Genomic DNA, 57,671 nt, shown 5'->3' with positions numbered 1-57,671 from the left:
TGTTCAAGGTTAGTAAAATTATTTTCAAGAGTACTAAACTTTTGTTCAAGGTTAGTAAAATTATTTTCAAGAGTACTGAACCTTTGTTCAAGGTTAATTTGACCTTGCTCAAGAGTACTAAACCTTTGTTCAAGGTTACTAAACCTATTTTCTAGACTTGTTAGTCTATGATCTAAATTATCTACTTTATTTTCAACATTTGTCAGTCTATGATTAACACCTTTTATTTCTTTAAGTATTTCATGTAATAATTCTGTTGACACTTACTCACCTCCTAGGGTTTTACTTTAACCTATTATACCAAAATGGTATCTATAATAGAAGATGTGAAAAGTTAACATTTATAACCCAAGTAAGGTAGACAACAGATTAAGCTTCAATAAATGAGGTCTGTATATTGCCAGCAGACCTCATTTATCCTTATAAAAAATTTCTTTTTTGCATTTTATAATGCTTGTGCCCACCGGATAAGGTAAATACTTTACCAAGACCACGATTAATCAAAATGTTTTGACATGCATTTCCAGTAGTTCCCTTATTACAATAGGTAATGGTGATAGTTTCTTTATCTATATCCTTAATGGTCTCTCTAAGAGATGCATGAGGGATATTTTGCGCAGTTTCAACATGATCTTCGTTATAATTAGAATCAACCCTAGCATCAATTATCCGATACCTTTGACCTGATTTTATTAATTCATCGAGTTTTTGTGGTGTTATAAGAGATCTTCCTTTATTAATGTCATTATCAAGAATCATACCTGTATACATAACAGGATCTTTAGCAGTAGAAAATGCAGGAGAATAGGCTAAATCAAGGTGAATTAAATCTTCTGCTTTGGCTCCAAAGGTAATTGCGGTAACAAATACATCTATTCTTTTATCTATTCCATCAGACCCTATAATTTGTACTCCTAGTAATTTAGCATCTTTCTTATTAGCGATAGCTTTAATTATCATTTCAGCGCCACCCATATATTCTGGTCTACTTATTTTTGTATTATGAATCACTGAAATATCATAACCTTGTTCTAATGCTTCTTTTTCAGATAAACCAGTTTGGGCAATGCCAAGTTCAAAAACTTTAAAGATACCGGTACCTAGGATTCCTCTAAAATGGTTGTTTTCTCCTGTTACCACTTCACCTGCAATTCTCCCAGTCTTATTAGCCGTTGAACCTAAGGGGCGATAAACAGGCTGACCGCTAACCATGTGGTAATGTTCCATGCAATCTCCACAAGCATATATATTACTAATATTGGTTTCTAACCTTGGATTAACCTTGATAGCACCTGTGATGCCTAGCTCGATTCCAGCATTCTTTGCTAAATCTGTATTAGGTTTTATTCCTGTGGCCATTATTACTATATCAGCTGGTAATTTCTCATCATTATCAAGTATCACGTTATTTTTAGTGATTTTAGAAACATTTGCTTTAGTTAAGACTTTTACACCATTCTTTTCTAAGTATTCTTGTACATATATTGCCATATCACTGTCAAGGCCAGGGGTAACTTGAGGTAATCTTTCGATAAGGGTTACATCAATACCAATATTTTTAAAACTTTCACAAAGTTCGAGCCCGATAAAACCAGTACCGATAATTACTGCTTTTTTAGGTCGATTATTTTGGATAAAGGAATTAATTTTATTCATATCTCCTATATTACGCAAAGTAAATACATTAGGGTTTTTTGCTCCTTTGATAGGAGGAATGACAGCACTAGCTCCTGTTGCAATAATAAGTTTGTCATAGTGATCAGTAAATATTTTACCAGTTAAAAGGTTTTTTACTTGTAATGTCTTGTTTTCGGGTTTTAAAGATAATACCTCGTGTCCTGTTAGAATATCGATATTATATTTACTTTTAAAAAAGGCCGGATCACGAGGTATTAATTCAGTCATGCTTTTAATTTGACCACCAATATAGTAGGGCATTCCACAACCCGAGTAAGATATAAGGTTATCTTTTTCGTAAATTGCGATTTCTAATTCTTCATTATTTCTTCTAGCTTTTGCAGCCGCGGAAGTTCCAGCAGCAACTGCACCAATAATCACAAGACGCATAATTTACCTCCTTAGTTCATAGTAATATTTATTTTAATCCTATCATATATATTATAGTTAATTTTAAAGGTTACATACAGGAACAGAAAAAATGTATAATTCAAGACAATTTTAGGTTTGCGATTGAAATATCCATTTATTTCTTGTACAATGAGATAAGTCTATTTGCGGGAGGGATAATATGTCAATTAAAGATACTATTAACAAAGCGAGAAAAAAGAAAAAACAAGCCCAAAATGTTGATACTGCAAAGAAAGTAGGAGTTGGTTTAGGTATAGGGGCGGCTATTGGTAGCTCTATAGGCTTGTTATTTGCACCAAAATCGGGCAAACAAACTAGAGACAAAATATCAAATGTCACTAAAGATACCGTAGATAATCTAAAAGAAAATGCTACTGAAATGGGAGGTAAAATCTCTAAGGTAGTAGGCGAAGGTAAAGAAAGAATTAAAAATATTCGTAAAGACACAAAGGAAACAGCTGAAGAAATAATGGAAACAACTGAAAGGGTATTGGATGAAGTAGATGAAGATATTGATGAAATAAATGAAATAATTGGTGAAAACTTAAATAACCCTGAAAAGTTATAATGTAAACAGCCTATCTTAATTTAAGATAGGCTGTTTAGAAAGAGGGGTAGGATATGATTTCATATAAAGACCTAGGACTTGTTATACTTTTTCTGATCTCTGCAGGTTTAGGAGTATACCTAATTCTCACACTTACCCAAGTTTATGCAATTGTCAAAAATGTAAGAAGTTTTTTAGACCTTAATCGGTCTAACTTAGACCAAATAATGGACAAGCTTCCTTCAGTAGTATCTAATGTTGATGATGCAGCTAATGATTTAAAAAATGGTGTAGCTAGGGCTTCTGATGCAGTTGAGTCTATTGGAGATTCAATTACAGATACCGTATCAAGCGTGACCGTGGGGACCAGAGAAGCAGCTGAGTATGTAAAAATTATCAGTGAAATAGTCAAAGTAATTATTAACACTTGGAAGAAATAATAAAAAATCCTGTTGATTAATTTCAACAGGATTTTTTATTTAACACCTCTAAATATTCACTTAATAAACTTTCGAAATCTTCTAGGGTTAGGATTGAATTCATATTCCGCCTAATAGCTGTTGCCCCTGGAAGGCCTTTAAAATACCAACCTAGATGTTTGCGCATTTCTTTCATTGCTAATTGTTCTGGTTTGTATTTAATCGCCAGATGAGCATGTTCCCGGGCTATATTTACTTTTTTTATAATAGAAGGTTCTTTATATTCGGTTCCATTTGCGAGAAAATCTCCAATAGATCCTAATATCCAAGGTCTGCCAAACACCCCTCTTCCCACCATTACAGCATCGACATCTGTTTGTTCAAACATATTTTTAGCATCTTGAGGTAGAATAATATCCCCATTACCTATTACAGGAATATTAACTACTTCTTTGACCTGTTTAATTGTATTCCAATCTGCATTTCCTGAATAAAATTGATCTCTTGTACGACCATGTATGGCTATAGCAGCTGCTCCACTTGCTTCCATTTTTTTGGCAAACTCTACGGCATTAAGATTATTTTCATCCCAGCCTTTACGAATTTTAACGGTAACTGGAATTTTGACCTTTTTACTTATCTTTTCAACTATATTTGCAGCTAAGTCTGGATTAAGCATTAGTGAGGATCCTTCATTATTTTTAATTATTTTAGGTACAGGACATCCCATATTGATATCAATAATATCTGCCCCATATTCTTCGACAATTAAAGCCCCCTCAGCCATAATCTCAGGCTCAGAGCCGAAAATTTGTACACTTATAGGTGCTTCTTCATCTTTTAAATCAATTAATTCAAAGGTTTTTTTATTTTTATAAGTTAGTGCTTTAGCACTTACCATTTCAGTATAGATAATTCCACAGCCATATTTTTTAACTAAGATACGAAAGGCCTTATCAGTTACCCCTGCCATAGGAGCTAGGGCAACAGGATTTTGAATAGTTATATTTCCTATTTTCATGGGTCTTCACCTCTTCGTTATTATAGTAAAACCAAAATAAAATGTCTAATGCAAAAATTGCATTTAATTAAGATTAGTAAAACATTTTTTCTTAAAGTGTATAAATTGCATATTGTTGGAAATAATACTAATAAATCAAACAATTATTTAAAATTTTAGGAGGAATAAAACATGGACACACAGGTTTTATTAGAAAAAACGAGAGTAATGCATCAATTATTACAAAAGGCATCATCAAACGCTTTACAATTTGATAATATCGCAACTGAGCTTAAATCCGTATTAGATTGTAATGTATATATTATAGATAAAGAAGGTAAATTATTAGGTCGTTCTGAAATTTATGAATTAAGTACATTTGGTTTGGAAGAGTTAGAAGGAAAACAGTTTTCAGAAGAATGTATACGCTGGTTTTCAGGCTTTAACCAAACTGAGGTCAATATAGATAGAGAAGAAAGTAAGGTTATAGTAACACCAGTATTAACAAGTGGTGAGAAAATGGGTGCTGTTATTTATGCACGTAAAGAACAAGCCTTTTCTCCTTTAGAAGTTATTTTAGCTGAGTATGGGTCTTCAGTTGCTGGTATGCAAATTATGAGAACGATTAATTTAAAAATTGAAAATGAAGCTAGAAAGAAAAATGTTGTGCAATTAGCTTTAGAAGTTTTATCCTATTCAGAATTAGAGGCAGTAAAGTATATTTTTAATGAAATAGAAGGTAGTGAAGGATTTTTAGTAGCAAGTAAATTAGCAGAACAATATAAGTTAACCCGTTCAGTAATTGTAAATGCTCTGAGAAAGTTAGAAAGTGCAGGAGTTATTGATGCGAGATCTTTAGGCATGAAAGGTACATACATAAAGGTTTTAAATGATTACTTATATGACGAATTAGCTGAGGTATAAAATAGAATTATTATAATTTCAGAAAGTAAGGGGGGGTTACGATGATAGCACATCTTTTAGAATTGCTCTTTCCAACCCCCAGGATATGTCCTTTGTGTGGAAATAAACAAGAGCATTTAAAAATTTGCAATTCTTGTCTCCATAAAATAGATGATTTACAAAATGTATATGGTAAATGTCTGAAATGTGGCACCTATGGACACAGTGGGGAAAATTGCGAAAATTGTTTTTACTGGCCTGAATATATTCAAGAAAATATAGCTATGGTTCCTTTTGAAAATGAATATCGTAAACTATTACATAAATTTAAATTTCAAAAACAAGGTTGGCTAGCAGATGCAATGATTCCATTAATGGCAGATCAGGTTAAAAGGAGAAAAATTAAGATTGACCTGATTATGCCAGTACCCCTACATATAAAAAGGGTTAGGGAAAGAGGATTTAATCAAGCTGCACTACTAGCTAGTAAGATTGCTAGAGAGCTTCAGGTGACATATGATGAAAAAATATTGATAAGAAAAAAGAATACATCACATCAAACAGGAAAAAATCAGCGAAAAAGAAGTACTAATTTAAAAGATGCTTTCATAGTATTAAATGAGGAAAGTATTAATAATAAAAACATTTTAATTATTGATGATGTTATTACTTCAGGTGCAACCTTGCGTGAATGTAGTAAGGTCTTAGTACAAAAAGGGGCAAAAGGTATTTACGGCTTAACTTGGGCATCAGGAATAAATGAGGATAGCTTGGAGGGATGAAATTGGACTCTAGGTATGTAAAAGAATTTCAGGAAAGACTAGTGTTACATAAATTATTAAAAGAAGTGACAAAAAAAATAAAACAAGAAAAAGCTTAACTTTGCATAAGGTTAAGTTTTTTTTGAATTCGAGAAATAATCAACATATTGTGGATAATGACATGTGGATAATGTGGATAAGTCTGGGGACAACTTCATATTTGGACATGTTATCTGTGGATTTCTTAAAACATCCTGGGGATAAAGATGTTAATATTCGCAAGAAACCATATTAGGGAAATACAATAGAAAGTAGTACAAGTAAAAATTAATTTTTTGTTTAAAAAACCTATTGATTAAATATTCACCAGAATGTATAATTATTAAAAAAAGAAGGTTTTAGGGGGATTGTAATGAAAAGGTTTCTTAGTATTTCATTAATTATGTTAATGATGCTTAGTATTGTAGCTTTAGCTGGGTGTGCAAAAACGGAAAAGCCAGCAGAGGAAAATGCACAAGGTGATGAGGATAAAGTTTATATCGTAGGAACTGAGCCTACATTTGCTCCATTTGAAATGAAAGATGAAAAAACAGGAGAAATTACAGGTTTTGATATTGAATTAATTAAAGCAATTGCTGAAGACCAAGGATTTAAAGTAGAAGTACAAGCAATGGGATTTGATGGCTTAATTAATGCTATTAAAACTGGTACTATTGATATCGTAGCTTCTGGAATGACTATTGATGAAGCTAGACAAAAAGAAGTAGATTTTAGTACTCCTTATATCAATTCAGGATTAGCTTTAGCTGTACAAGCTGATAATGAAGATATTAAATCGGTAAACGATTTAAAAGGTAAAGTAGTAAGTGTACAAATTGGTTCTACAGGAGCTAAAAAGGCTCAAGAACTTAAAGACCAAGGTTTACTTGGAGAAGTAAAAACCTTTGATACTGTTGATATAGTAATGAGGGAAGTAGATAATGGTAATGTAGACGGTACTATTAATGATTTACCTGTAACAAATGCGTATATTGTTAAATCAGCGAACTCTCTTAAAGTTCTTGAAAATTTAACAAGTGAAGAATATGGATTTGCAGTACAAAAAGGTAACGATTTAAAAGCTAAAATTGATGCTGGTCTTAAAAATGTAAAAGAAAATGGTAAATATGCAGAATTAGAACAAAAATACTTTCAGTAAAACCTGATGCGTAACCCCTTTGGGTGTTACGCATTTAAATTGTTTATTTTGTGAGGTGACATAATTGTTTCGTGATTATTTTTTATATCACATGACACAAGCTGCCCCAGCTTTATTTCAAGGGGCGATTTTAACTGTAAAGATTACAGCCTTTTCTGTATTTTTTGGTTGTATCATTGGCCTGTTTTTAAGTTTTGGACAGATTTCAAAGAAAAAATTATTTAGAATTCCTGCAAAAATTTATGTAGATACAATTAGAGGAACTCCTCTATTTGTACAGATACTAATTTTCTTTTATGGTATCCCGGATATTTATAATACAATGATGGGTGAACCTTTACGTTGGGATAGGGTATTAGCTGCAATCATTGTTTGTAGTATCAACAGTGGTGCTTATGTATCTGAAATATTTAGAGCTGGAATTCAATCTATTGATAAAGGTCAAATGGAAGCCGCAAGATCACTTGGAATGAGTCATTCTAAGGCAATGATTTATATCATTTTACCTCAAGCTTTCAAAAGAATAGTTCCTCCTTTAGGTAATGAATTTATCGTGCTTTTAAAAGATACTTCTTTATTAGCTGTTATAGGAGTACCAGAGTTATTACAAGAAGGAAAATTATATGTAGCCGCCACTTATGTCACTTTCCCTATTTATATAGAGGTAGCTTTAATCTATCTATTAATGACTTTAAGTATATCTAGGTGGGTATCGTGGATGGAAAGGAGGCTGGGCGTAAGTGATCGAAGTTAAAGACTTATATAAAAATTTTGGGGATTTAGAGGTTTTAAAGGGCATCACAGAACATATTAAGCATAAAGAGGTTGTATGTGTAATTGGTCCTTCTGGATCTGGTAAAAGTACATTTTTAAGATGTCTTAACCTTCTAGAAATGCCTACTGCTGGAGAAATATTTATAGTAAATGAGTTAATTAATGACCCAAAAGTTGATATTAATAAAAAAAGAGAAGAAGTTGGAATGGTTTTTCAAAGGTTTAATTTATTCCCTCATAAAACTGTTTTAGATAATATAACCTTAGCTCCTATAAAGGTGAAGGGGTTAAGTAAAGAAGTAGCAGAACAAAAAGCACAAGAATTATTAATTAAAGTAGGATTAACAGATAAAGCAAAGGTTTATCCTGAGTCTTTATCTGGAGGTCAGCAACAAAGGGTAGCAATTGCAAGAGCGCTTGCGATGGAACCTAAAATAATGCTTTTTGATGAGCCAACATCTGCTTTAGATCCTGAAATGGTTGGAGAAGTTTTAGCAGTTATGAAGGATTTGGCTAAAGAGGGTATGACTATGGTCGTAGTAACTCATGAAATGGGATTTGCTAGAGAAGTAGCAGATAGAGTTCTTTTTATTGATGAAGGTGTAATTATTGAACAAGGAACACCAGAAGAATTATTTAACAACTCTAAACATGAAAGAACTAAATCCTTTTTAAGTAAAATATTATAAAGAAAACCCCCCGTATAAACGGGGGGTCATTCTAATATTAGCTGTGATAATTTATATTGACGTAATATTAAATTCTACTAACATTAGAAGCTTGAGGACCTTTTGATCCTTCAGTGATTTCGAAACTTACAGATTCGCCTTCTTCAAGAGTTTTGAATCCATCAGTTTCAATTGCAGAGAAGTGTACGAATACGTCTTTGCCGTCCTCGCCTTCAATGAAACCATAACCTTTTTTAGCGTCAAACCATTTTACTTTACCTTGCATACTGGAAAATCATTCCTTTCAAATATAACTATCAGGGTCTTTTACCCTTTTTTTAGTATACCCCTTTTTACAATCATTAGCAATCCTTTATTTTAAAAGAGGTTATATGAAAACTAACCTAAATCAGGCTCAATTAAACCATAATGTCCATCATTTCTTTTGTATACTACATTAACTTCATCTGTTTCTCCATTCAAGAAAACATAAAAGTTATGTCCAAGTAAATCCATTTGTAAAACTGCCTCTTCCACTATCATTGGCTTTACAGGAAAACGCTTAGTTTTTTTAATCTTAGGCTCTAAATCTAGTTCCTTAATAGCATTTCCTTCAGGAGGAACTAAATTTAAAACAGATAAGTTTTTAATTTTTTTATTAATCCGTGTTTTATATTTACGAACTTGACGTTCTAATTTTTCAATAACATTGTCTATAGAATTATACATATCTTTTGTTTGTTCTTCACCACGTAGAATATAGCCTTGGAGAGGAATAGACACCTCTACTTTCTGCATATCCTTCTCAACACTAAGAAGAACAGTGGCATTATTTAATTCTCCTTCAAAGAACTTTTCAAATTTAGATACTCTTTTTTCTGCATATTCTTTTAGTGCTGGTGTTACAGTTAAATTTTTACCTCTTACGATAATTTCCATGGAAACCAGCTCCTTTCACTACTTTATTTTTTAATATTCTACTAAAATAGTAAATGTCCTTCTTTGTTATGGATTAAATTAAAAGATTTATTTATATATATACTATTATGCACATCTTTAATACTAATTTAATCTATCAAATTATAAGATAATAACTTAAAATAAATAGTACTTATGAATTCTAAACGGAAAAAATTAGCATAGCCTTTTTTAGTGTGATAAAATACTGGTAGTTTATTTATTCTAAGTTAAGTGTAAAATATATTCTATCTATGAAAATATAGTATGGAAATAAAGAGGGGATTACTATGTTAAACTTTTTAAAAGGAATACTAGATGACAATAAAAAGGAAATCAAAAAATTACAAAAAACAGTAGATAAGATAAATAGTTTTGAACAAACCTTCGAAAAATATACAGATGAAGATTTGAGCAATATGACTGTTAATTTTAAGGAAAGATTAAATAAAGGCGAAACTTTAAATGATATTTTACCGGAAGCCTTTGCAGTGACAAGAGAAGCCGCTAAAAGGGTTCTAGGAATGAGACACTATGATGTGCAGATGATGGGTGGAATAGTTCTCCATAGGGGTCGTATTGCCGAAATGAAAACAGGTGAAGGTAAGACTTTAGTTGCAACCCTACCAACCTATTTAAACGCATTAACTGGTAAAGGTGTGCATGTTGTTACCGTAAATGATTATTTAGCTACACGTGATAGTGAATGGATGGGCAAACTTTATAATTTTTTAGGATTAGAAGTAGGTTTAATTGTTCATGGTTTAAGTTTTGATCAAAGAAAACAGGCTTATAATGCTGATATAACTTATGGAACTAATAATGAATTTGGCTTTGACTACTTAAGGGATAATATGGTTATGTACCAAAAAAACATGGTACAAAGAGATTTAAATTATGCTTTAGTCGATGAAGTAGATAGTATTTTAATCGATGAAGCTAGAACACCGTTAATAATTTCAGGACCATCTGATAAACCAAAAGAACTTTATGCTACCGTAGCTAAGATTATCCCACGTTTAAAAAATGAAGATGATTATACTATTGATGAAAAGCAAAGAATAGTTAATTTAACTGAGGAAGGTAATATTAGAGTAGAAAAAATGCTAGGTATTGAAAACTTGTTTGATGAAGCAAATATAGAGTTAAGTCACCACGTTAATCAAGCGCTGAAAGCATATACTTTAATGAAAAAGGATAAAGATTATGTAGTAAAAGATGGGGAAGTTATTATTGTTGATGAATTCACAGGACGATTAATGTTTGGTCGCCGTTATAGTGATGGATTGCATCAAGCAATTGAGGCTAAAGAAGGAGTAAAGATTGAGAAGGAATCTCAAACTTTAGCAACTATTACCTTCCAAAACTATTTTAGAATGTATCAAAAGGTATCAGGGATGACTGGAACAGCAAAAACTGAAGAAGATGAATTCATGAAAATTTATGGGATGGATGTTGTAATTATCCCAACCAATAAAGAGTTAAAAAGGGAAGATAAATCAGATATAATTTTACGCACAGAAGGCGGTAAGTATGATGCTGTAGTTGAGGAAATCGAACAAAGGCATATAACTGGTCAGCCTGTTTTAGTAGGTACTATCTCAATTGAAAACTCTGAGTTATTAAGTAATAAATTAAAGAAAAAAGGGATACCACATCAAGTCTTAAATGCTAAATTTCATGAGCAAGAAGCAGAAATAGTAGCAGGGGCTGGACAAAAGGGCATGGTGACAATTGCTACTAATATGGCTGGTAGAGGAACAGATATAGTATTAGGTGAAGGTGTTAAAGAATTAGGTGGACTGTGTATTTTAGGTACGGAAAGACATGAGTCAAGAAGGATAGATAATCAGCTTAGAGGACGTGCAGGTAGACAAGGAGACCCTGGTCTTACTAGGTTTTATATTTCTATGGAAGATGAGTTAATGAGACTTTTTGGTGCGGAAAATATCATGGGCTTGATGGATAAACTAGGAATGGATGATAGTGTTCCCATTGAAAATAAAATAATTTCTAGAGGCATTGAAAATGCTCAAAAAAGGGTAGAAGGACGAAATTTTGATATCCGTAAAAACGTTTTAGAATACGATGATGTTTTAAATAAACAAAGAGAAGTTATTTATAATCAAAGAAAAAAAGTATTAAACGGTGAAAATATTAAAGAAAGTATTATAGATATGATTGAAAAGGTAGTCGATGAAACCATCTCTGTCTTTGCAGGAGAGGCTACTTATCCTGAAGAATGGGATTTAGAAGGATTATTACAAGCTGCTGAGCAAAAGTTCTTACCGGATCATGATATAGAAGCGGAAAAACTAAGTAAACTAGAGGCAACAGAAGTTCGAGAATTATTAAAAGAAGAAGCAATTAAATATTATGAAAAGCGTGAAGAAGAATTAGGTGAAGAAGAGCTAAGGGAAGTCGAAAGACTAGTGCTATTAAAGGTTGTAGATGCAAAGTGGATGGATCACTTAGATGCAATGGATCAACTAAGAAGAGGTATTCATTTAAGAGCATATGGTCAAAGAGATCCTTTATTAGAATATAAATTTGAAGGATATGATATGTTTAATCAAATGATTAGAGATATCCAAGAAGAAACCGTGCGTTATGTGTATCGTGTAAATGTCGCAGAACGTCCCGAAGAGCGTCAAAATGTAACAGAGAATAAATATGAAGAAGAAAAAACAAAAAACCCGGTAAGAGTAAATAAAATTGGTAGAAATGATGACTGCCCATGTGGTAGTGGTAAAAAGTACAAAAAATGTTGTGGGAAAGAAGCTTAAGTAAAAAAAGAGGTGTATAAGTATGGAATATGAAATTAAAAAAGAAATAGAATTAGCCAAAAAGAAAATATCTGAATTAAAGGAGTCTCTTTGACATAGACCAAAAAGAAAAATTAGTTAGTGATTTAGAAGAACAAATAGCAGAGCCCGATTTTTGGGATAATCCAGAAATGGCTCAAAAAATAATGCAAAAGTTAACTAACTTAAAAGAAAAACTAAAAAAGTATACAGATTTAGCATCGGGTTTTGAAGATGTTGAAGTTTTATATGAACTAAGTGAACAAGAAGATGAATCTTTAGGAGAAGTAACAGAAGAGCTTAAACAGGTCAAAGAATCCTTGGAAGTCTTAGAACTAGAAACTTTATTAAATAGTAAATATGACCGTAATGATGCTATTATCACACTCCATCCAGGTGCGGGCGGAACAGAATCTCAGGACTGGACCGAAATGCTTTATCGCATGTATACAAGATGGGCTGAAAAAGAAGGATATAGGGTGCAAATTTTCGATTTATTACCTGGAGATGAAGCAGGGATAAAAAGTGTAACCTTATCAATTCAAGGTGAAAACGCCTTTGGTTATTTAAAAGCAGAAAAAGGTGTGCACAGATTAGTAAGAATTTCTCCCTTTGATTCATCCGGAAGAAGACATACCTCCTTTGCGGCTTTAGAAGTAATGCCGGAGGTAAATGATGAAGGAGAAATTGAAATAGATACTAAGGATTTAAAGATTGATACTTTTAGAGCAGGTGGAGCAGGTGGGCAGCATGTTAATACAACAGACTCTGCTGTGCGTATTACTCATTTACCTACAGGTATTGTAACTCAATGTCAAAATGAACGTTCTCAAATTAGTAATCGTCATTCAGCGATGAAGATTTTACAAGCTAAATTATTAGAGAAAAAATTAAAAGACCACGAAAAAGAATTAGCCCAAATTAAAGGAGACCAACAAGAAATCGGCTGGGGAAGTCAAATTAGATCTTATGTTTTTCATCCATATAACATGGTTAAAGACCATCGTACAAATGTAGAAAAGGGAAATGTTCAAGCTGTAATGGACGGGGATATTAATGAATTTATTTATGGCTATTTAAAAATGCAAGCACGAAAAGAAAATTGAAGTTGTAATTAAAATTAGAATAGATTTAAAAATAATAAAAGAATTAAGAAAGTTATTTTAAAACATTTACTGTGTTTTAAAATAACTTTTTTTCATATATTTACCTGAAATTGGACAAGATACTAGATGAGAAAAATAATAAGTTCGAGGTATAAATATGCAAAAAGAAGTAATTTCCACCGAACAAGCTATCAAATTAATAATCTTATTTTCTGTGGGCTCAACCTCTATTTTTGTACCAGGCCTATCGGCGGGAAAGGATTCTTGGTTAGCTGTTATTGTGGCTTTTGTAATGGTCTTGCCGATGATAATGATTTTTGCGAGGATTCATGCAAATTTTCCTAGTAAGGATTTGTTTGAAATTATCGAAATTTGTTTTGGTAAGTTTATCAGTAAAATAATTTTACTAATTATAATTTGGTATACATTTTTCTGGGTTTCGGATGTTTTAATTAATTATGGACAGTATATTCAAGTTACTAGTTTGCCTAAAACCCCCAGAGTAATAAACATGGCTATTTTAGCCGTTTTATGTTGCTGGGTTTTAAAACAAGGTATAGAATCCCTAGCAAGATGGTCTTATATTTTTGTGTATATACCTTTTGTAATTTTGGTCGGAATAAGTTTATTATCCATCACAATTATGGATGTAAGCAATATTTTGCCCATTTTCAACAATGGATACAAACCTGTTTTAAAAGGGGCATTTAGTGTTTTTTCCCAACCTTTAACACAAATATTTGTCTTTACAATGGTTTTTTCTGATTTTCGAAAGTCTAATTCAAGCTATAGAATTTATTTAACTAGTTTGCTGATTGCTGGGATATATATATTAATATTTACGTTAATAAATCTTTTAGTTCTGGGAGAAGATGCAGCAAACAGTATGTCTTATCCTGCTTATAACATGGTTAGAAGAATAGATGTCGCACAGATATTTCAAAGAATTGAAATTCTAGAATCTCTTTCTTTCATTTTAGGGGGTTTTGTAAAAATAAGCATCTTACTACTCTGCCTAAGTAAAGGAGTAACTAAATTATTTAATTTTAAAGATTATCGCTTTTTGCTTTTTCCTATTATGCTCTTAGTCCTTAATCTTGCCTCCTTTTTATATGAAGATGTAATTAGTTATAAAGACTTTAATAATGAAATTTGGCCCTATTACTTTTTACCTTTTCAAGTAATTTTGCCAATAATTATTTTAGGGGTGAGTGAGATTAAAAAGAAAAAGTTCAAATAATTGTAAAAAGGTGGTGCATAAACCGTACTCTTATTTATCATACTAGGAAGGCTAGCTAGAAATACTTCCTTTTTTTCGTGAAAACCCTTCACTTTTTTAGTTAATATTGGTATTATGGTGCAGGATAAAGGATTTTTATGACGAAATATGTAGAACCAAGTAAATGTACTTCGTGTAAAAATTGAGATAAAATTTTGATTTTATAAGGAGGGTGTAATAAGAATGCTTACTGAAAGTACAAATATGCTGACAAAAAAGGCTACTGAAATTCGCCGAAATATAATTAAAATGATAGGGGCAGCAGGATCAGGACATCCAGGGGGTTCCCTGTCAGCTACGGACATAGTAACATACTTATATTTTAAAGAAATGAAGGTCGATGCTAATAATCCTAAGTGGGATGAAAGGGATCGTTTTGTATTATCAAAAGGACATGCTGCGCCAGTATTATATGCAGCCTTAGCAGAAAAAGGATTTTTCCCTGTCAAAGAATTATTAACACTTCGCCAAATTGACTCTAAATTACAAGGTCATCCTGATATGAAAAAGGTATCAGGGGTAGAAATGTCTACGGGTTCATTAGGAACTGGATTTTCTACTTCTATAGGTATGGCGCTAGCAGGGAAACTAGATAAAAGGGATTCCTATATTTATGTAATGTTAGGTGATGGCGAGTTACAAGAAGGACAGGTATGGGAAGCAGCTATGGCTGCTAGTCATTATAAATTGGATAATATAATTGCTATTTTAGATAATAATGGTCTACAAATAGATGGAAATATTGAAGAGGTAATGAATCCTTATCCAATTATCGATAAGTGGTCTGCTTTTGGTTGGGATGTTATTGAAATTGATGGACATGACTTTGAAAGTATTGAAGCTGGTTTTAAAAAGGCAAAAGAGACTAAAGGTAAACCATCAATACTTGTGGCAAAAACAGTTAAAGGTAAAGGTGTGTCTTTTATGGAAAATAAGGCGAATTGGCACGGTTCAGCCCCTAATAAAGAAGAAGTAGACAAAGCTTTACAAGAATTACAAGCGTAAATTATTTTAAGAGTAAGGGAGGTTTTTATTGTGGAAAAAATGGCGACTAGAGATGCCTATGGGATAGCTTTAGCAGAACTAGGTAAAAATAATGATAATGTAGTTGTAGTTGATGCTGATTTATCAGGTTCGACTAAAACAAGTGTTTTTAAAAAGGAATTTCCGGAACGATTTTTTAATATAGGAATAGCAGAACAAAACTTAATGGGATGTGCCGCAGGACTCGCAGCAGCAGGCAAAATTCCTTTTGCGAGTACTTTTGCTATTTTTGCATGTGGTAGAGCTTATGATCAAATTAGAAACACAATTGGATATGGATGTTTAAATGTTAAAATTGCAGCCAGTCATGCAGGTTTAACTGTAGGCGAAGATGGTGGAAGTCATCAAATGTTAGAAGATATTGCGCTAATGCGTGCTATTCCAGGGATGACTGTGATTGTTCCTGCTGACGGTGAAGAAACAAAACAAGCAATTGTGGCAGCAAGCGAATATGAAGGTCCTGTTTACATAAGGCTAGGAAGACCAAAGGTTCCGATGATCTTTGATAATAGCTATAAATTTGAAATTGGTAAAGCTAAATTAATCGAAGATGGAAATGATGTATCAATTATTGCAACTGGAATTATGGTAGGAGAAGCATTAAAAGCACGTGAAGAGCTTTTAAAACAAGGAATAAAAGCAAGTGTTTTAAATATTAGTACCATTAAACCCTTAGATAAAGATGCAATAATAAAAGAGGCTCAAAAATCAGGAGCTATTATTACCTGTGAAGAGCATAATATTAATGGTGGTTTAGGTAGTGCAGTAGCAGAAGTTTTAGTAGAAAATTGCCCTATCCATATGGAAAGAGTTGGGGTAAATGATATCTTTGGTAGATCAGGAAAACCAGATGAATTATTAGAAGTATATGGTTTAACAGCTAAACATATTGCAGAAAAAGCAGTTAATTTAATCAATAAAAAATAACAACCATTTATAAGAATTAATTAAATATAAAGGGTAGTTCTTATTTTAAAATAAAATGTCCTCAAGTTTGAGTTCATATTATTTATTTTAAATGAGGACTACCCTTTTTTTAACAATATTTATTTGCAGGAAAATATACCTTTTTTGTCGAAAGCAATTATTTGGTATAATAAACAATGGGTAATATTTTGTGAGTATATTTTGAGGTGAAAAAATTGATAAAACTTGTCAACGTAACAAAAAAGTATGGTAATAATAGCCTAGCTTTAGAAAATGTAGAGTTAAGTATAGATAAGGGTGAATTTGTTTTTTTAGTAGGAAAAAGTGGTGCTGGAAAGTCAACCTTACTAAAATTATTAACCAGGCAAGAAAAGCCTACGGAAGGTCAAATAATGGTTGGAGGTAAAAGTATCGTTCGATTAAGTAACAAAGAGGTACCTTTATATAGACGCAAAATAGGGGTAGTTTTTCAAGACTTTCTACTTTTAGAAGATAGGACTGTTTTTGAAAATGTTGCTTTTGCTTTAGAAGCTACAGGAACTTCTCCTAAAGAGGTCAAAAAAATAGTGCCACAAGTTCTCCAAAAAGTAGGTTTAGCAAAAAAGACCAATTCTTTTCCTAATCAGTTATCAGGTGGAGAACAACAAAGGGTAGGTATAGCTAGGGCAATAGTTAATAGACCAGAAATAATCATAGCTGATGAACCTACAGGAAACCTAGATCCGAAAACATCAAAGGAAATCATGCGTCTTTTAAGTGACATTAATGAAAGAGGGACAACTATTTTAATGGCTACTCACGATATTGAAGTAGTAGCATATATGCGTAAAAGGATAATAGCTTTAAAAAATGGTCAAGTATTTCGAGATATCGATAAAGGAGGGTACGAGGATGCGGACTTATAGTTCTTTAAAATATAGTTTACGTGATACCTTCCGTTCGATGAATAGACATAAAGGAATGACGATTGCTTCAATTAGTACAGTAACTATATCTTTAATTATTTTAGGATTTTCTTTATTATTTGTTTTAAATAGTCTACATATGATGGAAGAACTTGAGAAACAGGTGGAAATAAATGTATTTTTGCAAAAAAATATGGATATCGAGTATTCTGAATTAGAAAAGGACCTTAAAAATTTAGAAGGAGTAGAGTCTATCGAGTTTGTTCCTAAGGCAGATGCTTTAATAGAACTTCAAAATCGTTATGGTAAAGAAGCTAATATAGTTAAAGCCTTAGGAGATAGGAATCCGCTCCCAGATATGTATAAGGTACAAGCTACAAAACCAGAGCAAGTAGAATCTATCGTCAAAGAAATCGAAAAGATTGAAATAGTAGACAAAATAAATTATGGTAAAGGTTGGATAGAAAAACTAGTATCATTGACTACTTGGGTGAGAAATGCAGGAGTAGTTACAATTATAGGGATTTTATTAGCATCCTTATTTTTAATTTCGACAACGACTAGACTTACGGTATTAGCACGTAGAAAAGAAATAAGGATTATGCAATTTGTCGGTGCAAGTAGTGTGTTTATTAAATTACCCTTTTATTTAGAAGGAATGTTAATTGGCATAATAGGAGCAGTTTTATCTAATATAGGTATATATTATGGGTATCAGAAGTTTAGCGAATATTTATTAGTATCCGCACCCTTTTTACCCTTAGTAACGGACTCTACCCTTTTATCATACATTATAATGAGTATCTTAGCAGTAGGGGTTATAATTGGAACATTTGCTAGTGGAATAGCAGTTAGAAAATATTTAAATGTTTAATTAGTATTTAGATGTAATAATTAGGTAATTATATAAGTATATATTTTTATATCATCATAAATATATTTTAGAAGAGATTAGGTTAGGAAGGTGTTACATTTGCAAACGACCAAAAAAATATTAAAGGTTGTTCTTACGATATTTACAATTATTAGTTTTATCGTTACATCAGTAGTTGGTTATATCTTTATTACTAATTATAATCAGGTAGGTCAGCTTTTACATGTAGCAACACTGGTAAAATCAAGTTATCTTCATCCGATTACCACTGAACAATTAGTAGAAGGTGCAACTAAAGGGCTAGTTGATTCTTTAGGTGATGAGTATTCTGTATTTTTAGATGAAAAGGAGTTTCAAAAATTACAATCATATATTGAGCCAACCTTTGGTGGGATAGGCGTATATGTAGGGACTAAGGAAAAGGATATAACTGTAATTGCACCCGTAGAAGGAACACCAGGTCATAAGGCAGGGATAAAGTCCGGAGATATAATAACCAAAATTGACGGTAAGTCTACAACAGGTATGACTTTAGATGATGCAGTTGAGGTTATGAGAGGAGAGCCAGGAACTAAAGTAAAGTTAAGCATTAAAAGAGAAGGTACAGATAAAATTTTAGATTTTTCTATAATAAGAGAAATTGTTGACGTACCAACAGTTAAGGCAGAGATTTTAAAGGAAAACAAAGATATAGCTTATTTAGCAATTACCTTATTTGGGAATAATACCGATGAAGAATTTACTGCTGAAATGGAGAAGATAAATAAAGAGGGTTATAAAGGATTAATTATTGATTTAAGAAATAACCCTGGAGGTAATCTTGAAACAGTAGTTAGTATTTTAAAAGAGGTTCTTCCTGAAAGTCCAATTGTCCATATCGTAGATAAAAATGGGAAAAGTGTAACCTATAGTTCTAAAGGACCAGGAATAAAAGTGCCATTAGTCGTTTTAGTTAACGAAGGTAGTGCAAGTGCTTCAGAAATATTTGCAGGAGCAGTTAAAGACACTAAGTTAGGTACCTTAGTAGGCGAAAAAACTTATGGTAAAGGTGTAGTGCAAAATGTATTCTTCCTTAAAGATGGAGCAGGTCTTAAGTTAACAACAGCAAAATATTTAACTCCTAACAAGAATGATATTCATAAATTAGGAATAAAGCCAGATGAAGAAGTTAAATTACCATTAATTACGGGATCCGAGGAATTTATTGAAGATACTCAACTTAAAAAGGCTATTGAATTACTTCAGGGGAAACTATAACCCCTGAAAATTTTTTTGGTGGGGTGTAACTTTTGGTCTTTTTAAAGTTAATACCTATGATTTTTTATAATATTGTATCCCTTTTATTACAACCAGTTTTCTGGGTGGTTATGATAATTATTTGGTTTCAATTTAAGAGATTAGCTAAAATGAAAAGTTCCATGTTTAATTTACCAGAAGAAAGTATAATAGTGCCAACTATAGTAGCTTCTTTGTATGGTTTATTAGGCGGTTTTATTGGGAGTATTATTTTAGTAATAGTTGGGTTATCCATTTTAGAAATCGGCATTCAATATTTATGGATTCTTGCAGTAGGCCTTATGCTGATAAATCAAAGGTTTATGTGCTTTGCTTATGCGGGGGGCATACTTTCTTTATGTAAATACTTTTTTGGTTTTCCAGAAATTAGTATCCCACAGATTATGGGTTTAGTAGCTATATTACATTTAGTCGAAGCTATTTTAATTTTAATGAGTGGTCATTTAGGAGCCGTTCCTGTATATGTAAAAGATAAAACAGGCAAACTAGTAGGAGGTTTTAGCTTACAGAAGTTTTGGCCTTTACCTATTGTAGCTATGATTGCAATGGCTATCCCAGAAAGTAATGCAGTAACAGATGTAATTAAAATGCCTGAGTGGTGGCCTTTAATTAAGTCTGAATTAGTTATAGAAAGTGAAAACATGGTTTATTTAATGATGCCTGTGATTGCGGGATTAGGTTATGGTGATATTGCGCTTACGGGTCATGCTAAGCAAAAATCCTTACGTTCTGCGTTCCACCTAGCTGTGTATAGCGTAATATTATTGATATTAGCTATTATAGCTACGAATTTTTATTCTTTAAGTATCTTAGCAGCTTTATTTGCACCTTTAGGCCATGAGTTTATTATTTATTTAGGTCGAAGGCATGAATTTAAAAGTGAGCCTAAGTATGTAGATACGGAAAGAGGCATCATGATTTTAGACTTATTAAATAATTCACCTTTAAAAAGAGCAGGGCTTGGCACAGGGGATGTTATTCTTTCACTTAATGAAAATGAAGTTAATGGTTATAGTGAATTAGAATATTTTTTGCAATTCACGGAAAGTAATTTTCAGATTACATATTTCAGTGATAAAAAGAAAAAAATTCATAAGACTTTAGTTAAGAGAAAAGGTTTTGAAGCTTCATTAGGATTAATACCAGTTCCTAGAGGATATAATGATTCTTATCTTGATTTGTCGAATTCAGATGGATTTTTCCAAAAATCCTTCACAAAAGTACTAAAAAGAATAATTAAATGATTCTTAACTGCATTTCTTCGGAGGTGCAGGTTTTTTATTATTAAGGTTATGATAAAATAAAAGAAAGAGATGAAGGTAGGTGAGGAGCTTGGAGGATAAATTTAAATTAGTGTCTGATTACCAACCCGCAGGTGATCAACCAAGGGCTATCGAAGAATTAATTGAGGGTCTGTATAGTGGGCTACCTAATCAAACTTTATTAGGAGTAACAGGTTCAGGCAAAACTTTTACTATGGCTAATATTATTAAAGAAGTAAATCGTCCTACTTTAGTAATTGCGCATAATAAAACATTAGCCGCCCAATTATGTAGTGAGTTTAAAGAGTTTTTTCCTGAAAATGCAGTTGAATATTTTGTTAGTTATTATGATTATTATCAGCCCGAGGCCTATATTGCTCATACTGATACGTATATAGAAAAAGATTCTAGTATAAATGAAGAAATTGAAAAATTACGACACTCTGCTACCTCAGCCCTTTTTGAGCGTAAAGACGTTATTATTGTGGCAAGTGTATCTTGTATTTATGGTTTGGGTTCACCGATTGATTACAAAAACCAAACTCTTTCAATTAGAGTTGGACAAACATATGATAGAGACGATATTTTAAAGAAATTAGTTGATATTCAATATGAAAGAAATGATATTAATTTTGACCGAGGGACTTTTAGAGTACGGGGTGATGTAATCGAAGTCATGCCAGCATCGCTTTCCGAAAAGGCAATCCGTATAGAATTATTTGGCGATGAAATAGATAGAATAGCAGAAATTGATATTGTTACAGGGGAAGTGCTAGGTTTATTAAAACACATTAGTATTTTCCCAGCTAGTCACTATGTTACTGATCCTGAGTATTTAGAAGAGGCAATTAAAAATATTGAACAAGAATTAGAAGAAAAATTAAAGATATTAAAAGAAAAAAATAAATTAGTAGAACTGCAAAGATTAGAGCAAAGAACTAGATATGATTTAGAAATGATGCGTGAAGTCGGATTTTGTACCGGAATTGAAAACTATTCTAGGCATTTAACTGGAAGAAAAGAAGGGGAAACGCCCTTTTGCTTATTAGACTATTTTCCAGAGGATTATTTAACTATTATTGATGAAGCTCATGTGACCATCCCGCAAATAGGTGCGATGTATGCAGGAGATAGATCTCGTAAGAGTAATTTAGTAGCTCACGGTTTTAGGCTGCCTTCAGCTTTAGATAATAGACCTTTACAGTTTGCAGAATTCGAAAAGAAAACAGGGCAAATGATTTTTGTTTCAGCCACTCCAGGACCTTATGAAAAACAAAATAGTTCTAAGGTTGTAGAGCAAATTATTAGACCGACAGGCTTAATTGATCCAGAAATAGAAGTGCGACCAGTAAAGAATCAAATAGACGATTTACTAGATGAAATAAGGTTAAGAGTGGAAAAAAAGGAAAGAGTATTAATTACAACTCTAACTAAAAAAATGTCGGAAGATTTAACAGATTATTTAAAAAATGTCGGAATTAAAGTGCGATATTTACATTCAGAGATTAAAACGATAGAGCGCATGGAAATTATTAGAGATTTACGTTTAGGGGAATTTGATGTTTTAGTAGGTATAAACTTATTACGTGAAGGCTTAGATTTACCAGAGGTTTCTTTGATAGCTATCTTAGATGCAGATAAAGAAGGATTTTTGCGATCTGAAACTTCTTTAGTTCAGACAATAGGACGAGCGGCACGTAATATTAATGGTAAGGTTATCATGTATGGCGATATCGTTACAAAGTCTATGAAAAAAGCATTAGATGAAACCTATAGAAGACGAGAAATCCAGATAAAACATAATAAAGAAAATAATATTACTCCGCAAACTATTAAAAAAGGAGTAAGAGATGTTATTGAAGCAACCATGGTAGCAGAAAAGGTAGCAGATTATAATACAAATGCGAAGAAGTTAACTAAAAAGGAAAAAGAAGCGAAAATTAAACAATTAGAAAAAGAAATGAAGCAAGCAGCTAAAAATTTAGAGTTTGAACAAGCAGCTTTTATTAGAGATTTAATTATTGAACTAAAAACAAAATAGAATCTTATACTTGGAGGAAGATAATGGCTATAGATAAAATTGTAGTTAAAGGTGCTAAAGTTCACAATCTCAAAAATATTGATGTAGAAATTCCACGCGATAAATTTGTTGTAATTACAGGTTTAAGTGGTTCAGGTAAGTCTTCCTTAGCCTTTGATACGATTTATGCTGAAGGGCAAAGACGTTATGTAGAATCATTATCTGCTTATGCTCGTCAGTTTTTAGGGCAAATGGATAAGCCGGATGTTGAATATATTGAAGGCTTATCCCCTGCAATATCGATTGATCAAAAAACAACTAGTCGTAATCCCAGGTCTACTGTAGGTACGGTTACTGAAATCCATGATTATTTACGTTTATTATTTGCCCGTATCGGAATACCTCATTGCCCTAAATGTGGTAAAGCCATTACTCAACAAACTATAGAGCAAATGGTCGATAAAATTATGGGATATGAAGAAAGAACAAAACTACAAATTTTAGCTCCAGTTGTCCAGGGCAGAAAAGGAGAGCATAAAAATGTAATTGAAGATTTAAAGAAAAGTGGCTTTGTACGGATTAGAGTAAATGGGGAAATAAAGGATATAAATGATGAAATTAATTTAGAAAAAAATAAAAAGCATAGTATTGAAGTTGTAGTCGATAGGATTATTGTCAAAGAAGGTATCGAAAATAGATTAGCAGATTCTTTAGAAATTGCTTTAAAATTAAGTGAAGGTTTAGTTTATGTTTTAATGTCAGATGAAGAAGAATTAATGTTTAGTCAAAATTTTGCGTGTGTTGATTGTGGCATTAGCTTAGCAGAAATTACACCAAGGATGTTTTCTTTCAATAGTCCTTTTGGAGCTTGTAATGATTGTGATGGTCTCGGAACAAAGTTAGAAATAGATCCAGATATAGTGATTCCAGATAAAAGCATATCCTTAGAAGTAGGGGCGATAGCTGCTTGGAGTAGAAATAGTGCTAGTTATTATTATCAATTACTAAATTCAGCAGCAGAACAATTTGAAATTGATTTAACTATACCGGTTAAAGATTTGCCAAAAGAAAAGCTAAAGTTAGTTCTATATGGCTCGACAACAGAAAAAATTAAATTTAAATATACTAATATTTATAATGATACGCGGGTAGTAGATACCTATTATGAAGGGGTAATTCCAAACTTAGAAAGAAGATTTAGAGAAACAAACTCTGAATCTGCACGTACAGAAATTGAAAAGTTTATGTCTAGTAAGCATTGCCTTCGTTGTAAAGGAGCAAGGCTTAGACCAGAAGCATTAGCTGTAAAAATTAATGATATAAATATAGCAGACATTTCTAATATGACTATTTTAGAAGCCAAACAATTTATGGATACTTTAGAACTTAGTGATCGTCAAATTTTAATTGCAAGACAAATTTTAAAAGAAATTAAAGAAAGATTAGGATTTTTAGTAAATGTGGGTTTAGATTATTTGAATTTAAGTAGATCAGCAGGAACCTTGTCCGGAGGGGAAGCTCAAAGAATTCGCCTTGCAACTCAAATCGGCTCAGGTTTAGTAGGAGTTTTATATATCCTAGATGAGCCAAGTATAGGCTTGCATCAAAGAGATAATAATCGGTTAATTAAAACACTGGAAAATTTACGAGATCTAGGTAATACCTTAATCGTGGTTGAACATGATGAAGACACAATGCTTAGTGCAGATCATATTATTGATATAGGACCTAAGGCAGGGGCTGGGGGAGGAAAACTGGTAGCACAGGGAACGATTGAGGATATCAAAAATGCTCCAGAATCAATTACTGGTCAATATTTAACAGGGGCTAAAAAGATAGAAATTCCTAAAATTAGACGAGAAATGACAGAAAAGAAAATAGAAATCAAAAAAGCTAGTGAAAATAACTTGAAAAATGCAAATCTAGCTATTCCCTTAGGATTATTTACTTGTGTAACAGGGGTATCTGGATCAGGAAAAAGTACTTTAATTAATGAAATCTTATTAAAAGCTTTAGAATCAAGACTTTATCCTACCTCTAAAGCAAAGCCGGGAAAACATCAAGATATTTTAGGAATTGAGAATTTAGATAAGGTTATAAATATAGATCAGTCTCCTATTGGTAGAACGCCAAGGTCAAACCCAGCAACGTATACAGGAGTATTTGATGCTATTAGAGAGGTCTTTTCTCAAACAACGGATGCTAGAATGAGAGGTTATAAGCCGGGTCGTTTTAGCTTTAATGTCAAGGGTGGAAGGTGTGAAGCTTGTAGCGGAGATGGAATTATTAAAATTGAAATGCACTTTTTACCTGATGTATATGTACCATGTGAAATATGTAAAGGTAAACGTTATAATCGAGAAACCCTAGAAATTAGGTATAAGGGAAAAACTATTTCAGAGGTTTTAGGGATGACGGTCGAAGAAGGTGTAGAGTTTTTTCAAAATATACCTAAAATTCACCGTAAATTAAAGACTTTAGATGATGTTGGATTAGGGTATATTAGACTAGGACAACCTGCTACTACTCTCTCAGGAGGAGAAGCGCAAAGGGTAAAATTAGCAACAGAATTATCTAGAAGAAGTAATGGAAAGACATTATACATTTTAGATGAACCTACTACAGGACTTCATATTGCAGATATTCATAAACTTTTAGATGTTTTAAACAGGCTTGTAGAAGCAGGAGATAGTGTAGTCGTGATAGAGCATAATTTAGATGTAATTAAATGTGCTGATTATATCGTGGATTTAGGCCCAGAGGGTGGGGATAGGGGTGGACAAATTATTGCTACAGGTACGCCAGAAGAAATAGCAAATACCGACCACTCTTACACAGGGCAATACCTTAAAAAAGTTTTAAATAAAGGTTAAATAGTGGAGTTGATAATCATGTTAGAGGAAAAGATAAAAGGTTTGCCAGATAAGCCTGGGGTATATTTAATGAAAAACAACGAAGATAAAATTATCTATGTAGGCAAGGCTATATCTTTAAAAAATAGAGTTAAATCTTATTTTGTCGGTAAAAAACATGATTCAGCAAAAACAAGAGCACTTGTAAAAAACATTGAAGACTTAGAATATATTTTAACGGATTCGGAATTAGAAGCTTTAATTCTCGAATGTAATTTAATTAAAAAACATCGTCCTAAATACAATATAAGTTTAAAAGATGACAAAAATTACCCCTATGTAAAGATAACAAATGAAGACTTTCCCAGAATACTTATTACACGCAATAAGGTAAAGGATGGTAATAAGTATTTTGGACCTTATACTAGTACAACATCTTTAAAAACGACTCTGGAAGTAATCAGAAGTATATTTCCGTATCGCTCCTGTAATCAAAAGATTTTTAGAAACACTAGACCGTGTTTAAATGCTCATATAAAAAAGTGCCTAGCCCCTTGTGTAGGAAGAATTTCTAAAGAAGATTATCAGCAAATTATTAAAGGAGTTATTTTATTCTTAGAAGGAAAACAAGATACTTTATTAACTAAATTACATGATGAAATGGAACAAAAGTCAGAAAATCTAGAATTTGAACAAGCGGCAATTATCAGAGATCAAATTAAAAGTATCGAAACAATCGTAGAAAAACAAAAGATCATTACTAACGGACAAGAAAATCAAGATGTGATTGCGATGGCGCGAGGTTTTAATACGGTATGTGTGCAAATTTTTATTATTCGTAGCGGTAAATTAATTGGTCGAGAAAACTTTTTCTTAAGTGGAACAGATGAAAGCAGCAGGGGAGAAGTTATTGCTTCATTTATCAAGCAGTATTATAATGAACAAGATTTTATTCCGAAGGAAATTATAATCGAAGAGGAAATTCCCGAAAAAGAAGTTATTGGACAGTGGTTAAGCGAAAAAAGAGGGGCAAGGGTATATGTGAAAATGCCTCATAAAGGAGAACGTAAGGATTTATTAGAATTAGTAGGTAAAAATGCCCTAGAAGTATTAAAGCTAGAAGAAGAAAGACTATTACAAAAAAAATCTACAACTGAAGAAGCTATTATGGAACTGCAAAAACAATTAAACCTTCCCGAGCTTCCTCTACGTATTGAATGTTTTGATATTTCAAATACCCAAGGAACAGAAAGCGTTGCCTCTATGGTAGTCTTTACTGAAGGTAGACCAGATAAAAGTCAGTATCGTAAATTCAAGATAAAAACTGTAGAAGGACCTAATGATTTTGCGAGTATTTATGAAGTTATAGATAGAAGATTTAGTAATGTCCAAAAAGAAAAAAAGCAAATTACTGATAAAAGGTTTTCTAACCTACCTGATTTAGTTATTATTGATGGGGGTAAAGGACAATTAAGTGAAGCAAGAAAAGCAATGAAAAAACATGGTTTTGATTATATTCCTACCTATGGTTTAGCAGAAAAAGAAGAATTATTATTTACCGAAAATCAAAAAGAACCAACTTTTTTACCTAGAAACTCGCAAGGACTATATTTATTGCAAAGATTACGAGATGAAGCTCATCGCTTTGCTATAACGTATCATCGAAGTTTAAGAGGTAAAAGAAATTTAGCCTCAATTTTAGATGATATTCCAGGAGTCGGAGAAAAAAGAAAGATAAGCTTATTAAAGCATTTTGGCTCATTTAAAAAAATACAACAAGCAAATTTAGAGGAGCTATCAGAGGTAGAAGGAATAAACTATACTGTAGCAGAAAGTATTTATAATTATTTATCTACCCATCAAGATCTTTTGTTACGCATGAAAAAATCGAAGGAATAAGGAGGGTATTAAAATGAAAGGTTGGATTTTACGATGGCTACTAAGTGGACTATCGCTAATTTTGACAGCAGCTGTAGTTAGCGGAATAGAAGTTAAAACATTTTTTGCAGCACTTTTTGCAGCTTTAGTATTAGGCATGGTTAATGCCATCATTAGACCTATTATCTTAGTACTAACATTACCAATCAATATTTTTTCTTTAGGTTTGTTTACTTTAATAATCAATGGCTTTATGTTAAAGATAACCAGTGGCGTAGTTAATGGCTTTGAGGTTAATGGATTTTGGGCTGCAACCTTTGGAGCGATTCTTTTATCAATCATTAGTGGAATTTTAAATGCAATTGTAAAAGATTAATTAACAATAAAGGGAATTTATGCTATAATGTTGCATTGTGGATTCAATTAGGAATATCCTAGGAGGTAAATATGGATTATAAATTAGTGGCAATAGATTTAGATGATACTTTACTGAATGAGGATAGGGTTATTTCACAAAGGTCTAAAAATATAATAAAAGAAAGTATTTTAAAGGGAGTCTTAGTTACATTTGCGACAGGAAGAATGTTTAAATCGGCACTACCCTATGCACTTGAAATTGGGCTTACAATTCCTTTAATTACGTACCAGGGCGCATTAGTTAAGTATGCTGATGGTAGAGAAATATCACATTTACCTTTATCCTTAGATTTAGCTAAAGATGTCGTTAATTTTATTAGACCTAAGGGAATTCATATGAATTTATATTATAGTGATGATTTATATGTATTTGAAGTTAATAAGTGGGCAGAACATTATGCAAAAATGACCCAGGTACCTATAAATATTTTAAATTCACTTGAAGAAAAACCTATTGCACCTACTAAAATTGTGCTTATGGGAGATAGTAATGAGCTAGAAGGATTAAATGAAGGATTAAAGGCTGAATTTGGGGGACACACCAATTTAACCAGATCAAAACCTCATTTATTAGAAATATCCCATCCGGAAGCTACAAAAGGGATGGCTTTAAAAAGATTAGCAGAAAGTATGAATATTAAGAGGGAACAGGTAATTGCTATAGGGGATGAATTAAACGATTTAGATATGATTGAATATGCGGGCTGTGGGGTAGCTATTGGAAATGCTTGTGATGAATTAAAACAGGTAGCAGATATAATAACATTATCTAATGAGGACGACGGAGTTGCCGCAATACTAGAAAAACTAATATTGCCTTTGTAGCACAGAAAATAAATTTTATATTTATGGATAAAAACCCTAATCATTGCAGGAAATGTAAAATCGATGTCGAATAATGCAATACAAAGGTAATTAATGGAGGCAACAATATGTCTGAAATAAGAGAATTGCGTAGAAAAATTCAAGAAAAAAGATATGAGCTTCATAACGCAGTAGACAGTAATTTTGACCGTTTATTGGCCGAGGAAACCTATGAATTAAGCGTTGAGCTAGATCGCTTAATTGTAAAGGTAATGCAAAAAGAACTTAGGCAAAAAACCTATAATTAATCCCACTAATATATTAGTGGGAATTTTTTTTAAGAAAGAATACTTTAGAGCTATTTGTCGAAAGATAATAGAAAAGCCAAAGAGGTATTTATGAATTTTATAGGAGATTATCATACGCATTCAACATATAGTGATGGGGAAAGCACAATTGAAGAAATTGCTTTTATGGCAGAACAAAAAGGATTAAAAGAAGTAGCTATCACAGACCACGGACCAGCAAATATTGGAGCTGGTGTAAAAAATAGCGAAACTTATTTACAAATAAAAGAGCATATAAAAGGAATCGCCCCTAAATTTCCAGAGTTAAATATTTTACTAGGGGCAGAGAGTAATCTGATTGGATTAAAAGGTGAAATAGATATTGACCCTAAGGTTATCAAAGAATTAGATTTTCTATTAGTAGGATTACATCCATATGTTAAACCGATAGATTTAGAAAGTGCCTGGAAATATGTGATTGGAAATAGGTGGGCTAAATTTAATAAAGGACAAAGAGAAAAAATCAAGAATAATAATACAAAATCTTTAAATGAGGCAATTACAAAAAATGATTGTTTGGCTGTAACTCATCCGGGTTTAAAGATGCCTATTGATTTAAAAGAGCTAGGAAAGAGATGTGTGAAAACTAATACTGCTTTTGAAATAAATACAGGTCATACCTTTCCTTGTCTAGAAGATGTATTAGAAGTAGCAAAAACCGGGGTAGAATTTATTGTTAATAGTGATGCTCATTTTCCAAAGACTGTAGGAGAATTTGGCTATGGTGCAGAAATTTTAAAAAAGGCAAATATACCAAATGAGCAGGTATTGAATTATAGAACTGATAATTATGAACTTTAAGGGGGCTGTAAGTATGGAAAAGGTTAAAATTTTAATTATTACAGGTTTATCAGGGGCAGGAAAAAGCCAAGCAGTTCAAAGCTTAGAAGATTTAGGATTTTTTTGTATAGATAATTTACCCCCTACATTAATTCCCAAGTTCATAGATTTATGTTTTCAGTCAGAAGGAAAGATTGATAGGGTTGCTGTAGTGATAGATATTAGAGGAGGAACATTCTTTAATCAAGTTTATGCTGAACTAGATAAGCTAAATAAATTAGATATTAACTATGAGATTGTTTTTTTAGAGGCCACAGACGAAGAGTTAGTTAAAAGGTTTAAAGAAACTAGGAGAAGACATCCTTTATCACCTGAAGGAGATATTTATGAAGGTATCAAGGTAGAAAGAGAACTCCTCCAAGAATTAAGAGGGAAGGCAAATATTATCATAGATACCTCTGACCTTAAGCCTCTACAATTAAAGGAAGAAATAAGGAGGGTTTGGGGATATAAGGATAAAAATAAGTCTTTATATATTACAGTAATGTCCTTTGGCTATAAATATGGAATTCCTTTAGATACAGATCTTTTAATGGATGTAAGATTTTTACCTAATCCTTATTATTTAAAAGAACTAAGGCCTTTAACTGGTAAGGATCAGCAAGTCGCTGAATATGTATTTAAATCTGAAATTAGTAATGATTTTATAACTAAATATTATGAGTTGCTTAGTTTTTTAGTCCCGCATTATGTACAAGAAGGTAAGGCTCATTTAATGATTGCTATTGGTTGTACTGGAGGTCAACATAGATCAGTAGCTATAGCTCGTAAATTAGGAGAATTACTACAACAAGAGGATTATGAAGTAAGTGTGAAACACAGAGATATTGAAAAAAGAGGAGCGCAATCTAAAGATGGTTACTATTAAAAAGAACAATATTTCCCAAGAAATAATATCTAAAAGAAATCCGAAAATAGTTGTATTAGGTGGGGGCACAGGATTATCAAATCTTTTAAGAGGATTAAAAAAGCTTTCCTTTGATATTACAGCAATAGTGTCCATGGCTGATGATGGTGGTAGTTCAGGAAGACTTAGAAATCAGCTGGGCATGCTGCCCCCAGGGGATATTAGAAGTTGTATGGTTGCATTAGCTGAAAAAGAAGCTTTAATGGAAGAATTATTTACATATCGTTTTAATGAGGGTGATGAATTAAAAGGACATAGTTTAGGAAACTTAATGATAGCTGCCTTAGCAGATATTTATGGTAGTTTTGAAATAGCAGTTAGACAATTAAGTAGGGTTTTAGCTCTAGAAGGGAAGGTAGTACCTTCAACCTTAGAGAACGTTTCATTGAGAGCACATCTTAATGACGGAACTATTATCGATGGTGAAAGTAATATACCTAAAGCACAAAGTCCGATTAAAAGGATAGAAATAAAACCTAAAAATCCGACACCTTTTCAAGAAGCCTTAGATTCTTTAAATGAAGCCGACGTAATTGTATTAGGACCTGGTAGTTTATATACGAGTATTATTCCTAATTTATTAATTGCAGATATGGCAAAAACCATCAAAAATAGTAGGGCTATTAAAATGCATGTTTGCAATGTAATGACCCAGCAAGGAGAAACGACTGGGTATAATGTTAGTCAACATATACGAGCAATTGAGGAACATAGTTACCCAGGCATTGTAGATTATGTTTTAGTTAATAATCAAATAATTCAGGATAAAAATCTATTACTTAAATATAAGTCAGAAGGATCTGAACCTGTAAAGGTTGATTATGATGAAATAGCTAAAATGAAAGTAAAGGTAGTAGCTAAGCCTTTAATTGATGAATCATTTTTAGTAAGGCATAATCCTTGGAGTTTAGGAATGGCAATTATGGAACTATTTATGCAACATGATAAGGTGAAATTTAAGTAAAATATTCTGTTCCGGAAAAGATCACAGATAAGGAATGAGTAAAATGTCTTTTTCTGCAAAAACGAAAAATGAATTAGCACGTATTATTGATGAAGATAATTGTTGTAATTTAGCTGAATTAGCTGGGCTCGTGAGAATGATAGGGACGATAATAATAAATAAAAATAATTGTGTGGGTCTTGAACTAACTACAGAAAGTGCAGCAATAGCTAGAAAAATTCTAAAGCTTGCGAAAATGATATTTACTGTAGAAACTGAGGTAAGAGTGTTACGGAAAAACCGCTTAAAGAAAAACAATATTTATTTAGTTAAAATACCGCCTCATCATGAGGTAGCAAAAATTTTAGATTCATTAGGAGTGACAAAACAAGGAATTTTAGTTAATCCTAAGGTATGTGGTAATATAACTAAAAATCAGTGTTGCCAAAGGAGTTATTTAAGAGGGACATTTTTAGGAGCAGGTTCAGTAAGTTCACCAGAAAATGCTTATCATTTAGAAATTGTTTGTACTGATGTAATTTATGCTAATTCTTTGGTGGAACTATTAGCTGCTTTTGATTTAAAAGCTAAAATAAGTAAAAGGAAAAAATTTAATATTGTTTATTTAAAAGAAAGTGAGCAAATTGTCACTTTCTTAAATGTAGTAGGTGCCCACGTTGCCTTATTAGATTTTGAAAATATTAGGATTCAAAAAGGATTGCGAAATAGAGTCAATAGATTAGTTAATTGTGAAACAGCAAATTTAAATAAAACAATCGATGCTTCAATGAGGCAAGTAGAAAATATTGAATTTATCCAAAGAAAAATTGGATTAGATAAACTTCCGAATCCTTTAAGACAGGTAGCAGAATTAAGAATGCTCCAACCAGATATAAGCCTTAAAGAGTTAGGAGAATTACTAGAACCCCCTATTGGAAAATCAGGTATAAATCATCGGATGCGTAAGCTAGAAGAAATATCTGAAAAATTAAGAAATACTTATTAAAGGTATGCAGGGATTTTAATATCCTTAGCGAATAAAATAGAAAAATCTGAAAGGAGGAATAAATATGAAAATTACGCAAAACTGTGTTGCTTGTGGCGCTTGTCTACCTGAATGCCCGGTAGATGCGATTAGTGAAGGCGATATCTATGTAATTGATCAAGACTTATGCACCGAATGTGGTAGTTGTGCAGAAACTTGTCCAACAGGAGCAATAATCAGTTAGTTACAATTCAAACACAAAAAAATCTTCCCAAAGGGGGGATTTTTTTATATAAAAAAGAATTTTAAATAAATAATTAACATTTAAGAAATTTCCACATACTATATAAAGACTTTTGACCTGATTACAAAGTAAAAGAAAATATCATAGCTTTACTGGGACAATATACGTCATCAGTGGGACAAAAGGAGAATTAAGATGTCTGAAAAAGCACTTTATCTAAGTAAGTTAGCACCAGAAATGATTGAAATAGTACAAAGAAGATATGATTGTTTACGTACTATTAGTTATCTAGAGCCAATAGGAAGGAGGGTTTTATCTGAAAGGTTAAAAATTGGCGAACGAATAATTAGAAATGATGTTGAGACACTACGACAACAAGAATTAATAAATGCCGATGCTAAAGGGATGACAATTACTTCTTTAGGAGAGCGAGTGCTAAAAGAATTAGATTCTTTGGTTCGTGGAATCAAAGGATTAGATAATCTTGAAAAAGCTCTAAGCACATACCTAAATATTAAAAATGTCATTATTATAACTGGAGATATCGACAGTGATCCATTTGCAAAAGAAGAATTAGGAAGAGTAGCAGCTTTAAATTTGGATAAAATAATAGAAACAGTTAAAACTATAGCAGTAACAGGTGGTAATACTTTAGCTGAATTTGCCAATCATATCGTTTCAGAAAATATCCAAGATTTATTAATTTTACCTGCTAGAGGCGGATTAGGAGAAAAGGTAGAGATACAGGCAAATACGATAGCTGCAAAAATAGCTGATAAGTTAAATGCAAGTTATAGATTACTACATGTACCCGATCATATGAGTAAATCATCTATAGAGCAATTAGTTAATGATCCATATATTGCTCCTATAATTAATTTAATCAAGCAAACAGAAATTTTAATTCATGGAATAGGAAACCCTTTAGAAATGGCTGAAAGAAGAAAATTAAGTTTAGAAGAAGTAGACAATATTACTCAGTATGATGTCCAGGGAGAGGCCTTTGGTTATTTTTTCAATAAAAAAGGAGATATAGTATATTCAAGCCCTAGCATAGGTCTAAATATAAACGATTTAGGAAAAATTAAAAATGTAATAGCTATTGCAGGTGGAAAAAGTAAAGCATTAGCGATTAAAGCAGTTACAAAGGCAGGATTTATTGATTGTTTAATCACTGATGAAGGAGCGGCTAGAAGCATCTTGGAAATCTTCGAAACAAAGTAAGGTATCCTCAGGAAAGCTAAATTCAAGGAGGTATGAATATGAAAGTAAAAGTAGGTATAAATGGTTTTGGAAGAATAGGACGTAATGTTTATAGGGCAGCATTTGATAATGAAAATATTGAAATTGTAGCCGTGAATGATTTAACTGATGCTAAAACTTTGGCTCATTTACTTAAATTTGATTCAGTTCATGGAAGATTTCCTAGCAAGGTAGAAGTTAAGGAAGATGCGATAATTGTTGATGGCAAAGAAGTTAAGGTTTTAGCAGAAAAAGATCCAGCTAATTTGCCTTGGAAGGAACTAGGGGTAGATATTGTAGTTGAATCAACAGGAAGATTTACCTCTAAAGAACAGTCTAGTAAACATATTGAAGCAGGAGCAAAAAAGGTTATCATTTCTGCACCAGCTAAAAATGAAGATATTACAATTGTTATGGGAGTTAACCAGGAAAAATATGATCCTCAAAGCCATCATATAATTTCTAATGCTTCTTGTACAACTAACTGTTTAGCAACGTTTGTAAAGGTAATCCATGATAATTTTAAAATTAAAAGAGGTTTAATGACTACCGTACATTCATATACTAATGACCAAAACATTCTTGATTTACCTCATCGTGATTTAAGAAGAGCAAGAGCAGCTGGAATGTCCATAATTCCTACAACAACTGGAGCTGCAAGGGCTGTTGCCTTGGTTTTGCCAGAGTTAAAGGGAAAATTAAATGGTTTTGCGATGAGAGTACCTACACCAAATGTTTCAGTGGTTGACTTAGTAGCAGAATTAGAAGAAAATGTTACTGTTGAAGAATTAAATATGGCTTTGAAGAATGCAAGCGAAAATGAATTGCAAGGGTTTTTAGGTTACTCAGATGAGCCTTTAGTATCTAGAGACTACAATGGTGATAGTCACTCTTCGATAGTAGATGCCTTATCAACCCATGTAATAGAGGATAATTTAGTTAAAGTAGTTGCTTGGTATGATAATGAGTGGGGTTATTCTTGTCGTGTAGTTGATTTAATACAATATATAGGAAATAAGTTAGATTGAATTTTAGCCATCGGTTCAACCGATGGCTAAAATTTATTTATATAAAACCTTACTATTATTTTAAAAAAGAGCAGACTTTTTTAAAAAAGAGGAATTCAGTAAAATTAAACGAATAGAATTATGTTTGTAAGAAATGAAGGGTATAATAGGAATATTAAAGATTTATTATTATAAAATTATTATTTGAAAGAATAAAAAAGCAACTATAATATATATATAACAATAGTTGCTCCTACACTGATAAAAAATCGGATGGGGTTAGTAAATAAACAGGAGGCAAGTAATGGATAAAAAGACGGTTAAGGATATTGAGGTAAAAGGAAAAAAGGTTTTAGTGAGGGTAGATTTTAATGTTCCACGAGATAAAGGAAAGATCACTGATGATACTCGAATTAAGGCAGCTCTGCCAACAATAAATTATTTGCATGAACAAGGTGCGAAAGTTATTCTAGTGACCCACTTAGGTAGGCCTAAGGGAAATGTGATGGATGAATTTCGTTTAGATGAAGTAGCTAATAGACTAGGGGAACTTATTGGTAAAAAGGTTATCAAAACTCCGGAAACAGTAGGGGAAGAAACCAAGAATGTTATCGATAACATGGAAGATGGAGATGTTATCCTATTAGAAAACGTAAGATTTAATCCAGGTGAAACAAAAAATGATTCGGAGTTCACAAAAGAATTAGCAAGCTTAGCAGAAATCTACGTTAATGATGCATTTGGAACAGCTCATCGTGCTCATTCTTCTACTACTGGTGTAGCGGAATATCTTCCGGCAGTAGCGGGATTTTTATTAGAAAAAGAATTGAGGGAATTAAGTAGAGCTATTGATAATCCTCCAAAACCATATGTAGCAATTATTGGCGGAGCTAAGATATCAGATAAAATAGGAGTAATTGAAAACTTAGTTAATAAAGTGGACGCTTTAATTATTGGGGGAGGAATGGCAAATACTTTTCTTAAGGCCAAAAATTATAAAATAGGAAAATCTTTATTAGAAGAAAGTAAAGTACAATTGGCTACGGAATTAATCCAAAAGGCCAAAGAAAAAGGCGTGAAGCTTTTAACTCCGATAGATGCAGTAGTAGCTAATTCAATTGAAGATAGAAGTGAAATACTAAATGTTTCCATTGACAGTATACCAAGTGATAAAATGGTGCTGGACATTGGACAGGATACAATAGATTTATATACAAAGTCTTTAGAAGGTGCAAAACTTGTTTTTTGGAATGGACCAATGGGTGTATTTGAAGTAGAAGAATTCAGTAAAGGTACTAAAGCTATTGCACAAAAGGTGGCTAGTTTAGATGCAATTTCAATAATTGGTGGAGGAGATTCAGTTGCCGCTGTAAAGCAAGCAGGTTTAGATGGTAACATAACTCATATCTCTACTGGTGGTGGAGCATCTTTAGAATTCTTAGAAGGAAAAGAACTACCAGGTGTAAAAATATTAAATGATAAATAGATAATTTAGGGGGATAATATTGTGCGTAAACCAGTAATTGCAGCAAATTGGAAAATGTACAAAACAACAAATGAGGCAAAGAATTTTGTTAAACAATTCAAACCTTTAGTCGAAAAAAATACTGAAGTTGAAATAGTTTTATGTGTACCATATACTTCATTAGAATCACTTAGTGAAGAACTTAAAAATGAGCAAATAGGACTTGGTGCTCAAAATATGTATCCTATTAACCAAGGAGCATTTACTGGTGAAATTTCTGCTGAAATGCTTTTAAATCTTGGTATTAAATATGTTATTATAGGTCATTCAGAAAGACGTCAAATATTTAACGAAACTGATGAGTTTATTAAACAAAAGCTAGAAAAGGCATTAGTAGTAGGATTAACTCCTATTCTTTGTATAGGTGAAACATTAGAAGAAAGAGAATCAGGAGCTACTCTAACAAAATGCAAAACTCAAATAGAATCAGCTATCCAAGGTGTTCCCAAAGAAAATTTACCTAAAATTATTATTGCATATGAACCTATTTGGGCTATAGGAACAGGAAAAACAGCATCTCCAGAAGATGCAGAAGAAACAATTAAAGGAATTAGAAGTATTATTGCAGAAATATTTGATATAGAAGCGGCGCAAAAGGTAAGGATTCAATATGGTGGAAGTGTTAATCCTGAAAATATTAAAGATTTAATGTCTAAAGATAACATTGATGGAGCTTTAGTTGGTGGTGCTAGTCTAGAAGCCACTAGTTTTGCTCAAATCGTTAATTATAAGGGGTAAGTTTAATGAGACCATTAGCATTAATTGTGTTAGATGGCTGGGGGTTATCTGAGTGCGATGACCCTAATAGTAATGCCATAAGTAGAGCGAAAAAACCCAATTTTGATAGTATTTGGAATAAATATCCCCATGCTAATTTGAAAGCATCTGGTGAGAATGTCGGATTGCCTGATGGTCAAATGGGTAACTCAGAAGTTGGACATTTAAATATTGGTGCTGGAAGAGTAGTATATCAAGAATTAACGAGAATTAATAAGGCAGTACGAGAAAAGACATTAGCCTCTAACCCTGTTTTAAAAGAGGCTCTAGAAAAATGCAAAAATGAAAATAAACCTTTACATTTACTAGGGCTATTATCTGATGGAGGAGTACATAGTCATATCCAGCATTTATTTGCATTGCTTGACATAGCAAGTGAAATGGGGATAAATGATATATTTATTCATGCTTTTTTAGATGGAAGAGATGTTTCTCCTACTAGTTCTATTACATATATCGAACAATTAGAAGATAAATTACAGGAATTAGGTAGGGGTAAAATAGCAACCATTATGGGTAGATACTATGCTATGGATAGAGACAATCGTTGGGATAGAGTAGAGCTTGCTTATAAGGCTATGGTTTTAGGTGAAGGAGATAAAGCGCCTCTAGCTAAGTCTGCTATTGAACAATCTTATGATAAAAAGATAATAGATGAATTTATTAAACCTACTGTCATAGTAGATCAAAAAGGTGAATCCATAGCACAGATTAAACAAGATGATGTTGTTGTATTTTATAACTTTAGAGCAGATAGGGCACGTGAAATATCTAGAGTTTTTGTTGATAAAGATTTTACATATTTTAAGCGAAGTGAAAGTTGTACAAATATACATTATGTCTGCATGACTCAATATGATAAGGATATCAAAGCACCAGTAATCTTCTCGCCTCAAAATTTAAAAAACACTTTAGGTGAAGTATTAAGCGCCGAAGGTATAAAACAATTAAGAATAGCAGAAACTGAAAAGTATGCCCATGTTACCTTTTTCTTTAATGGTGGTGTAGAAGACCCCAATCCTGGTGAAGAAAGAGTCTTAATTCCTTCTCCAAAGGTTGCAACTTATAATTTACAGCCAGAAATGAGCGCGGAATTAGTAACACAGAAATTAATTGAAGAAATAAATACAGAAAAATATGGATTTATTTTGCTTAATTTTGCAAATCCTGATATGGTTGGACATACAGGGGATATTGAGGCAACTGTAAAAGCAATAGAAACAGTAGATAATTGTTTAGGAAAAGTCTTAACAGCGATGGAAAAGGTTAAAGGAAAAATATTAATAACTGCAGATCATGGAAACGCTGAATCTATGTTTGACCCAGAAACAGGGAAACCGATCACAGCTCATACCTGTAATTTAGTGCCTTTTATCTTAGTTGCTGAAGAGTTAAAAAGTATTAAATTAAAGGAAACTGGATCATTGCAGGATATAGCACCTACAGTATTAAATTTATTAAATATTGAAAAGCCAGCAGAAATGACAGGAAATAGTCTTGTAAATAATTAATTTATAGATATAAAAGGAGGATTTTAATATGTGTGTAATAGTTGATGTATTTGCTAGAGAAATTTTGGATTCTCGTGGTAATCCTACAGTTGAAGTAGATGTATATTTAGAAGATGGAAGTTTTGGTAGAGCAGCTGTGCCTTCAGGGGCATCAACTGGAGCTTTTGAAGCCGTAGAATTAAGAGATAGTGAAGATAGGTTTATGGGAAAAGGAGTATTAAATGCTGTTGATAATGTTAATACAGTAATTGCTCCAGAATTAATTGGTATGTCAGCGTTTGAACAAGTTGAAATTGACCAATTAATGATAAACTTAGATGGCACAGATAACAAAGGAAAATTAGGAGCTAATGCGATTTTAGGTGTATCCATGGCTGTAGCAAAAGCAGCATCAGATTCTTTAGGAATGCCTTTATATCGTTATATCGGTGGAGCAAATAGCAAGAGCCTTCCTGTCCCTATGATGAATATCTTAAATGGTGGAGAGCATGCTGATAATAATGTAGATATCCAAGAATTCATGGTGATGCCAGTAGGTGCTAGTAGCTTTAGAGAAGCGGTTAGAATGGGAACGGAAATATTCCATAACTTAAAAAAGGTTTTAAAATCAAGAGGATATAATACAGCTGTAGGAGATGAAGGTGGATTTGCACCTAATTTATCATCGAATGAAGAAGCTTTAGACGTTATAGTAGAGGCGATTCATAAGGCTGGCTATAACCCAGGAGAAGATATTTTCTTAGCTTTAGACGTTGCAGCAACTGAGCTTTATCAAGATGGTATTTATAACTTTAAAGGTCAAGGTTTAGCTCGTACTTCAGAAGAAATGATAGATTTCTACGAAGAATTAGTAGCTAAATATCCTATTTTATCTATCGAAGATGGTCTTTCAGAAGAAGACTGGCATGGTTGGAAAATGCTAACTGAAAGAATAGGAGACAAAATTCAATTAGTTGGAGATGACCTTTTCGTAACTAATACTGAAAGATTAGCTAAAGGAATAGAAACTAAAACTGCTAATAGTATTTTAGTAAAAGTAAATCAAATAGGTACATTAACAGAAACCTTAGATGCAATTGAAATGGCTAAAACTGCAGGGTATACGGCAATCATTTCTCATCGTTCTGGAGAAACAGAAGATGTTACTATTGCGGATATTGCAGTGGCTACAAATGCAGGACAAATTAAAACGGGGGCTCCTTCTAGGACTGATAGAGTAGCAAAATATAATCAGTTATTAAGATTAGAAGAAGAACTAGATGAATCAGCAGTTTACAAAGGCAAGAAAAACTTTTATAATCTAAAAGGATAAAGATTTAAAGGTCTAGGATTAATCCTAGACCTTTAAAATATAAAAGGCTGATTTCTAGCTTTGAAAGTTGTTTCAAAAGGCTAAATTTGATAGAATAAATTTGGTAAGGCAATAGGGGAGGTGGAAAAATGCATACGTTTCTTTTGATTTTACAGATATTATCATCAATCGGAGTAATTGCTACTGTATTATTACAATCAGGAAAATCAGCGGGTCTTTCTGGTGCAATTTCAGGTGGAGCAGAAACATTCATGGGTAAGAAAAAAGGACTTGATGGTTTATTAAGTAAATTATCTACAATTTTTGCGATATCTTTTATGGTTTTCACATTAATAATCACACTTCTTCAGTAATTATTTTTTTCTAAAAAATAAAATATAAGAGTAGACAAGAGGAGGATTTTAGTAATGGATTTAATGTCATCAATTTATGTGGCACTGGGTGCGGGCGTAATTGCTCTTATTTTTGCGTTTTATTTAACAGCAAAAGTAAATAAAGTAAGCCCAGGAAACAAAAGAATGCAAGAATTAGCAGCTGCTATTAATGAAGGTGCTATGGCATTCTTAATGAGAGAGTATAAAACTCTTGTAATTTTCGTACTTATTTTGACAGGTATTATCTTTGCAGCTGGTGCTTTAACTACAGGTGCAGATAGTATTAAACCTCAAACAGCAATTGCTTTTATTATTGGAGCAATTTGTTCTACATTAGCTGGTTACATAGGTATGAGTGTAGCTACCAAAGCTAACGTACGTACTGCCAATGCAGCTCAAGAAAGCTCAAATAAAGCGTTAGGCGTTGCTTTCTCTGGTGGAGCCGTAATGGGTATGAGTGTTGTAGGTCTAGGATTAGTAGGTTTAGGAATAGTGGCATTATTATTTGATATTGAATCACAATCTAGTATTATTAATGGTTTTGCATTAGGTGCAAGTTCTATTGCCTTATTTGGTCGTGTTGGTGGCGGTATTTATACTAAAGCTGCTGACGTTGGAGCCGATTTAGTTGGTAAGGTTGAAGCTGGTATCCCTGAAGATGATCCACGTAACCCAGCAGTTATTGCTGATAACGTTGGGGACAACGTAGGTGACGTTGCTGGTATGGGTGCTGACTTATTTGAATCTTTTGTAGGTTCATTAATTGCTGGTATGGCATTAGCAGCAGCTATGGGACTTGGAACAGGCGCTATTATCTTACCATTTTTAATTGCAAGTGCTGGTGTTATTGCATCTGTAATTGGTACATTCTTTGTTAGAACTGGCGAAGGAGCAGATGCTTCAAAAGCTCTAAATCAAGGGGAACTTGTAGCAATGGTTTTATCATTAGGTGCTACATATTTCTTATGTACAACTATCCTTCCAGCAGAAGGAGCAGTAACTGGCATGGGTGTATTTATTGCGACTATCGCTGGTTTAATTGCAGGATTTACAATTGGTAAAATAACAGAATATTATACTTCAGATCATTATAAGCCGGTTCAAGAAATTGCAAAGGCATCTGAAACGGGTGCAGCTACAAACATTATTTCTGGTATGGGTGTAGGTATGATGAGTACAGCTCTACCAATCATTGTTATTGTAATTGCTATTTTGCTTTCATATAAATTTGCTGGATTATATGGTATCGCTTTAGCTGCTGTAGGTATGTTATCTACAACGGGTATGGTTGTTGCTGTTGATGCTTATGGTCCAATTGCGGACAATGCTGGTGGTATTGCAGAAATGGCTCATTTAGATCCAAAAGTACGTAAGATTACTGATAGCTTAGACTCAGTAGGTAATACTACTGCTGCTATTGGTAAAGGATTTGCTATTGGTTCAGCTGCGTTAACAGCACTTGCTTTATTTAGTGCTTATACTCAAGCTGCTGGAATAGAATCAATTGATATTTTAAATCCTGCAGTTGTTGCTGGTTTATTTATTGGTGGTATGTTACCGTTTATTTTCTCTGCTTTAACTATGAATGCAGTAGGTAGAGCGGCTGGAGATATGATTGACGAGGTTAGAAGACAGTTTAGAGAAATCCCAGGAATCATGGAAGGAACAGGTAAACCTGATTATGCAAAATGTGTTGATATCAGTACAGGTGCTGCATTAAGAGAAATGGTCGTTCCTGGTTTATTAGCTGTAGTTGTTCCTATTGGTGTTGGATTAATGCCAGGATTAGGGAAATTAGCTTTAGGTGGATTATTAGCTGGTGCATTAGTAACAGGTTTCTTATTAGCTATTATGATGGCTAATGCTGGTGGAGCATGGGATAATGCTAAAAAGTATATTGAAGGTGGAAAGCACGGAGGAAAAGGTTCTGTTGCACATGGTGCTGCGGTAACTGGTGATACAGTTGGGGACCCATTTAAAGATACTTCAGGTCCATCAATTAATATCTTAATCAAGCTTATGACAATTGTTTCGTTAGTTTTTGCTCCATTATTCATGTAATTTTATTTATGTAGTTTAAAGGCTAGGTATTTATACCTAGCCTTATTTTTATGTAATCTTATATTGTAAAAATTAACCTGTGAAAAAAATGCTATTCCCCCTTTAATCATCGCTAAAGTTCGATATAATTAAATAGTGAAATGAGGAGGTTGTATAAATGCTAAAAAGGTTGGCGCCCAAAATCGTATCGTCAATTAGTCAAGCTATAGGATACCAAATTTTTATTACAGATGAAAAGGCTATTTTAGTTGGTGCCAGCGACCATAGTATCATTGGCACATTTAGTGAATCAGCACTTAAATCTATAAAATGTCGGAAAAATGAACCTATCAAATATATTAAGGAATCAAATGAAATAAAGGGTATAATTTTAACCGTGAAATTAGCTGGAAAAATAGTTGGCACCATTGGTATTACAGGTGATCCTCAGGAAGTACAAAGGTTTGGAATTCTAGCTAAAAACCAAGCTGAGAGTTTGTTGTGGGAAGAAGTTTTTTATAATTCGACTTTGCTTCAAGAAGAAGCAGTCAAAAGTTTTATTAAAGAAATCTCAATTTTCAATGAAAGTAAAACAGAAGAATTTGTAATCATAGCTAAAGGATATAAATTGGGTTTTGATATCACACCTCCTCATATTGCAATTGCCATTGAGGTGTGCAAGGAAAATAAATTATCAAAAGTTAAAGATATAGAAGGATTTATGCATGAGGACAACGAACAATACAAACAAGGCGTTAAAATTGAGATTATATCTAAAATTAAGAAAATTTTTTCAGGTATAGATGATATAGTTGCACCCATAGGTGTAAATAGATACATTATACTAAAAGCGCTAAAATGCAGTTGTGATGAAAAAGGTACACTAGAAATAATCGAAGATACTTGCAGGAACTTTAGTAGGAATTTGCAAGAAGGTGGAATTGATGTATATATAGGTATTGGTTCTTTAGCAAGAAATGTTTCAGGACTAAGTAAATCTTATAAAGAATCCTGGCGAGCAATAGAAATTGGGAAAAGGGCAAAAAAAAGTTCTCGAATTTTTCAAATAAATGAATTTCATCTAGAAAGTTTAATTTTAAATACTCAAAAGGATGCTTGTGAGGATTTTCTGCAAATTGCACTTTCAACCTTAAAAGAACAAACAGACTGGATAGATCTTTCCAAAACAATTAAAGCTTGGTGTGAGTGCAGGTTTAGTCAAGTTGAGGCTGCTAAGGAATTGTTTATTCATAGAAATACTCTTAACCATAGGTTAAATAAAATATATAAAGTAAGTGGAATTAATATTAAAGACTTTAAAGAGGCAATTACTCTATATCTAGCTGTAATAATGGGAGAAATACTCTAATGGACAAGGGTTGTTGTGCTAAATGCACATTAATATAAACTTATTTAGGGTAAAAATTATACAATAGTGATGATGCAATTTAGATATATGAGTTTTATGATATATATATGATGAATTTTTAGTGAATTCATACATTAGTAACCCTTATTCTAATGATAAGCAAATAGTTTTATAAAATAGACAAATTGTTATATAAAGATGTATATATTTTATTAATTTGCGTACATTAGTAAAGGTTGCGAGCTGGTAATGCTTGCATTGCAAGCAAGTGATAGAGTAAAATTGTTTATATGAGTTGATTATTCTGCAAAGATAATCACATATAATAAATCTTAGGTTATTACTTTTTTAAGATAATAACAAAAATAATTTGGAGGTGTTTTGGATGATCGTAGGTATTCCTATGGAGATTAAAAACAATGAAAACCGTGTAGGTGGAACTCCTGCAGGTGCGGATGCTCTTGTAAGAGCTGGACATACTGTAGTAGTACAAGCAGGTGCTGGTCTTGGAACTGGTTTCACTGATGCAGAATATGAAGCAGTAGGAGCTAAAATCCTTCCTGATATCGCATCAGTATACGCTGAAGCTGATATGATTTGGAAAGTTAAAGAGCCACTTCCATCTGAGTATCCATTATTTAAAGAAGGACAGATTTTATTTACATACTTACACTTAGCTCCAGAAGTTGAATTAACTAAAGCTTTACTTGAAAAGAAAATCGTTGGTATCGCTTATGAAACAGTACAAATCGGAAGAACATTACCTTTACTAGCTCCTATGAGTGAAGTAGCAGGTAGAATGTCTGTTCAAATTGGTGCTCAATTCTTAATGAAACACCATGGTGGTGTTGGTACATTAATGGGTGGTGTTCCAGGAGTAAGACCAGCTAAAGTTGTTGTAGTTGGTGGTGGTGTTGCTGGTACTAACGCTGCTAAAATGGCTAATGGATTAAAAGCTGACGTTTCAATCATTGAATTAAATGGAGAACGTTTACGTTATTTAGATGACTTATTTGATGGTAGAGTTAAAACTCTTAAATCTAACCCATTTAACATTGCTAATGAAGTTAAAGATGCTGACGTAGTAATCAGTTCTGTATTAATCCCAGGTGCTAAAGCTCCTAAATTAGTTACAGAAGAAATGGTTAAAACAATGAAGCCAGGTGCAGTAATTGTTGACATCGCTATTGACCAAGGTGGGTCTGTTGAAACTATTACAGGCGCAACTACTCATGACAATCCAGTTAGAGTAATCCATGATGTTCTTCATTATTCTGTTGCAAACATGCCTGGTGCATTTGCAAGAACTTCTACTATTACATTAGAAAACAATACTGCAGCTTATGCTACTTTAATCGCTAACAAAGGATGGAAACAAGCTTGCATCGATCGTCCTGAATTAGTATCAGGTTTAAACACTTGCGAAGGACATGTAACATACAAAGCGGTTGCTGACGCTCAAGGTGTTGAATACGTTCCAGCTGAAACTTTCTTAAAATAATTCTTTTATAAAGTTAAAAAAGGGGAGAAAATTAAAAATCTCCCCTTTAATTTACCATTTAATTTGGTGAATATTCTAAAATATTAATTTTTAAGGGGGATATTTATAATGGCTGAATTAACAACAGAACAATTAATTGCAATGGACAAGGATAGTTTATGGCATCACCTTTTTCAACATAAGGCTCTTGAAACAAATAACCCATTAATCGTTACTGGTGGTAAAGGTCTAATGATCGAAGACATCAGTGGAAAACAATATTTAGATGCAGTTTCTGGTGCAGTTTGGTGTGTAAACATTGGCTATGGTAGAGAAAGAATGGCTAAAGCTGTTTATGACCAATTAATAGAAATGCCTTACTATGCAGGTAGTGCTGGTAATATTCCTACTATCAAATTAGCCGGAAAATTAAAGGAACTTCTTCCTAGATTAGATAAAACTTTCTTTGCTAACAGTGGATCTGAAGCAAATGAAAAGGCATTTAAAGCAGTAAGACAAATGAACCGTTTAAAAGGAAATAACGAAAAATATAAAATCTTATATCGTGACCGTGACTACCATGGTACAACTATAGGTGCATTAAGTGCAACAGGACAACATGAAAGAAAAGCTGATTATGGTCCATTCGTACCTGGTTTCTCTTCATTTGAACATGCTTGTTGTTACAGATGTCCATTTGGTAAAGAATACGGAAGCTGTGAAATCGAATGTGCTCAAGCAGTAGAATGGGCAATCAAAAGAGAAGGCGGAGCTGAACAAGTTGCTGCTATTATCGTTGAGCCTATCACTGCTGGTGGTGGTATTATTAAGCCAGTTCCAGAATACTATCCAATGGTACAAAAAATCTGTAAAAAATATGATGTAGAAATGATCATGGATGAAGTTGTTTGTGGTTTCGGTAGAACTGGTAAATGGTTTGGACATTTACACTTTGATGTAGATCCTGACATTATGACTACTGCTAAAGGTATGGCTAGTGCTTACCAACCATTATCTTGTATGATGGCTAAAGATCATATCTTTAATGTATTTAAAGAAGATGCTAGCGATCCATTAGCATTCTTCCGTGATATCAGTACTTATGGTGGTTGTGCTGGTTCTACTGCAGCTGGTTTAGAAAACATTGCAATTATGGAAGAAGAAAACTTATTAGACAACACTGTTAAAATGGGTGAATACATGTTAGGTCAATTAAACGAATTACGTTCAATGGACTTAGTTGGTGACGTTCGTGGTGAAGGTTTATTTGCAGGTGTTGAATTAGTAGTAGATAAGAAAACTAAGCAAGCTGTATCTGAAGCTCAAATGGCTCAAGTTATGGCTGACATAGCAGCTCAAGGTGTATTATGTGGTAGAACTAATAAGAGTTTACCAGGCTTAAATAATACTGTAACTTTAGCTCCAGCATTAGTTGCAACTAAAGAAGATATTGATAGAATTGTTGGTGCTATTAAAAACTCTTTAGAAAAAAATGCTAAATAATTTAAATTAAATATACTTGTATTACGGATAGAAAAAGGGTATATCATAATTTCATGATATACCCTTTTTTCTATGCCTTTATAGATAATTTTAGATAAATAAACTGTTGAAAGTCAAATTGCCTATATAAAGACTTAAATTATTGTTTAGACATTGGACCTAACTCTATTTAATTAAAGACGACTAGGTTAATTTTTAAGGCTTTGTGACGTTATTTGAATATAGGAACGTTCAAAACCCCATCTAAATTAAGATGAGGTTTTGGATAAATAAGAAATATTTACTTCTATTATAATTAGGTTTTATGTGGTAGGATTTTATGTAGAGAGAGGGTTACTTCTCTCGTGCGCTAATTATATACTAGTATATAATGATTTAATGTTCAAATAAAAATAATTTATCCTTATTTATATGTTTCATGGAATAGGAAAGATAATACTATAAATAAAGATAAATGTAACTAACAACTTTGGTTATTTTTATCGTTGACATTTAGCTTTCAATAAAATAAAATTACCTTATGTCATATTATTAAACTGACTACCGTTATAAAATAATCATGTTAATAGCCAAGGATTATTTTATAATAACTAACGGAGGTGGTAATTAGCTATATTGAAACCATAGCTAAAGGCTATTAACTTATTTACTATCTTATTTGTTGTAAGAGTAGGAAATTAGGATTTAACATTGGGGATTATGTAGGTGGATTTTTTAGTGGGGATTCAAGAATTAAAAGTAAGATTTTTGGGGGGTTTCTGTAATGAGTGATAAAAGCGTTCAACTTGAAAAGTCATTATCACCAGCTAGTGTATGGGCAATGGCCGTAGGTTCAATTATTGGATGGGGTTGCTTTGTATTACCACCTGATATGTTAAGTAAAGGTGGTCCTTTAGGAGCAAGTTTAGCTATAATTATTGGTGCAATCATTATGATAGTTATTGCAAACAGTATTGGTTTATTAGTAAAGCTATTTCCAGTAGCAGGTGGAGCCTTTACCTATGCTTATAAAGGATTTGGACGTACTCATGCTTATATTTGTGGTTGGTTTTTAGCACTAGGATATTTAAGTATAGTACCTTTAAATGCAACAGCACTTGCAATTATGGCAAAGTTTACTGCTCCTGACTTATTTACAAAAGGTTATCTGTATACTGTTGCTGGTTTTGATGTATATATAGGTGAGCTTATCTTAGCCTCAGCAGTAATTATTATTTTTGCGGCTTTAAATATGAGAGGCGTAAAAGAAGTTGGACAGCTTCAACTTGTAATGGTTGGATTACTATGTGGCGCTGTATTTTTAATTGGTGGTGGTGCAGCATTAAGTCCAGTATCTTCTCTTTCAAACTTAACACCAGTATTTATGCCAGGTCAATCTATTTTTGCTAGTATTATTCCTATTTTAGTTATTGCACCACTTTTGTATGTTGGATTTGATACTATACCACAATCAGCAGAGGAATCTAACTTCTCACCATCGCAATCTAAGTTCTTAATAATTACTTCGATTCTTGCTGGTGGAGGAATGTATATCATAGCGTTATTTGCTACAGGCGTTGTTTTCCCTTGGCAAGAAACAGTTGCCGCAGGTCATGTTTGGGCAACTGGATATACAACTCAGGTTGCATTAGGAAAGTTTGGTTATGCATTCTTATTATCAGCAGTAACAATGGGTATTCTTACGGGCATTAATGGATTTTATATGGCTACAAGCCGTTTATTATTAAGTATGGCTAGAGCTAAAATATTACCAGCTTGGTTTGGAAAATTAAGTCCAAAATCAAATACTCCATCTAATGGAATTTTATTTATAGCAGGTGTTTCCTTATTAGCACCTTGGTTTGGACGTCAAGTTATATCATGGGTTGTTGACATGGCATCACTTGGAATAGGACTTGGTTTCTTGTATACCTGTTTAACAGCTTATGTAATTTGTAAATCAACTCCAACAATGGATGCAAAAGAAGCAGCCACTGGTAAAGTTCAGGCTATAATAGGTTCGTTTTTATCGCTTACAATTATTGGTTTCTTAGTAGTTCCAGCTAGCCCTGGAGCAATTACCCTTCCTTCTTGGATTGCATTGGCTGGTTGGACAGTGATTGGTTTAGTATTCTATGCACTTAGAAGAAAAGAATATAATGCATTAAGTAAAGCAGAGTTAGATAAATTGATTTTTGGCAGTATGTCTAATGGTGATGATGATACACCAAAAAATACCAATCTGTCAGCAAATCCAAAAACAGTTTAAGATTATATTTTAAAGTAAGAGATCATGCTAAAAGCAGGATGTTTCCAAGTTGGAGCGTCTTGCTTTTTTTTATTTTAATCCTTTATAAATCGAGCAAAAAATGTCTAAAAAAAAACACAACTTTTTACAAATAATTATGTTGACAACAAACTACCCATAAAATATAATTATCACATAGATAACCGTTAAATTAATCATAGCAATAAGGCTCAAAGAAAGGATACCTATAACCACAACAAGTATCCCTCGAAAAGGTGGTTTAGAAATATTCAGAATATTTTTTACATCCTTATAAGAAAGGTGGGTAGAGAGGCACATTAATTCAAGGAGGTGATAGAGGTAAAACAAATGGACACAAATAAGCTTACTATAATTTTAAAAATCTAGTAAGCAAAGAAACCCCTGCATTAAATTATAATTTAATTTTTATATTTTTTGTAAACCCTTAGTAGTCTGTTTTCCCCAAAACAAATTACTAAATAATCCACTTTCCCCAATGAATACGATAACATTTTTAACGTGAAAAATCAAATAATTTGTCATAAAAAAAACTTATACTAATGAATTTGCTTCCCCAAGCAAACTTCATTAGTACCGAACTTATATTAACTTATATGAAAATTAGGAGGATTACATCATGAGTGAAAGAGTTGAACTGGAAAAAACGCTGTCCCCTTTTAACGTAGGAGCCTTGGCATTAGGTTCAATCATCGGTTTTGGATGTTTCATCTTACCAAGTGATCTTATGGCAAAGTCTGGACCTTTAGGTGCAGCAATCGGTATATTCTTAGGTGCAATTATAATGATTATTATAGGTAGATGTTATGGATTCATGGTTAGAGAAGTTCCCGTTTCTGGTGGAGAGTTTGCCTATGCTTATACCGGATTTGGACGTAATCATGCATATTTATGTGGTTGGTTTTTAACTTTGGGATATTTAAGTATAGTTCCTTTAAATGCAACCGCACTAGCATTACTTGCCAAATTTATCGCACCGGGTCTTTTTGAACAAGGTTATTTATACACAATGGCTGGCTATGATGTGTATGCTGGAGAAATTGCGTTAGCATCAGCTGCAATTATCATATTTGGTTACTTTAACTATAGAGGTGTAAAAGATGTTGGTAAGGTACAATTATTAATGGTAGGGTTGTTATTAGGAGCTGTAGCTTTAATTGGTGGAGGAACAGCTTTAAATCCTGATACATCAGTTGCAAATTTATTACCTCCATTTGCTCAAGATAAAGGTATGATAGCGAGTATATTAGCTATCCTGGCAATTTCACCGTGGTTATATGTAGGTTTTGATACAATTCCACAAGCAGCCGAAGAATATGATTTCCCTCCTGAAAAAGGATTTAAACTTATCTTTTGGTCTATTTTCTTAGGAGCTGTAATGTATGTAATTGTTTTATTATCAACAGGTATGGTTTTCCCTTGGACAGAATTAGTAGCAGGAAAGCATAACTGGGCTACGGGATATGCAATGGAACATGCTTTAGGAAAATCAGGTGTAATCTTCTTAGTAGTAGGTATAAGTATGGCAATTTGTACGGGTATTAATGGATTCTATATGGCAACAAGTAGATTATTATTTGGTATGGCAAGAGCAAAGATTTTACCAAAATGGTTTGTAAACGTACACGAAACGCATAAAACACCATCAAATGCTATTCTTTTCATTATGTTATTTTCATTACTTGCACCATGGTTTGGTCGTCAAGTAATCGTGTGGGTAGTTGACATGGCAGCACTTGGAACTACATTTGGATATGCATATACTTGCTTTGGATGTTATATAATGGCTAAAAATTCTACAACTATTACAGCTCAAGAATCAAGTACTAATAAGGCATGGGGCTTAGTAGGTGGTGCGTTCTCAATAGGCTTCTTATTACTATTATGTGTACCAGGAAGCCCTGGATTTATGGCAACTCAATCTTGGATCGCATTAGTTGGTTGGGTAGCTTTAGGAATAGTATTCTACTTGTCACAAACTAAAGAATATAATAAATTAACTAAAGCTGAACTTGATTATTTAATTCTAGGTACAGAAAAACCAGTATCTCAATAACTAACACACGGAAACTAGGGCTTAAAAACTAAAAAAAGAGACTATCTCAAAATTGAAGAATACTTCAATTTTGAGTAGCCTCTTTTTTACATACATTTTTAAGAGAAAAACATTTATCATAATTATGAGATAAATTAATATTATATAAAATATAACCAAAAACCAATTAATTTGATAAATATTACTTGTACTACTTATGGTAATTGAAAATATTGTTTGTTTTTAAAATTAATCAAAGAAAGGAGGTAGTATTTAAAACTGGGAGGTGGTATGACCAAGTAAAGACCAGTAACTTGAATATTTAACCTTATCTGAAATTATTTTAGTCATTTTTTATTGGAAAATAAAATATTAAAAGGGAGGTTACATCATGAGTGAAAGAGTCGAACTGGAAAAAACGCTATCACCAGCTAATATATGGGCTATAGCCCTGGGGACAATAATTGGTTTTGGATGTTTTATTTTACCAAGTGATTTAATGGCAAAGTCTGGACCTATTGGGGCAGCAATAGGGATTGTTGTAGGTGGACTAATCATGTTAGTGATTGCAAAAAGTTATGGTTTTATGGTAAAAGAGTTACCAGTAGCTGGTGGAGAATTTGCTTATGCTTATACAGCATTTGGCCGTAATCATGCATATTTATGTGGTTGGTTTTTAACCTTAGGTTATTTAAGTATCGTACCATTAAATGCAACAGCACTTGCAATCCTTGCAAAATTTATCGCACCAGGTCTTTTTGAACAAGGATTTTTATATACGATGGCAGGCTATGATGTGTATATGGGTGAAATCATGTTAGCATCAGCTGCAATTTTAATATTTGGTTTCTTTAACTTTAAAGGTGTTAAAGATGTGGGGAAGGTACAGCTAATAATGGTAGGATTATTAGTAGGATCTGTACTTTTAATCGGTGGAGGAACAGCTATTAGTTCTAAAACTGCAGTAGCTAATATGTTCCCCGCTTTTGCATTAGATAAAGGCATGGTAGCAAGTATTTTAGCTATCGTAGCTATCTCACCGTGGATGTACGTAGGGTTTGATACAATTCCACAAGCAGCAGAGGAATATGATTTCCCTCCAGAGAAAAGTTTCTCGTTAATATTTTGGGCGATCTTCTTTGGAGCTTTAATGTATGTAATCGTATTACTTTCAACGGCAGTTGTATATCCTTGGACTGAATTAGTAGCTGCAAATCATATATGGGCAACAGGAACAGCCATGGAAACTATCCTTGGAAAAGCAGGCGTATTTTTCTTAGTAACTGCAGTTTGTATGGGTATCTTTACAGGAATCAATGGATTCTTCATGGCAACAAGTCGTCTAGTATTTGGAATGGCTAGAGCAAAGATATTACCAAAATGGTTTGTTTACGTTCACCCTGAACATAAAACCCCTTCAAATGCAATTATGTTTGTGGGAATAATGGCATTACTGGCACCATGGTTTGGTCGTCAGGCAATAGTATGGGTAGTAGACATGGCAGCACTTGGAACTACCTTTGGATATATGTATACTTGTTTTGGTGCATATGTGTTTGGCAAAGCATCTACTTCTATCACAGCTAAAGAAAAAGGTAGTGTTAAGGCGTGGGGTATAGTAGGTGGTTTATTCTCATTCGCATTTCTACTATTATTATGTGTACCAGGAAGCCCAGGATTTATGGCAACACCATCATGGATTGCTTTAGTGGGTTGGGTAGCATTAGGAATTATATTCTATCTAGCTAAGACTAAAGAGTACAATAAATTAAGTACAGCTGAATTAGATTACTTGATTTTAGGAAGAGAAAAACCTGTAAGTGAATAAATATACTGAAAAATAATAATCATAAAGAGATAGAAATTTAATTTTCTATCTCTTTTTTTTGTTAATTTAAGATAGATTATAAATAGAGCTAAAGTGAGCTAGATTACATATAAAGATTATGGGTAAAAGTAGAATAATTTAAAGGAAAAATAAAGTATTTATTGAACCTTAACCTAAATAAAGTTCTAGGAGGAAATCATGGATTTTAATTATGATCATATGTGTTTTGCCTGTGGAGAAGGAAATGTAAAAGGATTAAAGTTAAAATTCTTTAAAGAAGGAAATAAAATAATTACAGAATTCATAGCAAGTGAAGAACATCAAGGGTATCCCGGGATAATGCATGGAGGTTTAATAACAACTATTTTAGATGAATTAATGTCTAGAAGTGTAAACTCATTAGGTTTTTTTGGTGTGACAGCACGTATGGAAATACGTTTTAGAGAACAGGTTCCTATTGGTGAAAAGATAAGATATGAATCTAAAATAATAAATGAGAGAAAAAAGGTTGTCGATCTTGAGGGTAAGGCTATTTTGCCAAATGGAAAGATTGCAGCTGAAACAATGGCAAGGTTTATGATTATGGGAGATTTAAAAGATTTTGAAAATTGCTAGAAAGGAAAGATTAAAATGCAAAGACAAGAAGCGTTAGAATTAGTAAAGTTAAATGTTAATAATAAAAACTTAATTAACCATATGCTCGCATGCGAGGCTGTAATGAAAGGTTTAGCTAGACACTTTAGTGAAGATGAAGAAAAGTGGGGTCTTGCAGGATTATTACATGATATTGATTATAATTTAACCATGACAGATCCATTTGAACATGGACTACTTGGGGCTAAGATGTTGAAAGAAAAAGATGTCGATTCTGAAATAATTCACGCAATTGAAGCACATAATGAAATGACAGGCGTAGAAAGAAAAAATCAATTAGATAAGGCACTTTACTGTACGGATCCTTTAACGGGATTAATAGTTGCAGGTGCTTTAATTAAAAAGGAGAAAGGTTTAAATGCTATTGACTTAGATTTTTTAAAAAGAAGATTTGATGAAAAAGGCTTTGCTAAAGGGGCAAGTAGAATTCAAATAGCAGCTTGCCGAGAAATAAATCTATCCTTAGATGAATTTATTACCATAGGTTTAAAATCTATGCAAGAAATTCATCAAGATTTGGGATTATAGTAATATTTACGGGTAAGATATAAATACTACTGTAAAATATCCATATATGGAGGTTAGTATGACAAAACGAGAAGAAATACTAGATTTTATGGCAACCGCTGTATATCATCCTTTAACTAGAGAAGAATTAGTTTCACATTTTGGAGTAGAAAAAAAGGACTTAGATGAATTTATTAAAAACTTAGATGATATGGAAGCACAAGGTGAAATAATTGTTACTAGAAAGGATCGATATGCTTTACCAAAGTTAATGAATTTAGTTACAGGAAGATTGCAAGGTCATTCTAAAGGATTTGCTTTTTTAATTCCAGATGATCCTGACCAAGGTGATGTATATGTAAAAAGCCAAGACTTAGATGGTGCTATGCATAATGATAGAGTAATTGTAAGAATGCATAAAAGTAGAGGACCTGGAAAAAAACCAGAAGGCGAAGTAATCAGAATAACAGAAAGAGCAAATAAACAAGTCGTAGGGACCTTTGAAAACAATAAGCATTTTGGTTTTGTGGTACCAGATGATAATCGTTTAGGTTATGACTTTTTTATCAGTAAAGAAGACTTTGCTGGTGCTAAAGACGGAATGAAAGTTGTAATTGAGGTAATTAAATGGCCAGAAAAAAGAAGAAATCCTGAAGGTAGAGTAGTTTCTATTTTAGGATATAAAGGTAGCCCAGGAGTGGACATCCTTTCTATTATTAAAAAACATCAATTACCAGAAAGGTTTCCACCAGAGGTTATGGAAAAGGCCGAAAAAATTTCTTTAAATATACCTGATATAGATAAAGAAGGTAGAAGGGATTTAAGAGATCTTCCATTGGTAACCATTGATGGAGCAGATGCTAAGGATTTAGATGATGCCGTGTCTTTAGAAATATTAGCTAATGGTTTAAGACGTTTAGGCGTACATATTGCCGATGTTGGTCACTATGTACCTGAGGATTCTGTAATAGATAAAGAAGCAATAGCTAGGGCTACAAGTGTCTATTTAGTCGACCGAGTAATACCTATGTTACCTGTACGATTATCTAATGGAATATGTAGCTTAAATGCAAATGAAGATAGATTAGCTATGACTTGTTTTATGGACATTGATGATAAAGGAAATGTAGTATCACATGAAATTTGTGAATCAATAATTAATGTCAAAGAAAGATTGACCTATGGAGATGTTTATAAGATTTTAGTAGAGGATGATCAAGAGCTAATTACTAGATATCAAGATTATGTAGCAACATTTAAGGAAATGGAAAAACTTTGCCGTATTCTCCAAGAAAAAAGAACCAGAAGAGGATCAATTAATTTTGATTTCCCAGAAAGTAAAGTGAAACTTGATGAAGATGGCAAACCAATTGAAATTATTTTAAGAAGAAGTACTATTGCTGAACAAATTATTGAAGAATTCATGATTTGTGCCAATGAAACAGTAGCTGAACGTTATTTCTGGTTAGAAGTACCATTCTTATATAGAATCCATGAAGAACCTAATTTTGAAGATATAGCTGAGCTTAATGGAATTTTAAATGTATTTGGCTATAATTTAAAAGGTGTAAATAATGAAATACATCCTAAAGCTTTTCAAGAAATTATCGATCTCGTAGAAGACAAGCCAGAGAAAAGGGTTATAAATACGGTGGTATTACGCTCTATGCAACACGCGCGTTATGCTGCTGATGCTCTAGGGCACTTTGGATTAGCTTCAAAATATTATAGCCATTTTACGTCTCCTATTAGGCGTTACCCAGACCTTGCAATTCATCGAATCATAAAAGAAATGATAAAGAAAGAAAATAAATTAGACAAAAGTAGATTAGCTAAACTAAAGAAAAAGGTAAATTATTATGCTGATCAATCTTCACTTCGTGAGCGTATCGCTGAAGATGCAGAAAGAGAAAGCGTAGACCTTAAAAAGGTAGAATATATGAAACAATTTGAAGGACAAGAGTTTAAAGGAAATATTAGTAGTGTAACTTCTTTCGGATTATTTGTAGAACTTGAAAATTCTGTTGAAGGACTTGTCCATGTTTCAACATTAACAGATGATTTTTATATTTTTAATGATAGAGATCTTTCTTTATTAGGGGAGCATACGAAAAAAACATATCGCATTGGCCAAGAGGTAGAGGTATTATTAACTCGTGTAAATATGGAAGATCGAAAGATTGATTTTGAATTAATTGAGCAAAGCAATTGACATTTGTAAGAAATTTGGTATAATTCAAGTATAGCATCTTGTTTAGCACAATATATTATGTTAAAATTATAAACCCTGACAGCTCTGATTTTGGCTAGTACAGGGTTTGTTTTATCCTTAGGCTCAAAGGTTGTGATAATGATGAGTAATGGCAAAGTTGTTATAGACAATAGAAAAGCAAGACATGACTATCATATTTTAGAAACCTTTGAAGCTGGTATGGAGCTAAAAGGAACCGAGGTTAAGTCTTTAAGACAAGGTAAAGCAAACTTAAAAGATAGTTATGCCGAAGTTATTGATGGTGAGATGTTTATTTCTAATATGCATATTAGTCCTTATGAACAAGGTAATCGTTATAATGTAGAACCTTTACGCAGACGAAAACTATTAATGCATAAAAAAGAAATAATGAGGCTCTTAGGTCAAACTAAGCAAGAAGGTCTAACTTTAGTGCCCTTACAAGTTTATTTTACTCGAGGTATAGCTAAAGTGAAAATAGCCTTAGCAAAAGGTAAAAAACTATATGACAAGCGAGAAGATGCCGCTAAGAAATCTGCCCAAAGAGATATTGACAAAGCCATGAAGGATAGAAGACTTTCGAGTTTTTAGCATCCAACATGGGGGTGTAATGGCTTCGACGGGGGATGTTCGGTGGCTTGAGAAGCGAGTCGAGATTGCATTTACTCGTTAAACGGTGCACAAGTTATAAATGCTAAAAACGATTACGCTTTAGCTGCCTAGTAGCAGTTAACCTCCTACCTACTGCGCCTGCGGTGTAGGATAGGGGGCCAATTTAGCGGGCTACCCTTAAGTGAGTGCTGTGTAGCTTAATGGGGAAACTAACATAGCTAGTCTTTTATAATCCTGTTTGTGGGAGTATAAAAGGCGAAATCTAAAACACAAACTACACTCGTAGATGCTCAAGTGGCTGGTCCTTCGGACAGGGGTTCGATTCAAATAGAGTCGCCCTATCTGGTGAC

The 57,671-nt window shown here is 32.9% G+C and carries 50 protein-coding genes and 1 other RNA gene (1 of these 51 only partly in view); 46 read left to right on the top strand and 5 right to left on the bottom strand.

Annotated elements, in window-relative coordinates; translation table 11 throughout:
- Nucleotides 1-263: the 5' portion of a hypothetical protein gene (locus B8965_RS03570; protein ID WP_084052489.1), read on the bottom strand. 241 nt of this gene lie to the left of the window's left edge; 263 of the gene's 504 nt are visible here — the first part of the coding sequence; it begins with the start codon at nucleotides 261-263; the stop codon falls past the left edge of the window.
- Nucleotides 264-420: 157 nt separating this feature from the next.
- Nucleotides 421-2,067, bottom strand: a complete 1,647-nt coding sequence (locus tag B8965_RS03565; protein WP_084052488.1) for an FAD-dependent oxidoreductase — start codon at nucleotides 2,065-2,067, stop codon at nucleotides 421-423.
- 181 nt (nucleotides 2,068-2,248) lie between these two features.
- Here B8965_RS03565 and B8965_RS03560 point away from each other — a divergent pair, with 181 nt between their 5' ends.
- Nucleotides 2,249-2,656, top strand: coding sequence for a YtxH domain-containing protein (locus B8965_RS03560; protein ID WP_084052487.1), 408 nt, complete (start codon nucleotides 2,249-2,251; stop codon nucleotides 2,654-2,656).
- Nucleotides 2,657-2,709: 53 nt separating this feature from the next.
- A complete protein-coding gene (locus B8965_RS03555; protein WP_084052486.1) occupies nucleotides 2,710-3,075 on the top strand; it encodes a hypothetical protein in 366 nt (121 codons plus the stop codon).
- A gap of 22 nt (nucleotides 3,076-3,097) precedes the next feature.
- Here the strand turns inward: B8965_RS03555 and dusB are convergent, their stop codons facing one another.
- Nucleotides 3,098-4,075 (bottom strand): tRNA dihydrouridine synthase DusB, encoded by a 978-nt coding sequence (dusB, locus tag B8965_RS03550; protein ID WP_084052485.1) that lies wholly within the window; start codon nucleotides 4,073-4,075, stop codon nucleotides 3,098-3,100.
- Between the two features lie 171 nt (nucleotides 4,076-4,246).
- Here dusB and codY point away from each other — a divergent pair, with 171 nt between their 5' ends.
- From codY to B8965_RS03525, 5 genes are all read left to right on the top strand, one after another.
- Nucleotides 4,247-4,978, top strand: a complete 732-nt coding sequence (gene codY, locus B8965_RS03545; protein WP_084052484.1) for a GTP-sensing pleiotropic transcriptional regulator CodY — start codon at nucleotides 4,247-4,249, stop codon at nucleotides 4,976-4,978.
- Between the two features lie 41 nt (nucleotides 4,979-5,019).
- On the top strand, nucleotides 5,020-5,739 hold the full coding sequence (locus B8965_RS03540; protein ID WP_084052483.1) for a ComF family protein: 720 nt from the start codon (nucleotides 5,020-5,022) through the stop codon (nucleotides 5,737-5,739).
- A 391-nt stretch (nucleotides 5,740-6,130) separates the two neighbouring features.
- Nucleotides 6,131-6,916, top strand: a complete 786-nt coding sequence (locus tag B8965_RS03535; RefSeq protein WP_084052482.1) for a basic amino acid ABC transporter substrate-binding protein — start codon at nucleotides 6,131-6,133, stop codon at nucleotides 6,914-6,916.
- 64 nt (nucleotides 6,917-6,980) lie between these two features.
- Nucleotides 6,981-7,670 (top strand): amino acid ABC transporter permease, encoded by a 690-nt coding sequence (locus tag B8965_RS03530; protein ID WP_341451575.1) that lies wholly within the window; start codon nucleotides 6,981-6,983, stop codon nucleotides 7,668-7,670.
- A complete protein-coding gene (locus B8965_RS03525) occupies nucleotides 7,657-8,379 on the top strand; it encodes an amino acid ABC transporter ATP-binding protein (RefSeq protein ID WP_084052481.1) in 723 nt (240 codons plus the stop codon). The genes B8965_RS03530 and B8965_RS03525 overlap by 14 nt, the downstream gene beginning before the upstream one ends.
- A 67-nt stretch (nucleotides 8,380-8,446) precedes the next feature.
- On the opposite strand, the gene B8965_RS03520 is transcribed toward B8965_RS03525, so the two are convergent.
- Both B8965_RS03520 and hpf read right to left on the bottom strand, forming a co-directional pair.
- Nucleotides 8,447-8,644, bottom strand: a complete 198-nt coding sequence (locus tag B8965_RS03520) for a cold shock domain-containing protein (protein WP_084052480.1) — start codon at nucleotides 8,642-8,644, stop codon at nucleotides 8,447-8,449.
- Between the two features lie 113 nt (nucleotides 8,645-8,757).
- Nucleotides 8,758-9,297 (bottom strand): ribosome hibernation-promoting factor, HPF/YfiA family, encoded by a 540-nt coding sequence (hpf, locus tag B8965_RS03515; RefSeq protein ID WP_084052479.1) that lies wholly within the window; start codon nucleotides 9,295-9,297, stop codon nucleotides 8,758-8,760.
- 308 nt (nucleotides 9,298-9,605) lie between these two features.
- Between hpf and secA the strand changes: the two genes are divergently transcribed.
- The 39 genes from secA to ssrA all read left to right on the top strand — a co-directional run bounded on the left by secA (nucleotide 9,606) and on the right by ssrA (nucleotide 57,647).
- A complete protein-coding gene (gene secA, locus B8965_RS03510) occupies nucleotides 9,606-12,101 on the top strand; it encodes a preprotein translocase subunit SecA (RefSeq protein WP_084052478.1) in 2,496 nt (831 codons plus the stop codon).
- 22 nt (nucleotides 12,102-12,123) lie between these two features.
- Nucleotides 12,124-13,225 (top strand): peptide chain release factor 2 gene (gene prfB, locus B8965_RS03505; RefSeq protein ID WP_143334208.1). Its coding sequence is split into 2 segments (ribosomal slippage): nucleotides 12,124-12,192 and nucleotides 12,194-13,225, totalling 1,101 coding nucleotides; the frame shifts between segments, so codons are not numbered across the junction.
- 157 nt (nucleotides 13,226-13,382) lie between these two features.
- On the top strand, nucleotides 13,383-14,465 hold the full coding sequence (locus tag B8965_RS03500; protein WP_084052476.1) for a GerAB/ArcD/ProY family transporter: 1,083 nt from the start codon (nucleotides 13,383-13,385) through the stop codon (nucleotides 14,463-14,465).
- 222 nt (nucleotides 14,466-14,687) lie between these two features.
- On the top strand, nucleotides 14,688-15,509 hold the full coding sequence (locus tag B8965_RS03495; protein WP_084052475.1) for a transketolase: 822 nt from the start codon (nucleotides 14,688-14,690) through the stop codon (nucleotides 15,507-15,509).
- Between the two features lie 39 nt (nucleotides 15,510-15,548).
- A complete protein-coding gene (locus tag B8965_RS03490; protein WP_084052504.1) occupies nucleotides 15,549-16,475 on the top strand; it encodes a transketolase family protein in 927 nt (308 codons plus the stop codon).
- Nucleotides 16,476-16,690: 215 nt separating this feature from the next.
- Nucleotides 16,691-17,380, top strand: coding sequence for a cell division ATP-binding protein FtsE (gene ftsE, locus B8965_RS03485; protein WP_084052474.1), 690 nt, complete (start codon nucleotides 16,691-16,693; stop codon nucleotides 17,378-17,380).
- Nucleotides 17,367-18,254 carry a permease-like cell division protein FtsX gene (gene ftsX / locus B8965_RS03480; protein ID WP_159446257.1) on the top strand — a complete coding sequence of 296 codons (888 nt, stop codon included), beginning with the start codon at nucleotides 17,367-17,369 and terminating at the stop codon, nucleotides 18,252-18,254. The genes ftsE and ftsX overlap by 14 nt, the downstream gene beginning before the upstream one ends.
- A gap of 99 nt (nucleotides 18,255-18,353) precedes the next feature.
- Nucleotides 18,354-19,511 carry a S41 family peptidase gene (locus B8965_RS03475; RefSeq protein ID WP_084052472.1) on the top strand — a complete coding sequence of 386 codons (1,158 nt, stop codon included), beginning with the start codon at nucleotides 18,354-18,356 and terminating at the stop codon, nucleotides 19,509-19,511.
- A 110-nt stretch (nucleotides 19,512-19,621) separates the two neighbouring features.
- Complete coding sequence (locus tag B8965_RS03470; protein ID WP_143334207.1) at nucleotides 19,622-20,794, top strand: PDZ domain-containing protein; 1,173 nt, start codon at nucleotides 19,622-19,624, stop codon at nucleotides 20,792-20,794.
- Nucleotides 20,795-20,882: 88 nt separating this feature from the next.
- Entirely contained in the window at nucleotides 20,883-22,853 is a 1,971-nt protein-coding gene (gene uvrB, locus B8965_RS03465) for an excinuclease ABC subunit UvrB (protein ID WP_084052470.1), read from the top strand.
- A 23-nt stretch (nucleotides 22,854-22,876) separates the two neighbouring features.
- The gene (uvrA, locus tag B8965_RS03460) at nucleotides 22,877-25,705 is read left to right on the top strand and encodes an excinuclease ABC subunit UvrA (protein ID WP_084052469.1); all 2,829 of its coding nucleotides are present in this window, start codon (nucleotides 22,877-22,879) and stop codon (nucleotides 25,703-25,705) included.
- A gap of 18 nt (nucleotides 25,706-25,723) precedes the next feature.
- Nucleotides 25,724-27,583, top strand: a complete 1,860-nt coding sequence (gene uvrC / locus B8965_RS03455) for an excinuclease ABC subunit UvrC (protein ID WP_242941919.1) — start codon at nucleotides 25,724-25,726, stop codon at nucleotides 27,581-27,583.
- Nucleotides 27,584-27,596: 13 nt separating this feature from the next.
- Nucleotides 27,597-27,938, top strand: coding sequence for a phage holin family protein (locus tag B8965_RS03450; protein WP_084052468.1), 342 nt, complete (start codon nucleotides 27,597-27,599; stop codon nucleotides 27,936-27,938).
- A gap of 71 nt (nucleotides 27,939-28,009) precedes the next feature.
- Entirely contained in the window at nucleotides 28,010-28,804 is a 795-nt protein-coding gene (locus B8965_RS03445) for a Cof-type HAD-IIB family hydrolase (RefSeq protein ID WP_084052467.1), read from the top strand.
- A gap of 107 nt (nucleotides 28,805-28,911) precedes the next feature.
- Nucleotides 28,912-29,091 carry an aspartyl-phosphate phosphatase Spo0E family protein gene (locus B8965_RS03440; protein WP_084052466.1) on the top strand — a complete coding sequence of 60 codons (180 nt, stop codon included), beginning with the start codon at nucleotides 28,912-28,914 and terminating at the stop codon, nucleotides 29,089-29,091.
- Nucleotides 29,092-29,181: 90 nt separating this feature from the next.
- Nucleotides 29,182-29,931 (top strand): PHP domain-containing protein, encoded by a 750-nt coding sequence (locus tag B8965_RS03435; protein WP_084052465.1) that lies wholly within the window; start codon nucleotides 29,182-29,184, stop codon nucleotides 29,929-29,931.
- 13 nt (nucleotides 29,932-29,944) lie between these two features.
- The gene (gene rapZ / locus B8965_RS03430) at nucleotides 29,945-30,838 is read left to right on the top strand and encodes an RNase adapter RapZ (RefSeq protein WP_084052464.1); all 894 of its coding nucleotides are present in this window, start codon (nucleotides 29,945-29,947) and stop codon (nucleotides 30,836-30,838) included.
- Nucleotides 30,825-31,841 (top strand): gluconeogenesis factor YvcK family protein, encoded by a 1,017-nt coding sequence (locus B8965_RS03425; protein WP_084052463.1) that lies wholly within the window; start codon nucleotides 30,825-30,827, stop codon nucleotides 31,839-31,841. Before rapZ ends, B8965_RS03425 begins: the two co-directional genes overlap by 14 nt.
- A gap of 43 nt (nucleotides 31,842-31,884) precedes the next feature.
- Complete coding sequence (gene whiA, locus B8965_RS03420; RefSeq protein WP_084052462.1) at nucleotides 31,885-32,826, top strand: DNA-binding protein WhiA; 942 nt, start codon at nucleotides 31,885-31,887, stop codon at nucleotides 32,824-32,826.
- Nucleotides 32,827-32,890: 64 nt separating this feature from the next.
- Nucleotides 32,891-33,049: a DUF362 domain-containing protein gene (locus B8965_RS03415; protein ID WP_084052461.1), complete on the top strand. Its 159-nt coding sequence runs from the start codon at nucleotides 32,891-32,893 to the stop codon at nucleotides 33,047-33,049.
- 195 nt (nucleotides 33,050-33,244) lie between these two features.
- Complete coding sequence (locus B8965_RS03410) at nucleotides 33,245-34,273, top strand: sugar-binding transcriptional regulator (RefSeq protein ID WP_084052460.1); 1,029 nt, start codon at nucleotides 33,245-33,247, stop codon at nucleotides 34,271-34,273.
- Between the two features lie 38 nt (nucleotides 34,274-34,311).
- Nucleotides 34,312-35,319 carry a type I glyceraldehyde-3-phosphate dehydrogenase gene (gene gap / locus B8965_RS03405; protein WP_084052459.1) on the top strand — a complete coding sequence of 336 codons (1,008 nt, stop codon included), beginning with the start codon at nucleotides 34,312-34,314 and terminating at the stop codon, nucleotides 35,317-35,319.
- Nucleotides 35,320-35,602: 283 nt separating this feature from the next.
- Entirely contained in the window at nucleotides 35,603-36,784 is a 1,182-nt protein-coding gene (locus tag B8965_RS03400; RefSeq protein ID WP_084052458.1) for a phosphoglycerate kinase, read from the top strand.
- A 21-nt stretch (nucleotides 36,785-36,805) separates the two neighbouring features.
- Entirely contained in the window at nucleotides 36,806-37,561 is a 756-nt protein-coding gene (tpiA, locus tag B8965_RS03395) for a triose-phosphate isomerase (protein WP_084052457.1), read from the top strand.
- A gap of 5 nt (nucleotides 37,562-37,566) precedes the next feature.
- Nucleotides 37,567-39,111 carry a 2,3-bisphosphoglycerate-independent phosphoglycerate mutase gene (gene gpmI, locus B8965_RS03390; RefSeq protein WP_084052456.1) on the top strand — a complete coding sequence of 515 codons (1,545 nt, stop codon included), beginning with the start codon at nucleotides 37,567-37,569 and terminating at the stop codon, nucleotides 39,109-39,111.
- Nucleotides 39,112-39,139: 28 nt separating this feature from the next.
- On the top strand, nucleotides 39,140-40,423 hold the full coding sequence (gene eno / locus B8965_RS03385; RefSeq protein WP_084052455.1) for a phosphopyruvate hydratase: 1,284 nt from the start codon (nucleotides 39,140-39,142) through the stop codon (nucleotides 40,421-40,423).
- A 128-nt stretch (nucleotides 40,424-40,551) separates the two neighbouring features.
- Nucleotides 40,552-40,776 (top strand): preprotein translocase subunit SecG, encoded by a 225-nt coding sequence (secG, locus tag B8965_RS03380; protein WP_084052454.1) that lies wholly within the window; start codon nucleotides 40,552-40,554, stop codon nucleotides 40,774-40,776.
- 63 nt (nucleotides 40,777-40,839) lie between these two features.
- The gene (locus B8965_RS03375; protein ID WP_084052502.1) at nucleotides 40,840-42,858 is read left to right on the top strand and encodes a sodium-translocating pyrophosphatase; all 2,019 of its coding nucleotides are present in this window, start codon (nucleotides 40,840-40,842) and stop codon (nucleotides 42,856-42,858) included.
- A gap of 157 nt (nucleotides 42,859-43,015) precedes the next feature.
- Nucleotides 43,016-44,206: a sugar diacid recognition domain-containing protein gene (locus B8965_RS03370; protein WP_084052453.1), complete on the top strand. Its 1,191-nt coding sequence runs from the start codon at nucleotides 43,016-43,018 to the stop codon at nucleotides 44,204-44,206.
- Nucleotides 44,207-44,591: 385 nt separating this feature from the next.
- Nucleotides 44,592-45,707: an alanine dehydrogenase gene (ald, locus tag B8965_RS03365; protein WP_084052452.1), complete on the top strand. Its 1,116-nt coding sequence runs from the start codon at nucleotides 44,592-44,594 to the stop codon at nucleotides 45,705-45,707.
- Nucleotides 45,708-45,815: 108 nt separating this feature from the next.
- Nucleotides 45,816-47,189 (top strand): aminotransferase family protein, encoded by a 1,374-nt coding sequence (locus B8965_RS03360; protein WP_084052451.1) that lies wholly within the window; start codon nucleotides 45,816-45,818, stop codon nucleotides 47,187-47,189.
- Nucleotides 47,190-47,952: 763 nt separating this feature from the next.
- A complete protein-coding gene (locus B8965_RS03355) occupies nucleotides 47,953-49,437 on the top strand; it encodes an APC family permease (RefSeq protein ID WP_084052450.1) in 1,485 nt (494 codons plus the stop codon).
- Between the two features lie 637 nt (nucleotides 49,438-50,074).
- On the top strand, nucleotides 50,075-51,511 hold the full coding sequence (locus B8965_RS03350; RefSeq protein WP_084052449.1) for an APC family permease: 1,437 nt from the start codon (nucleotides 50,075-50,077) through the stop codon (nucleotides 51,509-51,511).
- 370 nt (nucleotides 51,512-51,881) lie between these two features.
- The gene (locus tag B8965_RS03345; RefSeq protein WP_084052448.1) at nucleotides 51,882-53,318 is read left to right on the top strand and encodes an APC family permease; all 1,437 of its coding nucleotides are present in this window, start codon (nucleotides 51,882-51,884) and stop codon (nucleotides 53,316-53,318) included.
- A 198-nt stretch (nucleotides 53,319-53,516) separates the two neighbouring features.
- A complete protein-coding gene (locus B8965_RS03340; protein WP_084052447.1) occupies nucleotides 53,517-53,933 on the top strand; it encodes a PaaI family thioesterase in 417 nt (138 codons plus the stop codon).
- 15 nt (nucleotides 53,934-53,948) lie between these two features.
- Nucleotides 53,949-54,500: an HDIG domain-containing metalloprotein gene (locus B8965_RS03335; RefSeq protein WP_084052446.1), complete on the top strand. Its 552-nt coding sequence runs from the start codon at nucleotides 53,949-53,951 to the stop codon at nucleotides 54,498-54,500.
- Nucleotides 54,501-54,558: 58 nt separating this feature from the next.
- Nucleotides 54,559-56,691, top strand: a complete 2,133-nt coding sequence (rnr, locus tag B8965_RS03330; protein WP_084052445.1) for a ribonuclease R — start codon at nucleotides 54,559-54,561, stop codon at nucleotides 56,689-56,691.
- Nucleotides 56,692-56,832: 141 nt separating this feature from the next.
- On the top strand, nucleotides 56,833-57,300 hold the full coding sequence (smpB, locus tag B8965_RS03325) for an SsrA-binding protein SmpB (RefSeq protein WP_278336325.1): 468 nt from the start codon (nucleotides 56,833-56,835) through the stop codon (nucleotides 57,298-57,300).
- Nucleotides 57,301-57,318: 18 nt separating this feature from the next.
- Nucleotides 57,319-57,647: a transfer-messenger RNA gene (gene ssrA, locus B8965_RS03320) on the top strand.
- The last annotated feature ends 24 nt before the right edge of the window (nucleotides 57,648-57,671 follow it).

It is taken from the genome of Desulfonispora thiosulfatigenes DSM 11270 (assembly GCF_900176035.1).
Lineage (GTDB): Bacteria > Bacillota > Peptococcia > Peptococcales > Desulfonisporaceae > Desulfonispora > Desulfonispora thiosulfatigenes.
This window is presented reverse-complemented; position numbering and strand designations above follow the sequence as displayed.

What these genes read in the sequence shown, in the direction of transcription:
- eno (WP_084052455.1), top strand. Translation starts at nt 39,140, where the DNA reads ATGTGTGTAATAGTTGATGTATTTGCTAGAGAAATTTTGGATTCTCGT.
- uvrC (WP_242941919.1), top strand. Translation starts at nt 25,724, where the DNA reads ATGTTAGAGGAAAAGATAAAAGGTTTGCCAGATAAGCCTGGGGTATAT.
- rapZ (WP_084052464.1), top strand. Translation starts at nt 29,945, where the DNA reads ATGGAAAAGGTTAAAATTTTAATTATTACAGGTTTATCAGGGGCAGGA.
- B8965_RS03335 (WP_084052446.1), top strand. Translation starts at nt 53,949, where the DNA reads ATGCAAAGACAAGAAGCGTTAGAATTAGTAAAGTTAAATGTTAATAAT.
- B8965_RS03435 (WP_084052465.1), top strand. Translation starts at nt 29,182, where the DNA reads ATGAATTTTATAGGAGATTATCATACGCATTCAACATATAGTGATGGG.
- B8965_RS03360 (WP_084052451.1), top strand. Translation starts at nt 45,816, where the DNA reads ATGGCTGAATTAACAACAGAACAATTAATTGCAATGGACAAGGATAGT.
- B8965_RS03425 (WP_084052463.1), top strand. Translation starts at nt 30,825, where the DNA reads ATGGTTACTATTAAAAAGAACAATATTTCCCAAGAAATAATATCTAAA.
- smpB (WP_278336325.1), top strand. Translation starts at nt 56,833, where the DNA reads ATGAGTAATGGCAAAGTTGTTATAGACAATAGAAAAGCAAGACATGAC.
- B8965_RS03520 (WP_084052480.1), bottom strand. Translation starts at nt 8,644, where the DNA reads ATGCAAGGTAAAGTAAAATGGTTTGACGCTAAAAAAGGTTATGGTTTC.
- codY (WP_084052484.1), top strand. Translation starts at nt 4,247, where the DNA reads ATGGACACACAGGTTTTATTAGAAAAAACGAGAGTAATGCATCAATTA.
- B8965_RS03415 (WP_084052461.1), top strand. Translation starts at nt 32,891, where the DNA reads ATGAAAATTACGCAAAACTGTGTTGCTTGTGGCGCTTGTCTACCTGAA.
- ald (WP_084052452.1), top strand. Translation starts at nt 44,592, where the DNA reads ATGATCGTAGGTATTCCTATGGAGATTAAAAACAATGAAAACCGTGTA.
- secA (WP_084052478.1), top strand. Translation starts at nt 9,606, where the DNA reads ATGTTAAACTTTTTAAAAGGAATACTAGATGACAATAAAAAGGAAATC.
- secG (WP_084052454.1), top strand. Translation starts at nt 40,552, where the DNA reads ATGCATACGTTTCTTTTGATTTTACAGATATTATCATCAATCGGAGTA.
- B8965_RS03440 (WP_084052466.1), top strand. Translation starts at nt 28,912, where the DNA reads ATGTCTGAAATAAGAGAATTGCGTAGAAAAATTCAAGAAAAAAGATAT.
- B8965_RS03355 (WP_084052450.1), top strand. Translation starts at nt 47,953, where the DNA reads ATGAGTGATAAAAGCGTTCAACTTGAAAAGTCATTATCACCAGCTAGT.
- gap (WP_084052459.1), top strand. Translation starts at nt 34,312, where the DNA reads ATGAAAGTAAAAGTAGGTATAAATGGTTTTGGAAGAATAGGACGTAAT.
- B8965_RS03470 (WP_143334207.1), top strand. Translation starts at nt 19,622, where the DNA reads ATGATAATTATTTGGTTTCAATTTAAGAGATTAGCTAAAATGAAAAGT.
- whiA (WP_084052462.1), top strand. Translation starts at nt 31,885, where the DNA reads ATGTCTTTTTCTGCAAAAACGAAAAATGAATTAGCACGTATTATTGAT.
- B8965_RS03400 (WP_084052458.1), top strand. Translation starts at nt 35,603, where the DNA reads ATGGATAAAAAGACGGTTAAGGATATTGAGGTAAAAGGAAAAAAGGTT.
- B8965_RS03500 (WP_084052476.1), top strand. Translation starts at nt 13,383, where the DNA reads ATGCAAAAAGAAGTAATTTCCACCGAACAAGCTATCAAATTAATAATC.
- B8965_RS03450 (WP_084052468.1), top strand. Translation starts at nt 27,597, where the DNA reads ATGAAAGGTTGGATTTTACGATGGCTACTAAGTGGACTATCGCTAATT.
- hpf (WP_084052479.1), bottom strand. Translation starts at nt 9,297, where the DNA reads ATGGAAATTATCGTAAGAGGTAAAAATTTAACTGTAACACCAGCACTA.
- uvrA (WP_084052469.1), top strand. Translation starts at nt 22,877, where the DNA reads ATGGCTATAGATAAAATTGTAGTTAAAGGTGCTAAAGTTCACAATCTC.
- B8965_RS03535 (WP_084052482.1), top strand. Translation starts at nt 6,131, where the DNA reads ATGAAAAGGTTTCTTAGTATTTCATTAATTATGTTAATGATGCTTAGT.
- B8965_RS03370 (WP_084052453.1), top strand. Translation starts at nt 43,016, where the DNA reads ATGCTAAAAAGGTTGGCGCCCAAAATCGTATCGTCAATTAGTCAAGCT.
- B8965_RS03565 (WP_084052488.1), bottom strand. Translation starts at nt 2,067, where the DNA reads ATGCGTCTTGTGATTATTGGTGCAGTTGCTGCTGGAACTTCCGCGGCT.
- B8965_RS03410 (WP_084052460.1), top strand. Translation starts at nt 33,245, where the DNA reads ATGTCTGAAAAAGCACTTTATCTAAGTAAGTTAGCACCAGAAATGATT.
- B8965_RS03340 (WP_084052447.1), top strand. Translation starts at nt 53,517, where the DNA reads ATGGATTTTAATTATGATCATATGTGTTTTGCCTGTGGAGAAGGAAAT.
- rnr (WP_084052445.1), top strand. Translation starts at nt 54,559, where the DNA reads ATGACAAAACGAGAAGAAATACTAGATTTTATGGCAACCGCTGTATAT.
- B8965_RS03375 (WP_084052502.1), top strand. Translation starts at nt 40,840, where the DNA reads ATGTCATCAATTTATGTGGCACTGGGTGCGGGCGTAATTGCTCTTATT.
- gpmI (WP_084052456.1), top strand. Translation starts at nt 37,567, where the DNA reads ATGAGACCATTAGCATTAATTGTGTTAGATGGCTGGGGGTTATCTGAG.
- B8965_RS03555 (WP_084052486.1), top strand. Translation starts at nt 2,710, where the DNA reads ATGATTTCATATAAAGACCTAGGACTTGTTATACTTTTTCTGATCTCT.
- B8965_RS03445 (WP_084052467.1), top strand. Translation starts at nt 28,010, where the DNA reads ATGGATTATAAATTAGTGGCAATAGATTTAGATGATACTTTACTGAAT.
- B8965_RS03490 (WP_084052504.1), top strand. Translation starts at nt 15,549, where the DNA reads ATGGCGACTAGAGATGCCTATGGGATAGCTTTAGCAGAACTAGGTAAA.
- B8965_RS03495 (WP_084052475.1), top strand. Translation starts at nt 14,688, where the DNA reads ATGCTTACTGAAAGTACAAATATGCTGACAAAAAAGGCTACTGAAATT.
- dusB (WP_084052485.1), bottom strand. Translation starts at nt 4,075, where the DNA reads ATGAAAATAGGAAATATAACTATTCAAAATCCTGTTGCCCTAGCTCCT.
- ftsX (WP_159446257.1), top strand. Translation starts at nt 17,367, where the DNA reads ATGCGGACTTATAGTTCTTTAAAATATAGTTTACGTGATACCTTCCGT.
- B8965_RS03350 (WP_084052449.1), top strand. Translation starts at nt 50,075, where the DNA reads ATGAGTGAAAGAGTTGAACTGGAAAAAACGCTGTCCCCTTTTAACGTA.
- B8965_RS03540 (WP_084052483.1), top strand. Translation starts at nt 5,020, where the DNA reads ATGATAGCACATCTTTTAGAATTGCTCTTTCCAACCCCCAGGATATGT.
- B8965_RS03560 (WP_084052487.1), top strand. Translation starts at nt 2,249, where the DNA reads ATGTCAATTAAAGATACTATTAACAAAGCGAGAAAAAAGAAAAAACAA.
- B8965_RS03345 (WP_084052448.1), top strand. Translation starts at nt 51,882, where the DNA reads ATGAGTGAAAGAGTCGAACTGGAAAAAACGCTATCACCAGCTAATATA.